The sequence below is a fragment of the Pseudonocardia sp. OZ21 genome (assembly GCF_059359135.1).
Genome location: NZ_JCADBN010000004.1, coordinates 1 through 55870, shown reverse-complemented (window position 1 = coordinate 55870; position 55870 = coordinate 1). Strand labels below are relative to the sequence as shown.

55 protein-coding genes, 1 tRNA gene, 1 other RNA gene and 2 pseudogenes (1 of these 59 cut by a window edge) are annotated in these 55870 nt (G+C 70.8%); 25 read left to right on the top strand and 34 right to left on the bottom strand.

Annotation, left to right across the window (positions count from 1 at the left end; translation table 11 throughout):
- Nucleotides 1–1790: the 5' portion of a UvrD-helicase domain-containing protein gene (locus AC5L35_RS10135; RefSeq protein WP_495059325.1), read on the bottom strand. 460 nt of this gene lie to the left of the window's left edge; only the first 1790 of its 2250 coding nucleotides appear in the window; its start codon is at nucleotides 1788–1790; the stop codon falls past the left edge of the window.
- Between the two features lie 385 nt (nucleotides 1791–2175).
- On the opposite strand from AC5L35_RS10135, the gene AC5L35_RS10130 reads away from it, so the two are divergent.
- Entirely contained in the window at nucleotides 2176–3405 is a 1230-nt protein-coding gene (locus AC5L35_RS10130; protein WP_495059324.1) for a glycosyltransferase, read from the top strand.
- On the opposite strand, the gene AC5L35_RS10125 is transcribed toward AC5L35_RS10130, so the two are convergent.
- The 4 genes from AC5L35_RS10125 to AC5L35_RS10110 form a co-directional block, all read right to left on the bottom strand.
- Nucleotides 3374–4372, bottom strand: a complete 999-nt coding sequence (locus AC5L35_RS10125) for a DMT family transporter (RefSeq protein WP_495059323.1) — start codon at nucleotides 4370–4372, stop codon at nucleotides 3374–3376. The genes AC5L35_RS10130 and AC5L35_RS10125 overlap by 32 nt on opposite strands.
- Nucleotides 4373–4433: 61 nt before the next feature.
- Nucleotides 4434–4643: a hypothetical protein gene (locus tag AC5L35_RS10120; RefSeq protein ID WP_495059322.1), complete on the bottom strand. Its 210-nt coding sequence runs from the start codon at nucleotides 4641–4643 to the stop codon at nucleotides 4434–4436.
- Nucleotides 4640–4846 (bottom strand): helix-turn-helix domain-containing protein, encoded by a 207-nt coding sequence (locus AC5L35_RS10115; RefSeq protein WP_495059321.1) that lies wholly within the window; start codon nucleotides 4844–4846, stop codon nucleotides 4640–4642. Before AC5L35_RS10115 ends, AC5L35_RS10120 begins: the two co-directional genes overlap by 4 nt.
- Entirely contained in the window at nucleotides 4846–5325 is a 480-nt protein-coding gene (locus tag AC5L35_RS10110; RefSeq protein WP_495059320.1) for a DUF2975 domain-containing protein, read from the bottom strand. Before AC5L35_RS10110 ends, AC5L35_RS10115 begins: the two co-directional genes overlap by 1 nt.
- 146 nt (nucleotides 5326–5471) lie before the next feature.
- Between AC5L35_RS10110 and AC5L35_RS10105 the strand changes: the two genes are divergently transcribed.
- Nucleotides 5472–5849: a VOC family protein gene (locus AC5L35_RS10105; RefSeq protein ID WP_495059319.1), complete on the top strand. Its 378-nt coding sequence runs from the start codon at nucleotides 5472–5474 to the stop codon at nucleotides 5847–5849.
- A 144-nt stretch (nucleotides 5850–5993) separates the two neighbouring features.
- Here the strand turns inward: AC5L35_RS10105 and AC5L35_RS10100 are convergent.
- A pseudogene (locus tag AC5L35_RS10100) lies at nucleotides 5994–6116 on the bottom strand (TetR family transcriptional regulator); the annotation flags it as partial.
- A 241-nt stretch (nucleotides 6117–6357) separates the two neighbouring features.
- Here AC5L35_RS10100 and AC5L35_RS10095 point away from each other — a divergent pair.
- A complete protein-coding gene (locus AC5L35_RS10095; RefSeq protein WP_495059318.1) occupies nucleotides 6358–6750 on the top strand; it encodes a VOC family protein in 393 nt (130 codons plus the stop codon).
- Between the two features lie 28 nt (nucleotides 6751–6778).
- Here the strand turns inward: AC5L35_RS10095 and AC5L35_RS10090 are convergent, their stop codons facing one another.
- A complete protein-coding gene (locus AC5L35_RS10090; RefSeq protein ID WP_495059317.1) occupies nucleotides 6779–7561 on the bottom strand; it encodes an E3 ubiquitin ligase family protein in 783 nt (260 codons plus the stop codon).
- Between the two features lie 341 nt (nucleotides 7562–7902).
- The gene (locus AC5L35_RS10085) at nucleotides 7903–8406 is read right to left on the bottom strand and encodes a CHRD domain-containing protein (RefSeq protein WP_495059316.1); all 504 of its coding nucleotides are present in this window, start codon (nucleotides 8404–8406) and stop codon (nucleotides 7903–7905) included.
- Nucleotides 8407–8878: 472 nt separating this feature from the next.
- Here AC5L35_RS10085 and AC5L35_RS10080 point away from each other — a divergent pair, with 472 nt between their 5' ends.
- The 4 genes from AC5L35_RS10080 to AC5L35_RS10065 all read left to right on the top strand — a co-directional run bounded on the left by AC5L35_RS10080 (nucleotide 8879) and on the right by AC5L35_RS10065 (nucleotide 12147).
- A complete protein-coding gene (locus AC5L35_RS10080) occupies nucleotides 8879–9619 on the top strand; it encodes a GntR family transcriptional regulator (RefSeq protein ID WP_495059315.1) in 741 nt (246 codons plus the stop codon).
- A gap of 40 nt (nucleotides 9620–9659) precedes the next feature.
- Entirely contained in the window at nucleotides 9660–10667 is a 1008-nt protein-coding gene (locus tag AC5L35_RS10075) for a 1-aminocyclopropane-1-carboxylate deaminase (protein ID WP_495059314.1), read from the top strand.
- Nucleotides 10668–10873: 206 nt separating this feature from the next.
- Entirely contained in the window at nucleotides 10874–11830 is a 957-nt protein-coding gene (locus AC5L35_RS10070) for an anti-sigma factor RsbA family regulatory protein (RefSeq protein WP_495059313.1), read from the top strand.
- Between the two features lie 86 nt (nucleotides 11831–11916).
- Nucleotides 11917–12147: an RNA-binding S4 domain-containing protein gene (locus tag AC5L35_RS10065; RefSeq protein ID WP_495059312.1), complete on the top strand. Its 231-nt coding sequence runs from the start codon at nucleotides 11917–11919 to the stop codon at nucleotides 12145–12147.
- 61 nt (nucleotides 12148–12208) lie between these two features.
- On the opposite strand, the gene AC5L35_RS10060 is transcribed toward AC5L35_RS10065, so the two are convergent.
- From AC5L35_RS10060 to AC5L35_RS10050, 3 genes are all read right to left on the bottom strand, one after another.
- Nucleotides 12209–12991: a transglycosylase SLT domain-containing protein gene (locus AC5L35_RS10060; protein WP_495059311.1), complete on the bottom strand. Its 783-nt coding sequence runs from the start codon at nucleotides 12989–12991 to the stop codon at nucleotides 12209–12211.
- A 238-nt stretch (nucleotides 12992–13229) separates the two neighbouring features.
- Nucleotides 13230–14327 carry an S-adenosylmethionine:tRNA ribosyltransferase-isomerase gene (locus tag AC5L35_RS10055; protein ID WP_495059310.1) on the bottom strand — a complete coding sequence of 366 codons (1098 nt, stop codon included), beginning with the start codon at nucleotides 14325–14327 and terminating at the stop codon, nucleotides 13230–13232.
- Nucleotides 14324–15055, bottom strand: coding sequence for an SDR family NAD(P)-dependent oxidoreductase (locus AC5L35_RS10050; RefSeq protein ID WP_495059309.1), 732 nt, complete (start codon nucleotides 15053–15055; stop codon nucleotides 14324–14326). The genes AC5L35_RS10055 and AC5L35_RS10050 overlap by 4 nt, the downstream gene beginning before the upstream one ends.
- Before the next feature lie 48 nt (nucleotides 15056–15103).
- Between AC5L35_RS10050 and soxR the strand changes: the two genes are divergently transcribed.
- Nucleotides 15104–15574 carry a redox-sensitive transcriptional activator SoxR gene (gene soxR / locus AC5L35_RS10045; protein ID WP_495059308.1) on the top strand — a complete coding sequence of 157 codons (471 nt, stop codon included), beginning with the start codon at nucleotides 15104–15106 and terminating at the stop codon, nucleotides 15572–15574.
- A gap of 24 nt (nucleotides 15575–15598) precedes the next feature.
- Here soxR and AC5L35_RS10040 read toward each other — a convergent pair whose 3' ends face one another.
- On the bottom strand, nucleotides 15599–16723 hold the full coding sequence (locus AC5L35_RS10040; protein ID WP_169397099.1) for a polysaccharide pyruvyl transferase family protein: 1125 nt from the start codon (nucleotides 16721–16723) through the stop codon (nucleotides 15599–15601).
- A gap of 192 nt (nucleotides 16724–16915) precedes the next feature.
- On the opposite strand from AC5L35_RS10040, the gene AC5L35_RS10035 reads away from it, so the two are divergent.
- Together AC5L35_RS10035 and AC5L35_RS10030 are read left to right on the top strand one after the other, a co-directional pair.
- Complete coding sequence (locus AC5L35_RS10035; RefSeq protein WP_495059307.1) at nucleotides 16916–17248, top strand: NIPSNAP family protein; 333 nt, start codon at nucleotides 16916–16918, stop codon at nucleotides 17246–17248.
- An 87-nt stretch (nucleotides 17249–17335) separates the two neighbouring features.
- Nucleotides 17336–18091, top strand: a complete 756-nt coding sequence (locus tag AC5L35_RS10030; RefSeq protein WP_495059306.1) for a tyrosine-protein phosphatase — start codon at nucleotides 17336–17338, stop codon at nucleotides 18089–18091.
- Nucleotides 18092–18201: 110 nt separating this feature from the next.
- Here the strand turns inward: AC5L35_RS10030 and AC5L35_RS10025 are convergent, their stop codons facing one another.
- Both AC5L35_RS10025 and AC5L35_RS10020 read right to left on the bottom strand, forming a co-directional pair.
- Nucleotides 18202–18594 carry a hypothetical protein gene (locus AC5L35_RS10025; RefSeq protein ID WP_495059305.1) on the bottom strand — a complete coding sequence of 131 codons (393 nt, stop codon included), beginning with the start codon at nucleotides 18592–18594 and terminating at the stop codon, nucleotides 18202–18204.
- A gap of 99 nt (nucleotides 18595–18693) precedes the next feature.
- Nucleotides 18694–18936 (bottom strand): ribbon-helix-helix domain-containing protein, encoded by a 243-nt coding sequence (locus tag AC5L35_RS10020; RefSeq protein ID WP_495059304.1) that lies wholly within the window; start codon nucleotides 18934–18936, stop codon nucleotides 18694–18696.
- Between the two features lie 203 nt (nucleotides 18937–19139).
- On the opposite strand from AC5L35_RS10020, the gene AC5L35_RS10015 reads away from it, so the two are divergent.
- Both AC5L35_RS10015 and AC5L35_RS10010 read left to right on the top strand, forming a co-directional pair.
- Nucleotides 19140–20309 (top strand): acyl-CoA dehydrogenase family protein, encoded by a 1170-nt coding sequence (locus AC5L35_RS10015; RefSeq protein ID WP_495059303.1) that lies wholly within the window; start codon nucleotides 19140–19142, stop codon nucleotides 20307–20309.
- 9 nt (nucleotides 20310–20318) lie between these two features.
- Complete coding sequence (locus AC5L35_RS10010; RefSeq protein WP_495059302.1) at nucleotides 20319–21338, top strand: acyl-CoA dehydrogenase family protein; 1020 nt, start codon at nucleotides 20319–20321, stop codon at nucleotides 21336–21338.
- Between the two features lie 12 nt (nucleotides 21339–21350).
- Here AC5L35_RS10010 and AC5L35_RS10005 read toward each other — a convergent pair whose 3' ends face one another.
- Genes AC5L35_RS10005 through AC5L35_RS09990 form a run of 4 tightly spaced genes read right to left on the bottom strand, consistent with a single transcriptional unit; the run spans nucleotide 21351 to nucleotide 27052 of the window.
- Nucleotides 21351–23024, bottom strand: a complete 1674-nt coding sequence (locus AC5L35_RS10005) for an ABC transporter family substrate-binding protein (protein ID WP_495059301.1) — start codon at nucleotides 23022–23024, stop codon at nucleotides 21351–21353.
- Between the two features lie 31 nt (nucleotides 23025–23055).
- Complete coding sequence (locus AC5L35_RS10000) at nucleotides 23056–25131, bottom strand: ABC transporter ATP-binding protein (RefSeq protein WP_495059300.1); 2076 nt, start codon at nucleotides 25129–25131, stop codon at nucleotides 23056–23058.
- A complete protein-coding gene (locus AC5L35_RS09995) occupies nucleotides 25128–26066 on the bottom strand; it encodes an ABC transporter permease (RefSeq protein ID WP_495059299.1) in 939 nt (312 codons plus the stop codon). Before AC5L35_RS09995 ends, AC5L35_RS10000 begins: the two co-directional genes overlap by 4 nt.
- Nucleotides 26063–27052 carry an ABC transporter permease gene (locus AC5L35_RS09990; protein WP_495059298.1) on the bottom strand — a complete coding sequence of 330 codons (990 nt, stop codon included), beginning with the start codon at nucleotides 27050–27052 and terminating at the stop codon, nucleotides 26063–26065. Before AC5L35_RS09990 ends, AC5L35_RS09995 begins: the two co-directional genes overlap by 4 nt.
- 213 nt (nucleotides 27053–27265) lie before the next feature.
- Between AC5L35_RS09990 and AC5L35_RS09985 the strand changes: the two genes are divergently transcribed.
- Nucleotides 27266–27820: a DUF2087 domain-containing protein gene (locus AC5L35_RS09985; protein ID WP_495059297.1), complete on the top strand. Its 555-nt coding sequence runs from the start codon at nucleotides 27266–27268 to the stop codon at nucleotides 27818–27820.
- Between the two features lie 6 nt (nucleotides 27821–27826).
- On the opposite strand, the gene AC5L35_RS09980 is transcribed toward AC5L35_RS09985, so the two are convergent.
- The 5 genes from AC5L35_RS09980 to AC5L35_RS09960 form a co-directional block, all read right to left on the bottom strand.
- Nucleotides 27827–28792 (bottom strand): hypothetical protein, encoded by a 966-nt coding sequence (locus AC5L35_RS09980; RefSeq protein ID WP_495059296.1) that lies wholly within the window; start codon nucleotides 28790–28792, stop codon nucleotides 27827–27829.
- Nucleotides 28793–28812: 20 nt separating this feature from the next.
- Nucleotides 28813–30483: an ABC transporter family substrate-binding protein gene (locus AC5L35_RS09975; RefSeq protein WP_495059295.1), complete on the bottom strand. Its 1671-nt coding sequence runs from the start codon at nucleotides 30481–30483 to the stop codon at nucleotides 28813–28815.
- Between the two features lie 122 nt (nucleotides 30484–30605).
- Nucleotides 30606–32768, bottom strand: a complete 2163-nt coding sequence (locus AC5L35_RS09970) for an ABC transporter ATP-binding protein (RefSeq protein WP_495059294.1) — start codon at nucleotides 32766–32768, stop codon at nucleotides 30606–30608.
- Nucleotides 32765–33748, bottom strand: coding sequence for an ABC transporter permease (locus AC5L35_RS09965; protein ID WP_495059293.1), 984 nt, complete (start codon nucleotides 33746–33748; stop codon nucleotides 32765–32767). The genes AC5L35_RS09970 and AC5L35_RS09965 overlap by 4 nt, the downstream gene beginning before the upstream one ends.
- Nucleotides 33749–33767: 19 nt before the next feature.
- The gene (locus AC5L35_RS09960; RefSeq protein ID WP_495059292.1) at nucleotides 33768–34745 is read right to left on the bottom strand and encodes an ABC transporter permease; all 978 of its coding nucleotides are present in this window, start codon (nucleotides 34743–34745) and stop codon (nucleotides 33768–33770) included.
- Nucleotides 34746–35199: 454 nt separating this feature from the next.
- Here AC5L35_RS09960 and AC5L35_RS09955 point away from each other — a divergent pair, with 454 nt between their 5' ends.
- The 8 genes from AC5L35_RS09955 to ssrA all read left to right on the top strand — a co-directional run bounded on the left by AC5L35_RS09955 (nucleotide 35200) and on the right by ssrA (nucleotide 41966).
- Nucleotides 35200–35715, top strand: a complete 516-nt coding sequence (locus tag AC5L35_RS09955; protein ID WP_495059291.1) for a PadR family transcriptional regulator — start codon at nucleotides 35200–35202, stop codon at nucleotides 35713–35715.
- 25 nt (nucleotides 35716–35740) lie between these two features.
- Nucleotides 35741–36847, top strand: coding sequence for a peptide chain release factor 2 (gene prfB / locus AC5L35_RS09950; protein WP_495059290.1), 1107 nt, complete (start codon nucleotides 35741–35743; stop codon nucleotides 36845–36847).
- Between the two features lie 215 nt (nucleotides 36848–37062).
- Complete coding sequence (gene ftsE / locus AC5L35_RS09945) at nucleotides 37063–37752, top strand: cell division ATP-binding protein FtsE (protein ID WP_495059289.1); 690 nt, start codon at nucleotides 37063–37065, stop codon at nucleotides 37750–37752.
- 2 nt (nucleotides 37753–37754) lie between these two features.
- Nucleotides 37755–38657 (top strand): permease-like cell division protein FtsX, encoded by a 903-nt coding sequence (gene ftsX / locus AC5L35_RS09940; RefSeq protein ID WP_495059288.1) that lies wholly within the window; start codon nucleotides 37755–37757, stop codon nucleotides 38655–38657.
- 65 nt (nucleotides 38658–38722) lie between these two features.
- Nucleotides 38723–39208, top strand: a complete 486-nt coding sequence (gene smpB / locus AC5L35_RS09935; protein WP_169394500.1) for an SsrA-binding protein SmpB — start codon at nucleotides 38723–38725, stop codon at nucleotides 39206–39208.
- Nucleotides 39205–40134, top strand: a complete 930-nt coding sequence (locus tag AC5L35_RS09930; RefSeq protein ID WP_495059287.1) for an amidohydrolase family protein — start codon at nucleotides 39205–39207, stop codon at nucleotides 40132–40134. Before smpB ends, AC5L35_RS09930 begins: the two co-directional genes overlap by 4 nt.
- Nucleotides 40135–40147: 13 nt before the next feature.
- A complete protein-coding gene (locus AC5L35_RS09925; RefSeq protein WP_495059286.1) occupies nucleotides 40148–41524 on the top strand; it encodes a hypothetical protein in 1377 nt (458 codons plus the stop codon).
- 70 nt (nucleotides 41525–41594) lie between these two features.
- Nucleotides 41595–41966, top strand: a transfer-messenger RNA (tmRNA) gene (gene ssrA / locus AC5L35_RS09920).
- Nucleotides 41967–42279: 313 nt separating this feature from the next.
- On the opposite strand, the gene AC5L35_RS09915 is transcribed toward ssrA, so the two are convergent.
- The 3 genes from AC5L35_RS09915 to AC5L35_RS09905 all read right to left on the bottom strand — a co-directional run bounded on the left by AC5L35_RS09915 (nucleotide 42280) and on the right by AC5L35_RS09905 (nucleotide 43986).
- Complete coding sequence (locus AC5L35_RS09915) at nucleotides 42280–42681, bottom strand: SRPBCC family protein (protein ID WP_495059285.1); 402 nt, start codon at nucleotides 42679–42681, stop codon at nucleotides 42280–42282.
- Nucleotides 42682–42723: 42 nt separating this feature from the next.
- Nucleotides 42724–43137 (bottom strand): AtzH-like domain-containing protein, encoded by a 414-nt coding sequence (locus AC5L35_RS09910; RefSeq protein WP_495059284.1) that lies wholly within the window; start codon nucleotides 43135–43137, stop codon nucleotides 42724–42726.
- A gap of 117 nt (nucleotides 43138–43254) precedes the next feature.
- Entirely contained in the window at nucleotides 43255–43986 is a 732-nt protein-coding gene (locus AC5L35_RS09905; RefSeq protein WP_495059283.1) for a VIT1/CCC1 transporter family protein, read from the bottom strand.
- 95 nt (nucleotides 43987–44081) lie between these two features.
- Here AC5L35_RS09905 and AC5L35_RS09900 point away from each other — a divergent pair, with 95 nt between their 5' ends.
- From AC5L35_RS09900 to AC5L35_RS09890, 3 genes are all read left to right on the top strand, one after another.
- The gene (locus AC5L35_RS09900; RefSeq protein ID WP_495059282.1) at nucleotides 44082–45572 is read left to right on the top strand and encodes a cryptochrome/photolyase family protein; all 1491 of its coding nucleotides are present in this window, start codon (nucleotides 44082–44084) and stop codon (nucleotides 45570–45572) included.
- Nucleotides 45573–45680: 108 nt separating this feature from the next.
- Complete coding sequence (locus tag AC5L35_RS09895; RefSeq protein ID WP_495059281.1) at nucleotides 45681–46157, top strand: MauE/DoxX family redox-associated membrane protein; 477 nt, start codon at nucleotides 45681–45683, stop codon at nucleotides 46155–46157.
- 1 nt (nucleotide 46158) lies between these two features.
- Nucleotides 46159–46911, top strand: coding sequence for a DsbA family protein (locus AC5L35_RS09890; protein WP_495059280.1), 753 nt, complete (start codon nucleotides 46159–46161; stop codon nucleotides 46909–46911).
- Between the two features lie 50 nt (nucleotides 46912–46961).
- Here the strand turns inward: AC5L35_RS09890 and AC5L35_RS09885 are convergent, their stop codons facing one another.
- A complete protein-coding gene (locus AC5L35_RS09885; RefSeq protein ID WP_495059279.1) occupies nucleotides 46962–48983 on the bottom strand; it encodes a S9 family peptidase in 2022 nt (673 codons plus the stop codon).
- Nucleotides 48984–49066: 83 nt separating this feature from the next.
- Between AC5L35_RS09885 and AC5L35_RS09880 the strand changes: the two genes are divergently transcribed.
- Nucleotides 49067–49139: transfer RNA gene (locus AC5L35_RS09880), tRNA-Ala, on the top strand.
- 68 nt (nucleotides 49140–49207) lie between these two features.
- On the opposite strand, the gene AC5L35_RS09875 is transcribed toward AC5L35_RS09880, so the two are convergent.
- The 7 genes and pseudogenes from AC5L35_RS09875 to AC5L35_RS09845 all read right to left on the bottom strand — a co-directional run bounded on the left by AC5L35_RS09875 (nucleotide 49208) and on the right by AC5L35_RS09845 (nucleotide 55430).
- Complete coding sequence (locus AC5L35_RS09875) at nucleotides 49208–50350, bottom strand: site-specific integrase (protein WP_495059278.1); 1143 nt, start codon at nucleotides 50348–50350, stop codon at nucleotides 49208–49210.
- A complete protein-coding gene (locus AC5L35_RS09870) occupies nucleotides 50347–50553 on the bottom strand; it encodes an excisionase family DNA-binding protein (protein WP_495059277.1) in 207 nt (68 codons plus the stop codon). Before AC5L35_RS09870 ends, AC5L35_RS09875 begins: the two co-directional genes overlap by 4 nt.
- Nucleotides 50550–50822: a replication initiator gene (locus tag AC5L35_RS09865; protein WP_495059819.1), complete on the bottom strand. Its 273-nt coding sequence runs from the start codon at nucleotides 50820–50822 to the stop codon at nucleotides 50550–50552. The genes AC5L35_RS09870 and AC5L35_RS09865 overlap by 4 nt, the downstream gene beginning before the upstream one ends.
- Before the next feature lie 995 nt (nucleotides 50823–51817).
- Nucleotides 51818–52711: pseudogene (locus AC5L35_RS09860) on the bottom strand (IS481 family transposase); the annotation flags it as partial.
- A 304-nt stretch (nucleotides 52712–53015) separates the two neighbouring features.
- Nucleotides 53016–53657 (bottom strand): class I SAM-dependent DNA methyltransferase, encoded by a 642-nt coding sequence (locus AC5L35_RS09855; RefSeq protein WP_495059276.1) that lies wholly within the window; start codon nucleotides 53655–53657, stop codon nucleotides 53016–53018.
- Between the two features lie 507 nt (nucleotides 53658–54164).
- Nucleotides 54165–54407 (bottom strand): Clp protease N-terminal domain-containing protein, encoded by a 243-nt coding sequence (locus tag AC5L35_RS09850; RefSeq protein ID WP_495059275.1) that lies wholly within the window; start codon nucleotides 54405–54407, stop codon nucleotides 54165–54167.
- Between the two features lie 333 nt (nucleotides 54408–54740).
- Nucleotides 54741–55430, bottom strand: a complete 690-nt coding sequence (locus AC5L35_RS09845) for a LysE family translocator (RefSeq protein ID WP_495059274.1) — start codon at nucleotides 55428–55430, stop codon at nucleotides 54741–54743.
- Nucleotides 55431–55870: the final 440 nt, after the last annotated feature.

Genomic DNA, 55870 nt, shown 5'->3' with positions numbered 1-55870 from the left:
TCCGCTCCCGCGGGGGCGCTGCGCTGCGCGATGTCACCCACCGCGGTGATCGAACGGGACGGGCAGCGCCGCAGCAGGACGTGCCAGTCCATGGCGGAGAGCTCCTGCGCCTCGTCGACGACGAGATGGCCGTACCGCCAGTCCCGGTCGCCGGCGGCCCGCTCGGCGACGCTCGCGAGGTGATCGGGCACCTGCCGGGCAGCGAGCACGTCGGCGGTGACGAAGTCGGTGGGGCGCAGCTCGTCGGGATCCTCGCCGGCGAGATTGCGGTCGGCCGACTCCAGAATGCTCAGCACCTCCGTGGCGTAGGCGTTGTCGGGCTCGCGTTCGGATCGGCTCGGGGGGACCGGCGGGGGACCGAGCAGCTCGGCCAGCTCGTCGAGCAGCGGCGCGTCCGCCACCGTCCACGCGGAGCCCTCGGCGCGGTGCAACCCGGAGACGTCGGTCTGGCCGCCTGCCGACGCCAGCCGCGCCGGGGACGCGAAGAGGTCGGAGAGGAGCTGCTCCGGGGTGAGCACCGGCCAGAGCTGCTCGACCGCCGCGTGGAAGTCGAGGTTCGAGCGCAGGTCGTCGCGCAACTCGTGGCGCATCTCCGCCGACACCTGCGCCGCGCCCGACTGCGCGAGCTCCGGGAGGTCGCCGAGCTCCCGGAGGAGTTCGGCGAGCTCGGGCGGGTCCTCCAGGTTCTGGTCGAGCTGCTCGATGCCCTGCTGGACGAGCAGGCTGCCGAGCGTGTCGCGGAACGTCGTGCGTGCAACGTTGTGGAGCTGGCCGGTGACCCGGGCGCGCCTCCTGGCTTCCGTCGCCGTGGCCCGATCGATGGTGACGGTGACGTCGTCGAGCTCGATCGCGATCGGCGACCCGGGTAGCTCCTGGCGGTCGGCGACGGCGCGGCGCAGTACGTCCAGCATCGCCAGGTCGCCCTTCGTGCGGGCCACCTCGTCCTCGTCGACCGCGGTCGTGACGACGCCCTGCGCCAGCCGGCCGGGGGTTGTGAACACCACCGCCGACTCACCCAGTGCGGGGAGCACGCCACCGACGTACCGGATGAAGCCCGCGCTGGGGCCGACGACCAGCACGCCGCTGCGGGCCAGCCGCTCGCGGTGGGTGTAGAGCAGATACGCGACGCGGTGCAGCGCAACCGCGGTCTTCCCGGTGCCCGGGCCGCCCTCGATCACGACGACGCCGGAGAGCGGCAACCGGATGATCGCGTCCTGCTCGGCCTGGATCGTGGTCACGATGTCGCGCATCGTCGATCCGCGCGGCGCCGTCAGCGCGGCGAGCAGCGCCGGATCGGAAGCGGATCGGGAATCCGCTTCGGTGAGGGCCGACTGGTCCAGTAGATCGTCGTGGAAGGTGGCGACCCGCTCGTCGGGCGCCGTTCCGGTGAGCTGGAGATGCCGTCGCCGGGTGATGCCGAGCGGTGTGGCCAGAGTCGCGCAGTAGAACGGCTGGGCGGCGGGCGCCCGCCAGTCGATGAGCGCGCTCTCCCCGTCTGCGGGATCGGTGAGCCCGATGCGGCCGATGTAGCTCATCGACCCGTCGGTGCGGTCGAGCCGGCCGAAGCACAGCCCGGAGCGGGCGGCGGTCAGCGCGGCCGCCCGTTCCGACCAGCGGTGCACGGAGACGTCGCGCTCCCAGCGGGCGCTGAGCTCCCCGCCCGTCGGCGCGGCCAGCATGCCCTGCGCCTGGGCCCTTGCGGCCGCGAGTTCGGTGGCGAGCAGCGCATGCAGCCGGCGGATCCGCCCGGTCTCCGCATTCAACTCCTGCTCGAAAGGGGGTCTGTCCACGCTCTCCCCGCCCATGCTATAATTAAGTTGCGGAGTTACGGACTCATTCTCTGATCGCACCCTTCAGAATAGCTCTCCGCATATCGCTGTGCAAAGTCACGTCGGGTGAATCCCATGAGTGCGGGCTGTGGTACGCCTGCCCACCGGCGCCGTGCGTCCGGTCCCACGCCGATGGCATGCATCGGTTCATTGCCGAACGTCCTGGTCAATGCCGAGGAGACCAGGGGGGATGGGATCCGTTCGCAGCGGACGACAACCGGGAAAAGGAGAGCACTCCCTCCTGCCCTTTTCAACTTATAGCGCACCGGGGGGCTTGCGGCAAGACCCGGGTTGTGTCCCAGAATCGTCGGCCGTAGCCAGGACCTGCAGAAATGGGAGTACCGGAGTGCGTGTGTTGTTGTCGACGTATGGGTCACGCGGGGACGTCGAACCGCTGGTGGCGCTCGCGGTGCAGTTGCGGGAACTCGGTGCGGACGTGCGGGTGTGCGCGCCGCCGGACTTCGCGGAGCGGCTGGCCGGTGTCGGCGTGCCGATGGTGCCCGTCGGCCCGTCGGCGAGCGCGTTGACGACTGCGGCGCTGCCGCCGTCAGGCCTGCCCCGGCGCGCGGCCGAATTGATCGCCGGCCAGTTCGACACGGTCACCGGGGCGGCCGAGGGATGCGATGCGATGGTGGTGACGGGCATGATGCCGGCCGCGGCCGGCGCGCTGTCGGTGGCCGAGAAGCTGGGCATCCGGTCGGTGTCCGTGACCTTCCAGCAGCTCACCCTGCCCTCGCCGCACCGCCCGCCGCTGGCCTATCCGGGACGGCCGTTCCCGCCGGAGGTGACCGACAACCAGGTGTTGTGGGAACTGGACGCCGAGAGCATCAACGTGCTGTTCGGTGAGGCGCTCAACATCAACCGGGTGTCGCACGGCCTGCCACGGGTGGACGACGTCCGCGACTACGTCCTCGGCGGCCGGCCGTGGCTGGCGACGGACCAGGTCCTGGACCCGTGGCAGGAGACGCCGGACCTCGACGTCGTGCAGACCGGCGCGTGGATCCTGCCCGACGTTCGCCCGCTCCCGGCCGACCTGGAGGCCTTCCTGGACGCCGGCACGCCACCGGTGTACGTGGGTTTCGGCAGCATGCCCATGCATGCCTCGGCGGACGTCGCCCAGGTGGCCATCGAGGCGATCCGGGCGCAGGGCCGCCGCGCGGTCGTGCTCCGCGGCTGGGCCGACCTGGCCTCGATCGACGACCGGGACGACTGCTTCGTCGTGGGTGAGGTCAACCAGCAGGCACTGTTCGGCCGGATGGCCGCCGTCGTGCACCACGGCGGCGCGGGCACCACGACGACGGCCACCCGGGCCGGCGCGCCCCAGGTGGTGATTCCCCAGTTGGCGGACCAACCCTACTGGGCCGGGAGGGTCGCCGACCTGGGCATCGGCACGGCTCACGACGGTCCGACTCCGACCACCGAGTCGCTGTCCGCCGCGCTCAGGACGGTCCTGACACCCGAGACCCGCGCCCGAGCGACCGCCGTGGCCGGCACGATCCGTACCGACGGGGCGACGGTGGCCGCAACGCTGCTGCTCGACGCCGTCAGTCAGGAGAGGGCGTCGGTGTCCGCGTGAACCGCGCGGCCCGTCCGCTCGGGCGGGCCGCCAGCACCACGGCGCCGAACGTGACAGCGGTCCCGATCCAGGTGGCGACGGACGGCTCGGGGCCGGCGGTCAGTGTGTCCAGGGCCAGCGCGCCCAGTAGCTGGCCGGCGACGCTGGCCAGGCTGAAGACCAGCACGCCGACCTGGCCGACGAAGCGCGCGGCTGTCGCGATCACCACGATGCCGACCAGGCCGGCGGCGTAGAGCCATGGCTCGGCCGGGAGCCGACCGGCGGGCGCACCGCGCACGCCCCACCCGACCAGCAGCGCGAGGCCGAGGGCGACCTCGGCGACGACGAAGCTCACCAACGTGGCGGGCCATGGCGACCGGGCAGCCGCGCCCACCCGGCCGTTGAGAGCGGACTGGACGGTGACCGCGACGCCTGCCAGCAGCGGCAGCCCCACCAGCAGCAGCGTGCCCTGGCCACCCAGCCGGTCATGAGCGGCGATCGCCACTGCCGCGACGCAGGCCACCGCGCCACCGACGCGGCCAGCGGTGATCGGGTGGTTCCCACCCGGTCCCAGTCCCGCCCGGTCGGCCACGAGGCTGCCCACCGCGGTGCCCCCGACGACGGCCACGGTGAACACGGCGACCCCCAAGGCGCCCACGCTGACCCCTTGGCCGGCCACGAACAGCGCGCCGCCGACGCCACCGCAGCAGTGCCACCACCGCAACCCTCCGGTCCGCAGGGCGGCACCGACGAACCGCAGCCCACGCCGTCCGGCCGCCACGGTGGGCACGAGTGCCAGCAGCACCACCATGCCGGCAGTGGTCGAGGCCAGTGAGGCCGCGACTCCATCGCCGAGCCGGGCGCCGAGTTCCCCGTTCAACCGCGCCTGAACGGCCAACCCGGCGCCGGCGGCCACCGCCGCCCCTACCGCCACGACATGCCTGCGGCCGCGCGACCGCGGCTCGATCTCCTCGTCGAGAGCACTCACTTACGGAGATTCTGAACCGGCCGACCCCACATCACAATCAGTGGGCCGATGGCCTGTGCTGCTACCTGCGGCGCCGGGCGGTCCGCACGCCGAGCGCAACCGCCCCGACGACGAACAGGACGCCCAGGAGCTGGAGGCCCGGCGAGTCGTCGGCCTCCCCGTACACCACGGCGGCGACGCCGATCGCGACGACGAGGACGGCGGCGGCGGCGAGGAGAAGGTACTTCCCGGGAGTTCTCCGTTCGGGGGCCGGACCCCCGTCGCCGCTCATTCCTCGACCCATTCGAGCAGGTCACCGGGCTGGCAGTCGAGTACCCGGCACATGGCTTCCAGGGTGCTGAAACGTACGGCTTTGGCGCGTCCGTTCTTCAGCACCGCCACGTTCGCCGGCGTGAGCCCGACACGTTCGGAGAACTCCCCGACGGTCATCTTGCGCTTGGCCAGTTCGACGTCGATGCGGACGACGATGGGCATCAGATGACCGCTTCCATGTCGGTTCGCAATGTCGTGGCCTGCCGCAGCAGTGCACGCATCACCACCATCAGGAGCCCCACCACGGCGATTCCGGTCAGCATCAGGAACAGCAGGACCGGTAGCCCGGGATCGTCGGCGATGAAACCGAAGTAGAGGAACACACCCAGGAGCACCACCCACGCCGCAACGATGGCCCACACGATCGCGTCCACCCACACCAAGGAAGCGTCGCTGAAGATGCGGTCCTTCTTGACCATGGTGAGCAACTTCCAGGTGGCCACGATCACCACCTGGACGCACAGCACCCAGAACACCGTCACGGCCGTCAACGGCCACCTCAGGTACGCAAGCTCGGGGGACTCCTCGGCCATGTGTGCGAACTGTCCGGGCAGCGAGAGGGTCTCGAACGGGATCAGGACCACGAACAGCAGCACGAGGAAGACTCGGAGTGGGGCTACGGCCCGATGCTCTGTGAACACCGATCGAGTATCGATGACCTTGTATCGATAGTCAATAGGTCGAAGGGGCGGGTGTCGCGCCGGCTGCTGACCGGCCGATGATTTCCGGCCCTCGCCGACGTCTCCAGAGGGGAGCCGTGGGACAACGGCCCGGAGAGGGACTCGCCATGGGGCAACCAGTTGTGCACTTCGAGATCATCGGGCGCGATCCGGCGAAGCTACGGAGCTACTTCGGCGAGCTGTTCGGGTGGGAGTTCCACACCGGCGACGCGGCCACCGAGACGGTCTCCGAGCTGGGTAACTACGGCTTCGTGGACGGGAGCACGACCGGCAACGGGATCAACGGTGGTGTCGGCGGTGGTGCGGGCTTCGAGGGGCGCGTGCTGTTCTACGTGGGGGTTCCCGACGTCGAGGACGCGCTCCAGAAGGCCGAGAAGCTCGGGGGGAAGCGTGTGCTGGGCCCGGAGGGCACTCCGGGAGTCATCGTGGTCGGGCAGTTCACCGATCCCGAGGGGCATCTGATCGGTGTAGCCGGCACGAAGTAGCCAACTTCTGGCCGCCTGCGCGCGCCCGTTGCGGTCCTCGCAGCGCCCACAGGCTCTGCGAGGGCCACAGCCGGCGCGCGGAGCAGGCTCGTCCAGTCAGAAGCCGAGGCTGCCGACGCCCTGTTGGAGCGCGCTGAACTCGGCCAGGCGCGCGGCTTCGCCCTGGTGGTCGGCGAAGCGGTGGATCAGCAGGTCCTCCTTCGTGGGGAAGTAGCGGAACAGGGTGGGTTTGGAGACCTCGGCCGCTGCGGCGACCTGGGCGACGGTGCCGGTGCCCACGGCCGGACGGCGTCGACGTCCTGCAGCAGCCAGCCGAGGCCGATCTCCGGAGGCATGGAGCCCGCGCCGAACGGCCACCGTCCCGAACCCGGGCAGAAGCCGGCGCATCCTGTCGACGGTCCTGATCCCCGACCAGTGACTCGGGCGGGTCTCCGCGATGACTTCGGGCCGGCGCCGTGGTCGGTATGTCGACAGCACGAGCAGGCGCCTCCCAGAACAGGACCGATACATGTCCGAGCCCACCACTCGCATCAGCGGTATCCGCACCATCGGCGTCCCGGTCACCGACCAGGACAAGGCCGTCGCCTTCTACGTCGGCACGCTCGGCTTCGAGAAGCGGATGGACATGCCGGTTCCGCAGCTCGGCTCCCGCTGGATCGAGGTGGCGCCGGTCGGGGCCGCGGTGTCCGTCGCTCTCGTCCAAGCGCACGACGGCCTGCCCAGCGGCGGCGAGAGTGGCGTCCGGTTCACCACCGGCGATGCGGCCACTCTGCACGCGGACCTGACCGCTGCCGGCGTGGAGGTCGGTGAGCTCCTGAACTGGCCCGGCGTCCCACCGATGTTCACGTTCCGCGACCAGGACGGCAACGGCCTCGAGATCGTCCAGGACCTCGGCCAGTAGGCCGGCTCGCCGTCGTCCTGGCGGACGGTCAGCGCACGGCGGCGATTATCAGCAGCGCGATGCCCACGACCGCGGCAGCGAGGCCCACCCACATCAGGATCCGTTGCGTCCGCTGGGCGGAGCTGCGCAGCTCAGCTTCGCTGCGGGTGGAGATGACGAACATGCCGCCGGCGGCCGGCTTGCCGATCGCCAACTCGCCGGTGCGGTCGTTCGCCTCGCCCAATACGTAGAGCCGGGTGCCGGGGCGGACGACCCACTCCTCGTACTCGTAACCGATGGTGTCGTTCCCGCGGTTGCCGAAGGTGAGGCCGCCGATCGATAGGCTGAACGTGCTGGCGGCCTGGGCTGCCGGTTCGAACCGCTCGACCACTCGCTCGGCGTGGTCGACCACCAGCGTGCCCGGCTCGATCAGCACGCTGCCGGTCTCGTCCGCCAGCCGGAACGGCTGCGAGCTGGCCAGTTTCGCCACCGGCTCCTTCCGCTCCGAACGGCTGGTCCGGCCCTCGGAATCGGTGGTGGTGTACCAGTAGCGGCGACGGACCTCGTACCGGAACCAGACACAGGACAGCCCGGCCAGCTCGGACGTCAACTCGCCGACGGGCCCGATCGCCGCCGCGCCGGTCACCTCGGCGATCCGCTTGTAGCCCCCGCCCCCGAGTTGATGCACGGTGGCACGGTCACCGGCCAGTTCGGCCACGGTGGACGTCTCGGTGCCCAGCATTGCCTGCCAGCGCCGTCTGCCGCGCAGTGCGAAGCCGACCGCAACGGCCGCTCCCACCAGAAGAACGACACCGATGATTGCGAGAGCCACGGGCGGAGGTTACAAGGCCGCTCGAGGGCAATTGGGGCCGCGGTGATTTGAGCCCGAAGTTCGATTGATAGTGATTTGTGTGATTTCGATTGCTTCTGCTCGTCGGTGGGAGCGACGCGGAGCCCGCGCACCCCCGCCGCCATGATCGTTCCGAGATCCGCGGGTACGCCTCCGCCGGGGCGGATCGGTGGATCTCGCGGCGATCATGGTGCTCGGAGCCCGGACGGTCGTGGTGGCCGCAATCGACAAACGGCCCCCGGACGATGAGTCTGGGGGCCGCTTCACGACACCGGGCCGGCGACCAGGGGCTGTCCGTCGTCGTGCCGGGTGCGGGTCGGCGTTCAGTGGCGCAACTGCACCTGCCCGCGAATGGCGCCGCCGGGGAACTCGGCGGTGTGCAGGTTGAAGTAGAACTGGTCCGGGTGGCTCTTGATCTTCGCGAGGAGCGCCGCGTCCGTCACCTTCACCGTGCCGCTCACCGAGTTGTGTCCGGCGGGCAGCATCTTCATGAAGAACGGGATCACCACGGGGCCGTTCTTGCCCTTGACGCCCTCGTGAATGTGACCCATCGTCGGAGTTCCGATGCCCTTCCAGGTGAAGGCGAAGTAGACCTGATCACCCTGGATACGCATCTGCGCGGTCGCGCTGCCGTCCTTGTCGCCGACCTCGGGGCCACCCTTCACCGGCACCTCGTTGGTGCCCTTCAGCGCGCCCACGAAGTAGGTCGCCGCGGCAGCGTCGGAGGTCTGGGGGGCGTCGCTGACCATCGGGGCCGCCGGTGCGGACATCGCCATGGCCGCGGTCGGGGCGGCGGCCACGGGCTGCGCGGCGGCGGCTGTGCCCACGCTCAGTCCGCCGAGCGTCAGTCCGACTACCGCCGCGGTTGTGGCGGCTGCAACGACCAGTTTGCGACGGCTCGTGCTGCGAGTCATTTCGGTCCTCCTGTTGCGAGCCGTGCCCTGTGCGCCGACTCACCGGGCAGACACGGCTGTGATCGGCAACGGCGTTCAGTGCAGGCGTGAGGCGAAGATCATGTGTTTCGACTCGACCGCAGGAGCCGCCGGTCCGTTCTCTAGGACCGATTGCGGCAAGGATCTGGTGGGGTCGAGGTCATATCCACAGCCCGATCGGATGAGGCCTCGGATATCGACACATATCGTGCAGGGATATCTCCGAATACGGTCGACCTGTGCGGAATCCGGTGATACCGGGTCGGTCGTGCCTGCTCGGCACGACAGGTCGCCGTCGCGGCCGTCGACGTGCTCCGCCGAACCCTCGGCGGCAGAGCACGTCGACGTGGATCGCACGGTCGTTGGCTTGACAACGATCAGCATGCTGCGTGCAATATATCGCATGCCCGTTCCGCAGAGTCACGGTCTCGTCACCCGATCCCTCCTCCGGGAGAACGCCTACCGGGCCATCCGCGACGCGATCGTCGACGGCACGCTCGCGCCCGGCGAGCGTCTCAACGACGCCGACCTGGTGGAGTGGCTGGGAGTGAGCCGGACCCCGGTGCGGGAGGCGTTGGCGCGGCTGGAGCAGGCCGGCCTGGTGCAGACCAAACCCGGCCGCTACACCATCGTCAGCCCCCTGGACGTCCGTGCGGCCCGGTCCGCGCACTCGGTCACCGCCGCCATGCACGAGCTCGCCGTGCGGGAGGCGTTGCCGAACCTGTCCGCCGTCGAGCTGGACGCGATGCGCGCGGCCAACGCCCGGTTCGCGGACGCGCTGCGGCGGGGCGATGTGGACGCGGCGGTCGTGGCCGACGACGAGTTCCACGGCATTGCGGTCGTGGCCAGCGCCAACGGCGCGATCCGCAGCGTCCTCGAGCAGTTCACCCCCCTGCTACGGCGCGTGGAGCACCTGCGTTTCTCCTCGCTGAGCGGGCGCAGTTCGGTGGCGCAGCACGATCGGATCATCTCGCTGTGCGAGGCGGGAGACGCCGACGGCGCCGCCGCTGCCGTCCGCGTCAACTGGGAGACGCTGGCGCCACTGCTCGACACGCTGCTCCCCGATGGCGAGCGCCCGGACGACGCAGCCGGCACGTCCCCGCGCTGACCACACCGGCATCCCCGACCCGACGCTCACGAGGAGCCACATGCCCATCGCCGACTTCGAGCGGCACCCTCTGCTGTTCGGGCCCAGCCCCGTCCATCGCCTGGAACGGCTCACCGAGCACCTCGGTGGAGCCCGGATCTGGGCCAAGCGGGAGGACTGCAACAGCGGGCTCGCGTACGGGGGCAACAAGACGCGGAAGCTCGAGTACCTGGTCCCCGACGCCCTGGCGCAGGGTGTGGACACCCTGGTGAGCATCGGTGGAGTGCAGTCCAACCACACCCGTCAGGTAGCTGCCGTCGCCGCCCGGCTCGGCCTCAAGGCCGTGCTCGTCCAGGAGAGCTGGGTGGACTGGCCCGACGCGGTCAACGACAAGGTCGGCAACATCCTGCTGTCCCGCATCATGGGCGCCGACGTGCGCCTGGTCCAGGCCGGGTTCGGCATCGGGTTCAAGGACAGCTGGGGGCAGGCGCTGGAGGACGTCCGCGCAGCCGGAGGCGCCCCGTACGCGATCCCCGCCGGAGCGTCCGACCACCCGCTCGGTGGCCTCGGGTTCGCCAACTGGGCCTACGAGGTGCAGGAGCAGGAACGCGAGCTCGGCGTCTTCTTCGAGACGATCGTGGTCTGCAGCGTCACCGGCAGCACCCAGGCCGGGATGATCGCCGGTTTCGCAGGCCAGGACCGGCCGCGCCGCGTGCTCGGCATCGACGCCTCGGCCAAGATCGCCGAGACCTGCGCCCAGGTGGAGAAGATCGCCCGCCGCACGGCCGAGCTCCTTCGCCTGGGACGAGACCTGCGCGACGACGAGATCACCGTGCTGGAGGGCTGGGCAGGCGACGAGTACGGGATCCCGGTGCAGTCCACGCTGGACGCGATCCGGCTCACCGGGCGGCTCGAAGGCATGATCATCGACCCCGTGTACGAGGGGAAGTCGATGGCCGGCCTCATCGACCTCGTCCGCCGGGGAGACATTCCCGCCGACTCCGACGTGCTCTACGTCCACCTCGGCGGCCAGCCCGCCCTCAACGCCTACAGCGGCGCATTCCGCTAGTGCGGTGGCCAGGAACGTTGCCGCGGTGATCACGCGAGGACCCGGTGGACGTTTCTGGCCGCCGCACCAGGTATCCGCGCCTGGTCGGGCGCGGGGTCGCGATACTGCAGAATGTCGGGGGAGACCTTGATGCCGGGGCTGACGGGTCTTCGGGTGCCTGCGGTTCGGAGGCACCCGTAGAGCGCGGCACAGCTGGAGGCGACACCGTGAGTGCGACGATCGCGATCGAACCGGTGTCATCTCGGGAGGATCGCTTCGGTCACCCGGCGCTGTTCTACCGCGGTCTCGACGAGTACCTGGCCGGCACGCTGCCGTTCGTCCACGAGGGGCTGGACGCCGGCGAGCCGGTCGCCGTCGCCGTTCCCGCTGCCCGCTTGGAGCCGCTGCGCGACGGGTTGGGTTCAGCCGCGGAGCGGGTGCGGTTCCTGGACATGGGCGAGGCCGGGCGGAACCCCGGCCGGATCCTGCCCGGCGTGCTGCTGGCCTTCGCGGAGGAGCACGCCGGGGCTGCCCACGTTCGCATCATCGGCGAGCCGATCTGGGTCGGTCGCAGCGCCGTGGAGTACCCGGCGTGCGTGCAGCACGAGGCCTTGATCAACCTGGCGTTCGCGGGCCGGCCCGTCACCATCCTGTGCCCGTACGACGCCGTTGGCCTGCCCGCCGAGGTGCTGGCCGACGCCGAGGCCACGCACCCGGTGGTGGTGGACGCCCACGGCTCCCGCGCCAGCGCGGCATACGCAGCCGACCGCGTGTTCGCCGAGTTCAACCGCCCGTTCCCGGAGCCGGAGCAGCACCGGCCGTTGCTGGTGGACGCGGCGGTGCTGGCCCGGGCCCGGCATCTCGCGGTGGTGGAGGCCCTCGACGCCGGCCTCGACGACGAGCGCGCCGCCGATGTCGAGATGGTGGCCAACGAACTGGTCACCAACAGCGTCGAGCACGCCGGTGGTACGGGGGTGCTGCGGATCTGGATCGAGGATGCGCTCCTCGTCGTCGAGGTCCGCGACTCCGGGCAGCTGCTCGACCCTCTCGTCGGCAGGCGCAGGCCCGACCCTCTGCAGCACCGCGGGCGGGGGTTGTTCGTGGTCAACCAGCTTGCGGACCTCGTCCGGTTGCACACCACGGCGGACGGCACCACGGTCCGGGCCTACTTCCGGCTCCCATGATCAACGTGCACCTGTTCGCTCTGGATCATGAACGGGTGCGCGTTCGCGGCTGACGGGGCCGGACGGGCATGCGTCATGATGTGCGGGTGCCGAGATCACCGATCCTCGAAGTGCCGATCGCCGAGGACCCCATCCGGCTCGGCCAGTTCCTCAAGCTCGCCGGTCTCGCCGAGGACGGCGGGCATGCGAAGGCGTTACTGGAGGCCGAGGGCGTGCTCGTGAACGGCCGGGTGGAGACGCGGAGGGGCGCACAGCTGCGGGCCGGAGACGTCGTTGCGGTCGACGACCGGCGAGCCAGGCCGGTCGCGCTCGGCTGAGGGCGGCCCGCCGGCCGGGCGCCGGATCTCGTGAGCCCGGCGCCGCCCGTGGTGAGCCTGCTCAGTAGCCGACGTAGTCGCCGGAGCTGTTGCTGCGGCCGCCGGCCTTGAGGGTGGAGACCCCGTACTGCGCGATCATGTAGCGCACGCCCGCGGTGATGTTGGCGACCGGGTCGGTGATGGACCGGCCGGCCAGCGAGGGGTGCACGTAGGCGCGGAAGGTGGACGGGATCGTCTGCATGAGGCCCTGCGACGGGGTGCCCCGGCGGGCGTTGCTGTCCCAGGTGTTGATCGCGCGCGGGTTGCCGCCGGACTCAGCCATGATGATCTTCTTGAGGCTGGACGAGTAGGACTGCGGCAGATCCATGATCTGCAGGGCCTCGGCGATCCAGCCGTCCACGCCACCGCGCTTGATCAGGGCGTCGATCCGGTCGTTCTCGGCCTGCTCACGCGCCTGCTTGGCGTGCAGTTCGGCCAGCTCCGCGGCCAGCGAGGCCGCCTTGTCGAGCCGGGCCAGCTGCTCGTCCTGACCATCGGTCGTCTCGGTCGTGTAGCTCACCGGGAGCAGGGTGGCAGCGGCGCCGGAATAGAGCGACGAGCTGTTGGCTGCGAGTTCGGTGTCGAGCTCGTCGGCAGCGGCGGTCGGGGCGACGTTACCGGGGGCGGGGAAGAGAGCGGTGAACGTGCCGGTGGCTACCGCGCCGACGGCGGCAGCCGTGGCGAGAACAGTGGTGCGGAGCGCCGGTCCGGAGTGCGCCGGCGCCGACGCCGTCTTGTGCCGCGCGGATGCAGGATCGAAAGTCGACTGCGCGCGACGACCACGGGGGGAGCGGTGTCCTGCCAACGAGAAGCCCTTTCAGCGCGGGGGAGCGAGCCGTTCACGAGCTACCGGTCGGGGGTCCGGGCGAGTCGGGTGGGGAGTCCCGGCTCGGTTGCGCTCATGATCGGATCGTGACGCTGGCGTGACTGTATTGGCGGGCGTCGGTAGCGAGCAAGGCGAGGGGTGCCCGGTCACCGCACCCCGCCTGCCGCTCGGCTCGAAAGGGCTCCAGGAATGAATATCTGCCGCATCCGATGAACGTTCAGAACGCGCGGTGAACGGTCCTGGTCGGGAGAAGCAGGCACGAATCGCCGAACTCGTGCCAGAGGTACCCGCGGTCGACGGCAGCGGCGTACGCCCGCCCGACGAGCGCCGTCCCTGCCACAGCCTCGAGAAGCAGCAGGTGGGACGCCATCGGCTCGTGCCATCCCGTCACGAGCCCATCCACCACCCGCGCCGGACGGTCCGGGCCGAGCACGAGGTGGGTCCAGCCGGCCCCCGGACGCACCAGGCCCTCCGGATCGGCCACCGTCTCCAGCGCTCGCGTGACGGTGGTGCCGACCGCGACCACGCGCCCGCCCGCGGCTCTGGTGGCGTTCACGAGGTCGGCCGTGGCGGCGGGTACCCGGTAGCGCTCGGGGAGCGGCACCTCGTCGGCCTCGAGTGACGACACCCCCGTGTGCAGCACCAGTTCCGCGAGGCCGACGCCGCGCCTGCGCAGACCGGCCAGCACGTCCGGGGTGAACGGGCGCCCGGCACTGGGCATCTCGGCGCTGGCGAACTCCGGACCGGGAGTGGCGAAGACCGTCCGGTACGCATCCAGCGGCCAGTCCCCCCGGAGATAGGAGTACCGGATCGGCCGCCCCACCTCGGCCAGCCAGGCCCGCAAGCCGCCTGCCACCGCTATCCGCGCGCGCCAGAGCCTGCTCCCGGTGCTGCTGACCCAGGGGTCGGGGTGGCGGGCCATCAGCGTGGCCACCACGCCGCCGGGCAGCCGGATCGACTCGCCTGCCCGGCCGTCGAGGACCCGTCGTCCGTCCGGCGTCCGCAGTTCGACGACGACCAGATCGTCGGGCGCGGGGCCGGAGATGTGCAGGGTGACCGGTGGCGCGTCGGCGGAGGGCGCGTCCGTCCGGTGCCCGTCGACGGCGGCGGGCTCGGTGTCGGAGGTGTTGACGACCACGAGGTCGCCACGGCGCAGTGCCGAGGGCAGGTTGCGGAAGATCGTGTGCCGCAGGGGTCCGCGGCCCCTGGCCACCAGGAGCCGGACGCCGTCCCTGGACGTCCCCCTGGCCTCGGGTGGCTCGGCGGCGGAGAGCTCGGGTGGAACCGTGAACGTCGTGGTCGCGGCGGCCCTCACGCCGTGCTCCCGGCCGGCTGGGCCGCTGCATCGGTGCCGGGCGCCTGCTGCCCGTCGGAGAGGTCCGCCGCGCGGTAGCGGCCGCTCTCCGGCCGCCGGTCGAGCAGGCGCAGGAGCGCCGGGGTGACCGCCTCCGGCTCCGGACGGTCGGAGATGTCCTCCCCCGGGAAGGCCCGCTGGTGCATCGCCGTGCGCATGTCGCCCGGGTCGAAGGCGTACACCCGCAGTGCGGGCTCCTCGACGGCGAGCACCGCGGCCAGCTGGTCGAGTGCTGCCTTCGCTGAGCCGTATCCGCCCCAGCCCGGATAGGCCTCGACGGCGGCGTCGGAGCTGAGGGTGATCACGGTGCCCGTTGCCGAGGCGCGCAGCAGCGGCAGCGCGAGCTGGGTGAGTGCCAGCGGGGCCAGCACCGTGGTCTCGAGCACGCCGCGCAGGGCGTCGAGCGGGTAGCGCCCGAGTACGGGCAGCGGGGACGGGCCGAGCTCGCCGGCGTTGTGTACCAGGAGGTCCAACCGCCCGGCCGCGTCGACGAGCTCCGCCCGGAACCGCGGATCGGTGACGTCGCCGGGCAGGGCGACCACGCCGGGCAGGCCGGCGGTGGCGGCCCGCAGCCTGTCGCCGTCGCGAGCGCAGGCGAAGACGGTGGTGCCACGAGCAGCGAGGGCGGCGGTGAGGGCGAGCCCGAACCCCTGCCCGGCGCCGGTGACGATGGCGGTCATATCGGTCATGCGACTACCGTGCGACTTGAAGTCAGCTTCAGGTCAAGGGGGACGCGAATGGAGACGACCGACCTGCTCACCATCGGAGAGGTGGCGCACCGGAGCGGCTTTCCGCCGTCGGCGCTGCGGTACTACGAGCGGGAGGGGCTCCTGCGCACCACCCGCACCTCGGGCGGTCAACGGCGGTACGAACGCTCGGTGCTGCGCAGGCTCGCGTTCATCCGCGCTGCGCGCACCATCGGCGTCGGCCTGGACGAGGTACGCCAAGGCCTCGACCAGCTCCCGGACGGCCGGACCCCGACCAAGTCGGACTGGTCACGGCTGTCACGGTCCTGGCGGGGGCGCCTCGACGAGCAGATCCAGGCGCTCGTCGCCCTGCGGGACGGGCTCGACTCGTGCATCGGCTGCGGGTGCCTCTCCCTGCAGCGCTGCCGCCTCTACAACCCCGGCGACCAGGTGTCGGAGCTCGGCCCCGGCGCGAGGCTGCTGCCACCGATGCTGCGGCGCACCCCGGCGGAGGGCGTCTGAGCAGCCCGGGCCGGGGCGCGCGAGCTACGAGGAGAGCAGCCGCGGGCGGGCGGACCAGCGCGCGGGCAGCGACCGGTCGACCCAGGCGTGCAGCTCCTCGGCGGGCGGCCGGGTGCTGATCGCCGACTGCTCGTGCTCGGCGAGGAAGGCCGTGGTGCGCTCCTCCCAGCCGACGCCCAGGCAGGGCACGCCGGTGGACACGGCGAAGATCAGCGCGTGGATGCGCAGGCCGAACAGTGCGTCGGCCTCACTGACCACGGCCTTGGCCAGCGCGGGCGGCAGTTGCGGGCCCAGAACCGGGACCGGCCGTCCGAGCCGCTCGCCGAGCTCCTGGATCAGCACCTCGTCGCGCCGGGCGAGCCCGAGCCCGTAGTCGGCGTGGGTGCTGATGGCCAGCCCCGCGACGGCGCCGCCCCGCTCGATCCAGCGGCGCGCGAGCGTCTCGGCGGCGTCCTGTAGGCAGTCGACGAGGATCGGGTTGGGCAGAGCCTTCGGTGCGACGAGCAGCAGCGGCACCGCCGGGTCGACGCCGGCCGCCGCGAGTGCGCGCCGGGCGTCGGCGTCGGGGGCGGGCGTGAGTCCCATCGCGAGGTCGCCCACGACCGGCGCCACGATCGCCTTGCCCAGCGTGGCTGCGGACACCTCGTCCCGCACGGTGATGCGGCCGGGCTTGCGGACCGAGCGACGCAGCAGGTCGAGCACCCGCTCCGGGGTGCCGGGGTAGACGCCGATCGCGACGTAGGCGATGTCGCGGCCGCGGGCCGTGGCGGCCCAGACGATCGCCGGGAGCGCCTTGACCAGCGACGACGCGCCGGTGCCGAAGAGGCCGCCGCCCACGACGGCAATGCCGTCGCACCACTTGAGCGCCTTCGTGAAGGGGATGCCCTCCATCGCCACCGCGGGGACCCGGTGCAGGGCCTCGACCATCCGCGGGTTGCGGGACACCACGCGCACCTCGGTGTCGTCGGGGAGCTCCTGCAACGTGCGGGCGAGCATCGCCTCGTCGCCGGTGTTGCCGTTGCCGAAGTTCCCGATGATCAGAACGCGGGTGGCGCGCGGCGTGGTGGCGCCACGGCTCTCCTCGGCAGCGTGGCGCCTGCCGAGATCGGCAAGCTGCTGGCGGATGAGGCTGGTGCGGGGATCCGTCATCGAGTTCCTCGGGTCGGCGCAACTCTCCGTGACCATCGACCTGAGTTGCGGGGAGCTGCATGGCCGCGGTCACTCGTTCGACGCAGCCTACGACGTGTCGGGGACTGCACGGTCGGGGTGTTCGCCGAACGGCTCCTGTGACGCGGTCGCCGACCGCCACGCCACCGCCTGCCCTGCCCATATGATCGTATGATGATCTACGAGATTCGCGAGTACACCACCGTCCCGGGACGCCTGCCTGCGCTGGTCAAGCGCTTCAACGACCACACGCTGGGCTACTTCGCCAAGCACGGCATGGAGGTGGTCTTCCTGTCGGTCACGGAGCTCGGCGAGAACTCGAACAACGAGTTGGTCTACGTGCTGCAGTTCGACTCCTACGACGACATGGCGTCGAAGTGGGCGGCGTTCCAGGCCGACGCCGGATGGCGCGAGGCCCGCAGTGCGAGCGAGGCCGATGGCCCGATCGTGGCGAAGATCAGCAGGCGCGTGCTCAGCACCGCCCCGTTCACCCCCGCGGGGTCGTGACCGCGGCCGTCTGATCGCCCGTGAACTTCGCCTATCGGTCAGGCACCGGTGGGTGCGGATGTCGATCGGATGAGCGAGGGTGAGGACGTGTCTGCATCCGTGGAGCGCTGGCTCACCCTCGAGGGACTCGACAACGTCCGGGACGTCGGCGGCCTGCCGCTGCGCTCCGGTGGCAGCACGCGGCCGGGCATCCTGCTGCGCAGCGCCTCACTGCACTTCTGCACCCCCGCCGACGTCGACCATCTGATCGACGTGATCGGGCTGAAGCTGGTGCTGGATCTGCGGACGCCCCGGGAGATCGACCGCGACGGGCCCACCGCCGTCGCCCGTGCCGGGGTCGAGACGGTGGCGCTCGACTTCCTCCCCGACGGTGGCCGGGCGCTCCCCGAGACCGACGACGACAGCGACCCGATGGTGCGCAACTACCTCGGCTACCTGTCCGACCGTGGGGAGAACGTCGTCGCCGCGGTGCGGTTGCTGGCCGCCCCGGACGCCGGGCCCACGCTGGTGCACTGCGCGGCAGGCAAGGACCGCACCGGGACGCTCGTGGCGCTGGTGCTCGACGCGGTCGGCGTCGAGCGTGATGCGGTGGTGGCCGACTACGCGCTCTCCGCCGAGCAGGTGGAGGCCCTGTTCCGCCGCTGGACCACCGCGTCGGGTGAGCGGATGCCCGACGACATCTCCCGGCACCTGCCGCGGGCCGAGGTGATGACCACGGTGCTCGCCCACCTCGACGCGGAGTTCGGGGAGAACGGCTCGGGCGGAGCGGCGGGGTGGCTGCTGGCCAACGGCCTCGACGAGGAGTCGCTGGCGCGCCTGCGCGCCCGGTTCACGGCCGAGTAGGGGCCGCCGGCGGGCTCGCGGGGCGGAACCGGGCGACTCGCGGGCGTGGATCGGGCGACTCGCGGGGCGGAACCGGGCGACTCGCGGGCGCGGAACGGGCGACTCGCGGGTCAGGGGAGCTCTTCGATCGTCACGGTGGTGTCGAGCTTGCGCAGGGCGGCGGGTTCGCCGGTGACCGCCGGCCAGCCCCGGCGGCGGGCGCTGGCGGCCACCTGACCTGCGACGATGTCGTCCTGCCCGGACGCGGCCAGCAGCAGCCCGGACTCCAGGGCGGAGGCGGGCCCCAGCTCGTCGATCACGGTGTTGGGCAGGTCCAGCAGCACCTGCAGGGCCGGGTGGTGCTCGGGTTCGAGGAGGGCCCACGCCCGGCCGAGCGCGGCGCTCGGGACGGCGAGCACGATGTTCTCCTCGACCGCGGCCCAGACCAGGGCGCGCACGTAGACCGGCCGGCCGGTGGCGAAGGCGGCCAGCGCGGTGGCGTCGAGGACCCGTCCGCCGATCATGCGGTCATCAGGCAACGCCCGTGCGGGCGGTCGCGGTGGCCGGGACGGGCCGGGCTACGAGGACGGCCGTCATCGCGGCCTCCCAGGGCTCGAGTGCCATCAGACCGCGGCCGCGGGGGGTACCAGGCGCAGCGTCCGGCGTGCCTGCGCCAGCTCGGCGGGTGGGGGCGGGCCGCCGTAGAGGTCGGCGAGGGTGGCGAGGGACCGGTCGCGGAGATGGCGGGCGGAAACGGCGTCGGCGACGTACGCGGAGATGCTCCTGGCCGCCCCGCGCCGCACGGCGTTGCGGGCCTCGTCGACCAGTTCGGCCGGGAGGCTCACCGTGACACGCTCAGTGCGCATGTGCGGAGCGTACCGGCCGTTCGCCCGGCGCTCACCCACCGTCAACCTCTGTCGACGCCCGTGGTGGCATGGGGGCGGTGCGCCGGGCGACTCGGGCCCGTGAATCGGGCGACTCGCGGACGGCCGGTGGCGGGGTGAGGGGTACGCAGGTTACTGGCCGGTATGCCAAGGTGATCCCAGCGCGATCGTGACGAGGAGGCCGCATGGACCTGACGTACACCGCAGCGGAGGAGGAGTTCCGCAGCGAGCTGCGGTCCTGGCTGCTGGCCAACATCGCGGAGGACTGGCAGCGGCCGGGATTCTGGGAGTCGCTCGACGACGACGAGAGCTTCCGGCTGCGCCGCGACTGGGAGCGCGACAAGGCGCTCGCCGGCTTCGCGGGCATCGAGTGGCCCACCGAGTTCGGCGGCCGCGGCGGCACCCCCGGCATGCGGGCGATCTACGACGAGGAGATGGTGCTGGCGCGCGCCCCGCGCACCGTCAACCCGCTCGGCCTGTCGTTCCTCGCGCCCACCGTGATGGCCATCGGCACGGACGCGCAGAAGAAGGAGATCGTCGGGCCGCTCCTGCGCAACGAGGTGATCTGGTGCCAGGGCTTCTCCGAGCCCGGCGCCGGTTCCGACCTCGCCGCCCTCTCCACCAGAGGGGTGCGCGACGGTGACGACTTCGTGGTCAACGGCCAGAAGGTCTGGACCACCAACGCCGTGCACGGCGACAAGATCTTCACGATGGTGCGCACGGAGGCAGGCTCCGCCAAGCACCGCGGCATCTCGATGCTGCTGATCGACATGCACCAGCCCGGCGTCGAGGCGCGGCCGCTCAAGCAGATGAGCGGGGCCAGCGAGTTCGGTGAGGTGTTCTTCACCGACGCGCGGGTGCCCGCCGCCGACTGCCTCGGGGAGATCGGCGACGGCTGGCGCACGGCGATGCTGCTGCTCTCCTTCGAGCGTGGCGCGTCCGGCATCGCGCAGTACACCGAGTTCCGTCGCCAGTACGACGAGATCGTCGCGGTGGCGAAGAAGCTCGGTCGCGACCGCGACCCGGTGGTGCGCGACAAGCTCGCCCGGGTGCTCACCGAACTGGAGTGCCTGCGCCTGCACGCCATGCACGTGCTCACGCAGGTGGAGCAGGGGCGCGACCTCGGCTTCGAGGCGTCGATGACGAAGCTGCAGTGGTCGGAGACCTTCCAGGACCTGTGGGAGGTCTTCGACGACGTCCTGGGCGAGGACGCCACGCTGGACGCGATCGACGGTGTCGACATCCGGCCGCTGCACGCCCAGTCGATGTGGTCGCGGTCCGTCACGATCTGGGGCGGGTCCTCGCAGGTGCAGCGCAACATCACCGCCGAGCGCGTGCTCGGCCTCCCGCGATAGGAGCTGGTCATGTTCTTCGCCCCGACCGAGGACCAGCGCGAGTTCGGTGCCGCCGTGCGCGGCTACCTCGCCGATCGGTTCGACCTGGAGGCAGTCCGCGCGGTCGTCGAGGACCCGGCGGGCGACGGGCACCCCGCGTCGCTCTGGAAGGCCGCGGCCGAGCAGGGCTGGCTGGCGGTGCTCGTGCCCGAGGCGCACGACGGGCTCGGGCTCGGGCTGGTCGAGGCACAGGTGATCGCCCGTGAGCTCGGCGCCGGTGCGGCCCCGGGACCGTGGCGGGGCACCGTGCTCGCCGCGGAGGCGATCCGGCTGGCCGGGTCGGACGAGCAGCAGGCGGCCTGGCTCCCCAGGCTTGCCGGTGGCGACGCCGTGGGCGCCCTGACCCTGCGCGGCAGCGCCCCGGGCACGCTCCCGACGGTGGAGTACGGCGAGATCGCCGACGTCGTCGTCGCGCGGTCGGGCGACGGACTCGCCCTGGTCGAGGGTGCCCCCGCCACGCGGCAGGGCTCGTACGACGGCACGGTGCGGCTGGCCACGCTGGACGCGGGCTCGGGTCAGGCACTGCCGGGGGCGAGCGCCGAGGTGCTCGCCGAACTCGCGGCGCGCGCCACCGTCCTCGTCGCAGCCGACCTGGTCGGGATCGCGCGCGAGGCGATCACCCGCACGGTGGCCTACGACCGCGAGAGGCAGCAGTTCGGCGTGCCGGTGGGGTCGTTCCAGGTGATCAAGCACGCACTGGCCGACCTGCACATCGGCGTGACGATGGCCGAGCACGCCGTGCTCTACGCGGCCCACGCCGTGGACACCGGGTTGCCCGACGCCCCGCTCGCCGTCTCGGTGGCGAAGGCCAAGGCGGGTGACGTCGCCGTCGACGCCACCGCCGCGATGATCCAGTACCACGGCGGTATCGGATACACCTGGGAGCACGAGTCGCACTTCTACTACAAGCGGGCCAAGCGGCTGGCCGGCCAGTTCGGCGACTCCGACGCCCATCGCGCGACGATCGCCGATCTGACGATCACCGGTTGATGCGGACGGGCGCTACTTCTGCCAGCCGATGTTCTCCGGCGTGGTGCTGAAGTAGCGCCCCGGCCCGTAGTTGGCCAGTCCGGTCCTGACCGCGTCGATGTCCGGCATGTTGACCGTGGGCATGACCCCGTAGGTCGTGAGTGCCGCGGTCTCCGCCTCCGACGCCCTCGCGTACTGCTGTTGCGGGGTGGGCAGCGTGTTCACCGACCGGACGAGGGTGTCGTTCGCGGGGCTGTTGACGCCGGACTCGAGGAACTGGGTGTCCGAGCAGTACAGCTGGCAGATCTGGGCGATCCCGAACGGGCTGCCGTCCACGACGCCGGAGTAGAACATGTCGAACTGCTTCCCGGCGATGATCTGGGAGAAGTCGCTCGACGGAACCTGCCGGATGTCCAGCCGGATGCCGACGTTCTTCAACATCGCCGCCGTGGCACCGGCGATCGCCTTGCCGATCGGGTCGTCGCCGGTGTTGACGTAGCTGAACTCGAGCGGCGTTCCGTTCTTGACCCGGACGCCGTCCGGACCGGGCGTCCACCCGGCCGCGTCCAGGTCCTTCTCCGCCTGCTGCGGGTCGAAGCGGAGGACCTTGCCGAAGTCGTCCTGGTAGCCGTCCTGGAACGGCAGCAGGATCATCGACCCGGCCGGGGCTGCGGTGTAGCCGAGGCCCTGGAGCTGGACCTTCGCGATCTCGTTGCGGTCGATGGCCTCCATCACCGCCTTGCGCACCCGGACGTCGGAGAGGACGGGGCTCGTGCCGTTGAGCGTGAAGTAGTCGATCTGCAGCGAGGTGCTCTTGCGGATCTCGGTGCCCGGCTGTCCCGAGACCTGCGCCAGGCGGTCCTTGGTGTCCGCCGACACCGCGTCGATCTGGCCGTTCTTGAACGCGTTGAGGGCGGCCGAGTCCTCCATGACGACGAATGTCCGCGAGTCGAGCTTGCCCTTCCTGCCCCACCACCTGGGGTTGCGCTCGAAGGTGATGATGCCGTTCTGCTGGTCGAACTTGCTGATCGTGTACGGGCCGGCGCCCCATTCCGGATGCGGGTTGTTGATGTAGCCCTGGTTGAACACGGCCGGGGAGAGGGCCTTCGGGTGCAGCAGCGAGCCGAACAGGTTCTGCCACCAGAGGTTGATGCCGCGGAACGTCACCACCACCTGGCGGGAGTTCACGCCCGGCGCTAATGACGAGATGCGGTCGTAGCCGTCGGTGGACGCCACGAGGTAGGCCGGATCGGTGCCCCGGTCGGCCTTCCAGACGGTGTCGAAGGACGTCCAGTCGATGGGTGTGCCGTCGTTGTAGACGGCTTTCGGGTTGATCGTGTAGATGACCCGGGTGTTCCCATGGACGGTCTCCTGCTGCACGTCCGTGAGGTAGTCGGGGTCGAAGACGGGCTTGCCGTCGGCGGTGAACGTGACGAGGTCCGGGTTGTACCAGCTCCAGACCTGCGCGCCGTCGGCCGTGGCTCCGTCGCTCTGCCAGTTGTTGAACTGGGGGTTGAGCTCCGGCAACGAGGTGGTGAGCGCGCCGCCGGCCCTGATGTTGTCGTAGGGCTGGGGGTTGTACGCGACCTGGGTGGCGAGCGTCCGGGCGTCCACATCGCCCCCGGTGGCTGTGGCGCCGCAGGCGGCGAGCGCCACCGACAGCACGGCGGCGACCGCGAGTGCGGCGGGACGCTTCAGGACGTGCACGGTCGGTCTCCCCTCGACGAGATGCCGGGCATCAGCGGAAGTGACAGGCGTTGAGGTGGTCCGAGCCGCCGGGGCCGGTCAGCTCGGGCGTCTCGGCCACGCACCGGGCGCGCTGCGTGGCGTCGAGGACGGGGTGCAGGGGGCATCGGCTGACGAACCGGCAGCCGGGGGAGGGGTCGGTGGGGCTGGGCAGGTCACCGCGCAGGAGCACCCGTTCCCTGGTGCGCTCGACCTGCGGGTCGGTCACCGGGATCGCCGAGAGCAGCGCCTGGGTGTACGGATGCCGCGGGTCGTCGAAGACCTCGTCGACGGTGCCGATCTCGACGATGCGACCCAGGTACATCACCGCGACCCGGTCCGAGATGTGCCGCACCACGGACAGGTCGTGCGCGACGAACAGGTAGGACAGCCCGAGCTCGGCCTGAAGATCGTTCAGAAGGTTGATGACGCCCGCCTGGACGGAGACGTCCAGGGCCGAGACCGGCTCGTCCAGCACCACGAGCGACGGGTTGGTGGCCAGCGCACGGGCGATGCCGATGCGCTGGCGCTGTCCTCCCGAGAAGGCGGTGGGAAACCGGTCGCTGTGTTCGGGGTCGAGCCCGACCAGCTCCATCAGCTCGTCGACGCGGCGCCCGATCGTCGCCCGGTCCGCCTCGCCGACCGCCCGCAACGGCTCGGCCAGGATGTCGAAGATCGTCAGCCGCGGGTCGAGCGCGCCCATCGGGTCCTGGAACACCATCTGCAGCTTGCGTCGCAGCGCCCGTTCCTGGCGCCGGTCCGCCAGGCCCGACACGTCGACGCCCGTGACGCGGATGCTGCCCTGCTCCGGCGCGCGCAGGTTCATGATCTCCAGCAGGGTGGTGGTCTTCCCGCAGCCCGACTCGCCGACCAGCCCGAGCGTCTCGCCTTCGCGGATGTCGAACCCGACCCCGGAGATCGCGTACACCGAGCCGACACGTCGCTTCAGCAGCTTGCCCTTGAGCAGGGGAAACGTCTTGCTGACGCCGTCCAGTTCGAGCACCGGGGGGCGCCGCTCGCGGGGGATCGCGGCCGTTCGCGCCACCGGAGCGGGCGGCAGGGGATAGACCGTGACCCCGTCGACCCGGCCGTCGGCGATGTGCCCGGCGCGTATGCAGGCCGCGGCGTGTTCCCCGTCGGGGGAGACCGGAGTCGGCACGGGTTCCGCCGCGGCGCATTCCGCCACCGCGATCGGGCAGCGCGGCTGGAACGGGCAGCCCGCGGGCAGGTCGACCAGGAGCGGGGGGTTGCCGGTGATCGGCACGAGCGGTCGGCGCTCGGCGCTGTCCACCCGCGGGACGGCACCGAGGAGCCCGATCGTGTACGGCATCCGGGGCCGGGCGAACAGCTCGTCGACCGGGGCCCGCTCCACCGGGCGTCCCGCGTACATCACGAGCACGTCGTCGGCGGTACCGGCGACGACGCCGAGGTCGTGGGTGATCAGGATGAGCGCCGCCCCCGTCTCGGCGCGGGCGAGCTGGAGCACGTCGAGGATCTGCGCCTGCACCGTGACGTCCAGTGCGGTGGTCGGCTCGTCGGCGACGAGGACCCGTGGGCCGTTGGCGATCGCCATGGCGATGACCACGCGCTGGCGCATCCCGCCGGAGAACTCGTGCGGGAACGAGCGCGCGCGGGCGGCCGCGTTCGGGATGCCGACGAGGTCGAGCAGCTCCACCGCCCGTTTCCACGCCGAGGTCCGGTCGAGGTCCTGGTGGATCTGCAACGCCTCGACGACCTGGCGTCCCACGGTGAAGATCGGGGTCAGCGCCGCCAGCGGGTCCTGGAAGACCATCCCCAGCTCACGCCCGCGGATCGCGGACATCTGCCGGTCGTCGAGGCCGAGCAGCTCCCTGGTGCCGAGCGTGACGGAGCCGCGTACCGCCGCGTAGTCCGGGAGCAGGCCCATCACCGCCATCGAGGTGACCGACTTGCCCGAGCCCGACTCCCCGACGATGCCCAGGGTGCGGCCCGGGTACAGGTCGAAGTCGACGCCGCGGACCGCGTGCACCCGGCCGGCTTCGGAAGGGAAGGAGACCTCGAGGTCGCGGACGGAGAGCACGGGGCCGGGTTCCGGTGGCGCGGCGGTCACGCCCCACCACCGGATCGGGACGTCGGATCGAGCGCGTCGCGCAGGCCGTCGCCGATCAACGCCATCGAGACGGTCAGGAGCGTGACGAGCACCGCAGGGACGTAGAACAGCCAGGGCGCGCTGGAGATCGTGCCGGCACCGTCGTTGAGCATGGTGCCCAGCGAGACGTCGGGCGGCTGCACCCCGAACCCGATGAACGACAGGGCCGTCTCGCTCTGCACGGTGGCGACCACCCCGATCGTGAACGTCACGACGAGCAACGACCCGATGTTCGGGATCAGGTGCCGCAGCACGATCCGGATCCGGCCGACGCCCATGAAGCGGGCCGCGAGGACGTACTCCCGCTCGCGCAGGGAGGTGGCCAGCGCCCACACCACGCGCGCGTTGTACATCCAGCCGAACACCGTCAGGACGACGATGAGCACCCTCCAGTCGCCGCCTGCCTTCTGTGAGACCAGGGCCAGGATCAGGAACGATGGCACCACCAGCAGGAAGTGCACGATCCCGAGGACGACCCGCTCGACGGTGCCCCCGAAGTAGGCCGCGACGGCACCGACGAACGCCGAGATGACCGTGGTGAGCAGCGATACCGACACGGCGATGACCAGCGACCGCTGTAGGCCGTGGACGGCCTGGGCGAACGTGTCGTTGCCCGCGCTGTCGGTGCCGAACAGGTGGTCGGGTGCGGGTGGCGCCGTCAGGGCCGCGAAGTCGACGTCGCTGTACGAGTACGGCGTGAACTCCCCGCCCGCCACGGCGAACAGCACGAGGAGGCCCAGGATCACCAGCCCGGCCACGGCGCCCTTGCTCCGCAGGAACCGGCGCAGGTAGAGCCGGCGCCTGCTCAGGCGGCCGCGGGTCACGCGCTTCTCGACGGTGGAAGGCTCTGCGCCGAGATCGACCGGCGGGATCGGGCCGGGAAAGTCGGCGGTCATGAGCCGGTCATCCGGACTCGCGGGTCCAGCACCACCACGGCGATGTCGGCGAGGATCGCCCCGACCGCGGTCATCAGCGCGCCGAACGCGGCGACGGCGACCACGCCGTTGATGTCGTTGTTGCTGATCGTCGACGTGAAGTACTGGCCCATGCCCTGCCAGCCGAAGATCGTCTCCGTGATCACGGCTCCGGTGAACAGCGCAGGCACCGCGAACGCGATGGACGTGGCCACCGGGATCAGCGACGTGCGCAGCCCGTGGCGCCGGATGGCCTCCTTGCGGGTCAGGCCCTTGGCCCGCGCCGTCCGCACGTAGTCGGAGTTGATGGTGTCGAGGAGTAGCGAGCGCTGCAGCAGGTGGTAGCCCGCGTAGCTGATGAGCGTGAGCGAGACGGTGGGCAGGACGAGATGCCGGATCCGGTCCAGGACGAGCGGCCAGAACCCGCTGACCGTCGGCGACTGCGCCCCCGCGACGAAGAGCAGGGTGGTGCCGAGCGACTGGTTGAGCAGGATCGCGAGCAGGACCACCACGAGCGAGGCGACGACGGTGGGCACGTTGATCGCGATGATCGAGAGCGCCTGGTGGAACCGGTCGGCGACGCGGTACTGGCGGGCCGCGGTGTAGACGCCGAGGGCGATACCGAGGACCGTGGAGAGAATCATCGACAGCAGTACGAGCTGTGCGCTGACACCGATCCGGAAGGCGATCTGGGTGTTGACGCTGACCCCGACCGGGGAATAGCCCCAATTCCAGTGCAGAACGATGTCGCTGATCCAGTGCCACCAGCGTTCGAGCAGCGGGATGGAGGGGCCGAGGTTGTACTGGGCCAGCGAGCGGTCGATCTCCTCGGGGGATCGCGGCGGCCTCAGCTGCAGGTAGTTGGCGCGTGGATCCAGGAAGAAGCTGGCCAGGAAGTACGTCAGGTTGGTGGCCACGACGATCATCAGGAGCCAACCGAGACTCTTCTCGAGAAGGTGTCTCAGCACGCGGCTGGCGCTCGCTCTCTCACACGGGTCGGCGTCGGATCAATCCCCGAGCGTACCTGTGAGATCTGATCATGAATGTCTTCGTGGACAATTGTTCTGCTTTATCTGTTGGCGCCGTTCTTGCGATTGGTCGCCCCTGGAAAGTCATGCCTCCTCTGCGCCGATTCGGGCGCTCCGGTGCCTCTGTCCGGAGGACCGGTAATCTCGACCGCCGTGACCCCTGCCGAGATCGTCGGGCTGCTCGCCGAGCCCGACCGCCTGCGTGTCGTGGCCGCACTCGTGCTGGGCGCCCGCACGCCCACCGACGTCGGCGCCGCCACGGGCCTCGCCCCTCGCGAGGTCGGGCGTGCGCTGCAGAAGCTGCAGGCAGGCGGGCTCGTCGACGACAGGTTCGAGGTGCGGGCCGAGCTGTTCAAGGAAGCCGCCCGCTCCGCGGCGCCCGTCGTCCCGGTCGAGGATCTCGGCTACGCCGATCCCGGCGTCGAGCAGGTCGTCGGCCGGTTCGTGCGCGAGGGGCGGCTGCTGTCGTTCCCGGCGCAGGGGCCGAAACGCCGGATGGTGCTGGAGCACGTGGCGCAGAGCTTCGAGCCCGGCCGCCGCTACCCGGAGCGGGAGGTGGACGCGGTGCTGCGGGCGTGGACCGACGGTGGCGCCGCCGACCACGCCACCCTGCGCCGTTACCTGGTGGACCACCAACTCCTGGCCCGCGACGCGGGCGAGTACTGGCGCTCCGGTGGCTGGATCGACGTGCTCGACGGGCGCGACTGAAACGCGTCAGGTGGGGTCGGAGCCGCGCACGGCGCCGAGCCACAGGCCGAGTGCTGCTGTCAGGGCGGTGACGGCCACCCAGGTCAGCAGCCCGCCGCGGTCGACGTAGGTCCACAGCAGGCCGATGAACGGGGCCGGCACGAGGAGCGGGAGGTCGGCCTGCAGCTGCCGGGTCATGCGCGCCAGCGCGGCGGCGCGGACGCCGACGGTGGCGTCGGGCCGCGACGGGTTGTCGGTGCGGTGCCCGCGTGGTTCGTCCAGGCGTACCGGTCCGGACGGCACGAGCGGGTGCTCCCCGTCGGAGTCGGTGACGGTGGCGGCCACCAGGCGGTCCCGCAGCGGGTCACCGTGCAGGCGGACGACCGTGGGGGAGGGGAGGCCGACGAGCACCGGGTCGAAGTGCACGGGGATCCAGCGCCCCGGGTGGGAGTCGGTCTCGAGGTAGCTGCGGGTGGCCAGACCGGCCTGCCAGCGCACCCGGCGTACGGGCACCGACCGCACCGGCTGCGCGAACGCCCGCCTGCGGGTGATCACCTGCCAGGCGAGCACGCCGACCACGAGCAGGGCGACGACGAGGCTGAACGCCAGCGTGGTGAGTGCCCGGTCGGCGTCGGCGAGAAACAGGGCGCCGGGGATCAGCGGATTCGTGGGGTCGGCGGGGTCGAACGCCACCTCGGTACGCGCGCCGGGCGCGGGGGGTGTGCCGGCCAGTTCCACGGCGTCGACCCGTTCCGCCTGTCCGGGCGGGGTCCAGCGGACCAGAGCCGTCGACTCGTCACGAGCACCCTCGACCACACCCTCGGACCGGCCGGTCGCCACGCCGATGCGCGCCGACGCCGCGGCGAACGTGGTCGCCGCGACGCCGGCCAGCACCCCGCACACGGCGAGGACGACTGCGGTGGTGAGCAGGGCATGGCGCAGCGGGCGGAGGGTGCCGAGACGCCCTCCGCCCGCCGCGCTGCCGCTGGTCAAACGACTACGACCTCACTTGCTCACTTGGCGAAGCCGATGAGGGTGTAGTTGTAGTCGGCGAAGCCCTTGGCGCCGAAGTTGACGACATTGGGCTTCACGGCCACCGCGTCCGGGCGCTGGTAGGTGAGCAGCGAGTGCCCGATGTTCCACAGCTCCGTGTCCATCTCGTTGACGATCGCGCGCTGCTTCACCGGGTCGAGCTCGGCGTTGGCCGCCACCAGCAGGTCGTTGATCTTCTGGTTGCCGATGCGGCCGTAGTTCTGGCCGACCGTGCCGTCCACCAGCCGGTAGATACCGCTCGACGAGCTGATCGGCGCCGGAGTGCTGAGCCACGCGAAGTGCGTGATGTCGAAGTTGCCGACGTTGACGAACTGCTCGAAGAAGTTGTCACTCGGCACCGAGTCGATGGTCACCTGCACGCCGATCGCGGCGAGCTGCTGCTGCACGATGCGGGCCTCCGCCTCGCTCACCGGCGTGCCGGTGGGGATGACGTCACGGATCACGAGTTGCTTGCCGTCCTTGGCGCGCACGTTGCCCTGCAGGGTCCAGCCCAGGGCGTCGAGCTCCGACTTGGCCTTCTCCGGGTCGAAGGCGACGACGCCGGAGTGGTCCTCGTAGCCCTCCTGGCCCTCGACGTAGAGGTGGTTGCCGAGCGGCTTCGCTGCGGGCACGATCGGGCCGATCTGCGACTGCGTGATGACGTTGCGGTCGATGCCCTTCATGATCGCCACCCGCAGCTTCGGATCCTCGAGGATCGAGCCGGGGGCACCGTTGAAGGTGATGTGGCGGTAGTTGGGCCCGTTCGCCGTGCGGATGTCGACGTCGGGCACCTGCTGCGCCCGCTGGAAGGTCGCCACGCTCGGGCCGATCGTCAGGAAGCTCAGCGAGCCGTTGGCGAACGCGTCGGCCTGTGCGGCCTGGTCGAGCGCGACGTAGACGATGCGGTCGAGCTTGGCGGGCTGGCCCCACCATTTCTCGTTGCGCACCACAGTGAGCCGCTTGGCCGTGGTGTCGACGCTCTCGAGCTTGAACGGCCCGGCGGTCTGGTCGTTGATCGGCTGGTTGATCCAGCCCTCGTTGAAGACCTTGGGGTCGGAGTTCGTCTCGCGGGGGTAGAGCGGGAGGAAGTTGCCCTTCCAGTCCGCGAACTTCGAGCTGTAGGTGACCACCACCTCCTGCGGAGTGGCACCCTGGGTCACCGACTGGATCACGTCGTAACCGGTGGTGCCGGACACCGTGTAGGCCGGGTTGGACCCGTTGAGCGCCTTGTACTGGGCGTCGAAGTCGGTCCAGTCGATCGGACGTCCGCTGTTCCACTTGGCCTTGGGGTTCAGCTTGTACGTGACCACCTGGGGGTCGGTACTGGTGAGCTCCGCCGACTCGAGGTAGTCCGGGTCGATCTGGTAGACGCTCTGCGCGTCGCCCTTCATGATCTCGGGCATCATCGAGTCGATGATGTCCTTGTTGTTGCGCTCCGTGCCGTCGAGCTCGTTGTAGTTGTACTGCGGCGGGAGGCTGTCGATCGACCAGAAGAAGTCGCCGCCGTCGCGCACCTGGTCGTAGGCGACCGGGTTCATGTCGTTGCCGGCCTGCGGCGGTGTGCCGCCGGTGACATCGCCTGCCGTGGCGCCGCCACCACCACTTCCGCCACAGGCGCTCAGCACGAGCGCGGTGGCCGCGGCGAGCGTCACCAACCCCGCTCCTCGACGTGACGGTTTCATTGTTCCTCCTGGTTCATCCGCAGCTCGTGGAGTCGCTACGGGGTGGGGCCGTCACTCGGGGATGACGGACGTTCGGGGGCGGGCGGAGCGGGCTAGACGACGGTCTTGATCCGGGCCCAGTGGCAGGCCGCTTCGTGGTCGACCACGGCCGTGCCCGGTTCGGCGGGCTGCGCAGGCAGGCGCGGGGGCTCCTCGCCGATGCACCGGGCCTGCTGGTCCGCATCCAGCGTGAGGAACAGCGGGCAGCGGGTGCGGAACCGGCAGCCGGACGGCGGGTTGGCGGGGCTGGGCATGTCGCCCTGCAGCAGGACGCGCTCGCGGCGGCGCTCGACCTCGGGGTCGGGCACGGGGATCGCCGAGAGCAGCGCCTGGGTGTACGGGTGCTGCGGGGCGGCGAACACCTCGTCCACGCTGCCGATCTCGACGATCTTGCCCAGGTACATCACGGCGACGCGGTCGGCGATGTGGCGCACCACCGACAGGTCGTGTGCGACGAACAGGTAGGCGAGCCCGAGGCGCACCTTGAGCTCGTCGAGCAGGTTGAGCACCCCGGCCTGGATGGAGACGTCGAGCGCGGAGACCGGTTCGTCGAGCACCAGCACCTTCGGCTCCAGCGCGAGCGCGCGGGCGATGCAGATGCGCTGGCGCTGGCCACCGGAGAACTCCCCGGGGTAGCGGTTGATCTGCTCGGACCGCAGCCCGACCAGCCGCATCAGCTCCGGGACGCGCTGCGCGATCTGCTCCTTGGAGAAACCCTGCACCTCGAGCGGCTCCGCGATCAGGTCGCGCACCGGAAGCCGCGGGTCGAGGGAGGCCATCGGGTCCTGGAACACGATCTGCAGGTCGCGCCGGATCCGCTTGCGGTCGGTCTTCGACAAGCCCGTGATGTCGGAGCCCAGCACCGACACCGTGCCGCCCATCGGCGGCTCCAGCCCCATGATCTCGAGGATCGCCGTCGACTTCCCGCAGCCCGACTCGCCGACGAGGCCCAGCGTCTCCCCGGCGCGCACGTCGAACGTCACGCCGTCCACGGCCTGCACCGCGCCGACCTTGCGGCGGAAGACGCTGCCCGTGCGCACCGGGTAGTGCTTCACCAGCCCGTCGACACCGAGCACCACCTCGCGCTCGGTGCGGGGCACGGAGTGGAGCGCCGAGGTGTCCACGACGTGGGCGTCGAAGACCTCGGCGGCGAGCTCGCCGCCCTCGGCGTCGGCCTCGGCCAGCTCGGCCGTGCGGATGCAGGCGGCGCGGTGGTCGCCGGAGGCCCCCGGCGCCACGAGCAGCTCGGGTTCGGCCTGGTCGCAGGCGTCGACGTGCAGGGGGCAACGCGGACCGAACGGGCAGCCCGGCGGCAGCGCGACCATGGACGGGGGCTGGCCCTCGATCGGTACCAGCGGTTGCCCGCGTCCGATGTCGAGGCGGGGGATGGAGCCCAGCAGGCCGAGCGTGTACGGCATGCGGGGGGCCGCGAAGATCTCGTCGACGGTGCCCGTCTCCACCGCCTTCCCCGCGTACATCACGACCACGCGGTCGGCCGTGCCCGCGACGACCCCGAGGTCGTGCGTGATCAGCACGATCCCCGCGCCCGTCACCTCCTGCGCGGTCTTGAGCACCTCCAGGACCTGGGCCTGCACCGTGACGTCCAGGGCGGTGGTCGGCTCGTCGGCGATGATCAGGTCGGGGTCGTTGGCGATCGCCATCGCGATCACGGCCCGCTGGCGCATCCCGCCGGAGAACTCGTGCGGGAACGCGTTCACCCGGTCCGTGGCGTTCGGGATGCCGACGAGGTCGAGCAGCTCGACGGACCGCTTCGCCGCGGCCTTCGCGGTCATCGAGCGGCCGCCGTGCACCAGCAGCGCCTCAGCGATCTGGTCGCCCACCGTGTAGACGGGGGTCAGGGCCGAGAGCGGGTCCTGGAACACCATGGCGATCTTCCGGCCGCGGATCCGCGACAGCTCGGTGTCCGACAGGCCGAGCAGCTCCTGCCCGCGCAGCCGGATCGAGCCGGTGATCCGCGCCGACGGCGGCAGGAGCCCCATCACGGCCAGCGACGACACCGACTTGCCCGAGCCGGACTCGCCGACGATGCCCAGTACCTCGCCAGGGGCCACCCGATAGCTGATCCCCCGCACCGCGCGCACACGGCCGTCCTCGCTGGGGAAGGACACCTCGAGGTCGGAGACCTCCAGCAGGGCGTCATCGGGGCCGGGCGGGAGACCGGGGTCGGCCAGCACGTCGGAGTCGATCATCGTCATGAGGTGGCGACCTTCTTCGTCTTCCTGGACTTCTGCCGGCGGCGTCCTCCGCGGGAGTTCGGGTCGAGCGCGTCACGCAGGCCGTCGCCGATGAAGTTGACGGCCAGCACCGAGATCACCAGCAGGCCGCCCGCGAACAGGAACAGCCATGGCGTGGTGACCGCCGCGTCGCTCCCGGCGCGGATCAGGGTGCCCAGTGAGACGTCGGGCGGTTGCACGCCGAAGCCGAAGTAGGACAGCCCCGTCTCGAGCAGGATGGTGGCGCCCACCGTGATCGTGACGTCGATGATCATCAGTGACGCCATGTTCGGCAGGATGTGCCGCCGGATGATCAGCGACGACGGGGCGCCCATGAACTTCGCGGCCTTCACGAACTCGCGCTCGCGCAGCGTCAGCGTCATCCCGCGCAGGATCCGGGCGGTGATCATCCAGGCGAACACGCCCAGCAGCAGCACGAACCAGATCCAGCTGCTGCCCCGCAGCGCGGGGGAGATCACCGCGATGATGAGGAACGAGGGCAGCACGAGGAGCAGGTCGACCACCCACATCAGACCGCGGTCGACCCAGCCGCCGAAGTAGCCGGCCGAGGCGCCGACGAGCGACGCGATGACGATCGAGATCAGCCCGGTCAGCAAGCCGATCGTGAGTGACTTCTGCAGCCCGCGCATGGTCTGCGCGAACACGTCCTCGCCGATCTGCGAGGTGCCGAACCAGTGGCTGGGCGACGGCGGCTGCAGGAACGCGGTGTAGTCGTACTGGTTGTACGCCCATGGCGCGAACAGCGGGCTGAGCAGCGACACGGCATAGAGCAGCACGAGCGTGACGAGCCCGGCGAGCGCGAGCCGGTTGCGCAGGAACCGGCGCAGGACGAGCCGGCCGCGGGTGACGCCTTCGGTCTCGGCCGGGCCCGTCGGAACCTCGACGGGGGTACTGCCGCCCGAGGGGAGGTGGGTGCCTGCGCCGACATCTGTGGTGGTCATCGGGGTCTCCTGTTCGGCGTCAGCGCAGCCGGACCCGCGGGTCCAGAAGGGCGTAGAACACGTCGGACAGCCAGCCCGAGATCAGCACCAGCACGGCGACGAACAGCGTGACGGTCGCCGTGATGTTCGTGTCGTCCTGCTCGATGCCGTAGACCAGCCAGTCGCCCATGCCGTACCAGCCGAAGATCCGCTCGGTGAACGTGCCGCCGGTGATCAGCAGCCCGAACCCGAACGCGAACAGCGTGGCCATCGGCACCAGCGCCGTGCGCAGCCCGTGCTTGAACAGGGCCTTGCGCCGGGTGAGCCCCTTGGCCTGCGCGGTGCGCAGGAAGTCGCTGCCCAGCACGTCGAGCATCGCGCTGCGCTGGTAGCGGCTGTAGTAGGCGATCTGGCCCAGCGCGATCGTCAGCGTCGGGAGGATGAGGTGCTGGATCCGGTCGAGCAGGGCGGCGCCGAAGCTCCCCTGGAACCCGGGGGACGTCTCGCCGGTGAAGACGAGGAGCTGGGCTCCCGCTGCCGTGTTGAGCTGGAGCGCGCCGTACTTGAGCAGCAGCCCGAGCAGGAACACCGGTGTGGACAGGATGACGAACGAGAACAGCGTCGCGAAGTAGTCGCTGAACTTGTACTGCCGGATGGCACTGGCCACCCCGAGGATCACCCCGAGCCCGATCCCCACCACGGTGCCGAGCAGGAACAGACGCAGGCTCACCCCGACGCGACGGGGGAGCTCGTCGCTGATGGAGGTGTTGACGACGGTCTGGCCGAAGTCGCCGTGCACGGCGTCGCCGAGCCAGTGCACGAAGCGCGCCGGGATCGGCTCGTCGAGGTGCAGCTCGGCCCGCTTGGCGTCGATCGCGGACTGCGGCGGCGGCGGGTTGCGCTCCTGCAGCTTGGCGATCGGATCGAACGTCAGTGCGGCGAGGGCGAAGGCCAGGAAGGTGGCGACGAGGCAGAGCGCCACGTAGTTGAACAGTCGGCGCACGAGGAAGCGAGCCATCGATCTCCTTGCTCATGCCCGATGGGTCTCACCGGTCTGTGTGTCCGCTCGGCGCGAAAACGGGTGGGCCCGCCGGGCTACTGGCGGGTACCTTGAATGCACCGGTGTGTGTTCGGTGTGAGGTTTCGACGTCCGATCGCCACCCGTAACGTGCGGATGCACGGTCCTGCCGCAATTGGGCTGGTCTGGGGTGGTGTAGCTCGGAATCAGCTCATGTGATCGTTACAGGCGGAGTCGACTCCAACTGGGCTGTCCTGCGTGTTCGCGTCTTTACCCGGAACCATTCCGAACCGTTTCATCGGCCCGGCCCAGGGTCGTGGCGACTCGGGACGCTGCCCCGCGATGCGCGCGATGTCACCGATCACCCACTCGCCGGCCGCCGATCGTGCCCACTTCGGACTTCGGGGCCATTGTGGAGGCTGCGCCCGGGGCCTCGGGGTGGCACGGTGTGAGGATGCCGCCCGCCAGAGCGACCGCCGTGAACGCCACTGCCGCCGCGCTGCTCGGACTGTTGCACGACGGGCCGATGACTGGAGGGCAGTTGGTTGCGACCGCGGGTCAGCGGTTCGGCTCGTTCTTCTCGGTCACCCGGAGCCAGGTGTACCGGGAGCTGCCGGTGCTTGCGGACGCGGGACTGCTGAAGCTCGGGAAGCAAGGGCCGCGGGCGTCGCAGCAGTACGCGATCACTGCCGCGGGGCGGCGGTCGTTCAAGGCCTGGCTGGCCACCGGAGGCGGCGCCGACCCGTTGCGCAGCCCGCTGGTGCTGCGCCTGCTCTACGCCGGGTCGCTCACGGTGAAGCAGCGCGCCGAGTTGGTGCGCAGCAGCCGGGAGGCGTACGCCGCGCGGCTGGAGGCGGCCCGCGCCACCGCACGCGGCGAGCCCGACCCGCATCGCAAGGCGGTCGCCGACTTCGCGGTGGCCCACGCCCGTTCGATGCTCAAGCTGCTGGACGCGATCCCGACGGAGTAACCGCACCCGCGTAACCTGGAGCGTTGTGAACCCCGACGCCGCAGCCGACCTGAAGGAACTCTCCACCACCCTGGAGAGCATCGAGGCGGTCACCGACCTGCCTGCGCTGCGCGCCGAGATCGCCGACCTCTCCGACCAGGCGGGCCAACCCGATCTCTGGAACGACGCCGAGGCCGCGCAGAAGGTCACCAGCAGGCTCGCGCACGCCCAGGGCGACCTGCGCCGGCTCGAGGACCTGCGCCGCCGGCTCGAGGACCTGCCCGTGCTCTACGAGCTCGCGGAGGACGAGGCCGACGAGGGCGCCATCGCCGATGCCGACGCCGAGCGGGCCAAGCTCCGTGCGGACATCGCCTCGCTCGAGGTGCGCACCCTGCTCTCGGGTGAGTACGACGAGCGCGAGGCGCTCGTGACCATCCGCGCCGAGGCCGGTGGCGTCGACGCGGCCGACTTCGCCGAGATGCTCATGCGCATGTACATGCGCTGGGCGGAGCGCCACGGCTACGGCACCGACGTGTACGACACCTCCTACGCGGAAGAGGCCGGCATCAAGTCGGCCACGTTCCAGGTGCACGCCCCGTTCGCCTACGGCACGCTCTCGGTCGAGCAGGGCACCCACCGGCTCGTGCGGATCTCGCCGTTCGACAACCAGGGTCGCCGCCAGACGTCGTTCGCCGGCGTGGAGGTGGCACCGGTCGTCGAGTCCAGCGACCACGTGGAGATCGACGAGAAGGACCTCCGGGTCGACGTCTACCGCTCCTCCGGGCCCGGCGGCCAGGGCGTCAACACCACCGACTCCGCCGTGCGGCTCACCCACATCCCCACCGGCATCGTCGTCAGCTGCCAGAACGAGCGCTCCCAGCTGCAGAACAAGGCCACGGCGATGTTGGTGCTGCAGGCTAAGCTGCTGGCCCGGCAGCGCCAGGAGGAGCGGGCCAGGATGGACGCCCTCAAGGACACCGGCTCGTCGTGGGGCAACCAGATGCGCTCCTACGTGCTGCACCCGTACCAGATGGTCAAGGACCTGCGCACCGACTACGAGGTGGGCAACCCCTCCGTGGTGCTCGACGGGGAGATCGACGGCTTCATCGAGGCCGGCATCCGGTGGCGGCGCAGCCAGTCCGCCGACTCCTGAGGTCCGAGGCGAGGGCGACCGTGGCCGCCTGATCGGCGGCCTCGGCCATCGCGATCGCTGATCGTCGCTGACGGCATTTCCGCGTCCTGACCTGCGCCCGATATGTCGGCATGATCGGCGCGAAATACGCCGATGTGCTGAGCGGTTGGTCCTGGGCGCCAAGGGGACGGGCCGGATGTCAGCCCCCACTGCACCCGCCGGTAGCCTCCGCATCCGTGATCCGCCTCGAACGTGTCACCAAGCTCTACAAGACCTCGACGCGGCCCGCGCTGGATCGCGTGTCGGTTGCCGTCGACAAGGGCGAGTTCGTCTTCCTCATCGGGCCATCGGGCTCGGGGAAGTCGACCTTCCTGCGGCTGCTCCTCCGCGAGGACGTCCCGACGCGCGGCAACATCTTCGTCTCCGACCTCAACGTCGCGAAGCTGCCACGACGCCGCGTCCCCCGGCTGCGTCAGCGGATCGGCTGCGTGTTCCAGGACTTCCGGCTGCTGCCCAACAAGACCGTCGGTGGCAACGTCGCGTTCGCCCTCGAGGTGATCGGCAAGCAGTCCGCCACGATCAAGAAGGTCGTGCCGGAGGTCCTCGACCTCGTCGGGCTGCAGGGCAAGGCCGACCGGATGCCGCACGAGCTGTCCGGCGGTGAGCAGCAGCGCGTCGCGATCGCACGGGCGTTCGTGAACCGGCCGCTGGTGCTGCTGGCCGACGAGCCCACCGGAAACCTGGACCCTGACACCAGCCAGGACATCATGTTGCTGCTGGAGCGGATCAACCGCACGGGCACCACGGTCGTGATGGCCACCCACGACCACTCGATCGTCGACTCGATGCGCCGCCGGGTCGTCGAGCTGGATCTCGGGCAGGTCGTGCGCGACGAGTCGCGCGGCGTCTACGGCGTGGGGCGGTAGAGGTGCGTTCGGACTTCGTCGTCCGCGAGGTCGTCACCGGCCTGCGGCGCAACGTCACGATGACGGTCGCGATGGTGCTGACCACCGCGATCTCGCTGGGGCTGGTGGGCACCGGTCTGCTGGCCGTGCGCACCATCGACCGCACCGAGCAGCTCTACAGCGACCGGGTGGAGGTGCAGGTCGCGCTCACCTCCGACGTCTCGGCCAACGACAAGGACTGCAGCCAGCCGGTCTGCGCCGGCCTGAAGTCCACCCTGGAGAACTCACCGCTCGTGGAGTCGGTGCGGTTCGAGAACCAGGAGGAGGCCTACGAGCGCTACAAGGAGCTGTTCGCCGGGCAGTCGCTCGCCGACCTCGTACGCCCCCAGTCGCTGCCTGCGACGCTGCGGGTGCGGCTGTCCGACCAGCAGGCGGGCGCCGACGCCGTGCGCCAGGCGATGGCGGGGCAGGTCGGCGTGCGCAACGTGATCGACCAGCGCGACGTCGTCGCGAAGCTGTTCGACTTCCTGGGCGGCGTGCGCAACGTGACGTTCGCGCTCGCGATGGTGCAGGCGGTCGCGGCGCTGCTGCTGATCTCCAACACCGTCCAGGTCTCGGCGTTCACGCGCCGTACCGAGGTCGGGGTCATGCGGCTCGTCGGCGCCACACGCTGGTACACGCAGCTTCCGTTCCTCATCGAGGCCGTGGTCACCGGCGTCGTCGGCGCGCTGATCGCGGTCGGCGGGCTACTGGTCGGGAAGTTCCTCTTCATCGACGAGTTGCTCAGCGGGATCGTGTCCAACGGTGTCGTGCCGCCGATCGAGGTCGCCGACATCATCTGGGTGTCGCCGATCCTGGTGATGATCGGTGCCGGCATCGCTGCCGTCACCGGGTACGTGACGCTGCGGCTGTACGTCCGGCTGTGACACGGGGAAACGCACGCGCCCGCGGAGCGCGGCAATCGGGAAGCCTGTCCGCGTACTCTGGGTAGGTGAAGGAGAAAGGCCGCTCGGTGATCGCGCAGAACCGGAAGGCACGACACGACTACGCGATCCTCGATACGTACGAGGCCGGCGTGGCGTTGCTCGGCACCGAGGTGAAGAGCCTGCGTCTGGGCCGCGCGTCCCTTGTCGACGCGTTCGCCACCGTCGACGACGGCGAGGTCTGGCTCCGCGGGCTGCACATCCCCGAGTACACCCAGGGCAGCTGGACCAACCACGAACCGCGTCGCACCCGCAAGCTGCTGCTGCACCGGGGCGAGATCGAGCGGTTGATCGGCAAGATCCGCGAGGGCGGTCTCACCCTGGTGCCGTTGTCGCTGTACTTCAGCGACGGCAAGGTGAAGTGCGAGATCGCGCTCGCCCGGGGCAAGAAGTCCTACGACAAGCGCACCGACCTCGCCAAGCGTGACGCCGACCGGGAGATCCAGCGGGCGTACGGGCGCGCTGCCAAGGGGCGGGCCCGGGAGCTGAGGTGACGGCGGAGCCCGCGGCCGTGGACGGTGTTCCGGCTCCGCCGCAGGCGGACGACGACGTCCCGCGGTTCCTCGCCGATCTCGGCGTGCCCGGGATCGTCGACGTGCATGTGCACTTCCTGCCCGAGTCGGTGCTGCGCAAGGTCTGGGCCTACTTCGACCAGGCCCGGACCCATTACGGGATGGACTGGCCCATCCACTACCGCACCTCCGAGGCGGACCGGGTGGCCACGCTCCAGAAGCTCGGCGTGCGCACGTTCGCCCCGCTGGTGTACCCGCACAAGCCCGGCATGGCCCGCTGGCTCATCGACTGGATCACGGAGTTCGCCGCCGCCACCCCCGACGCCGTGCCGACCGCGACGCTGTACCCGGAGCCGGACGTCGCCGACTACCTGGGCGCCGCCGTCGAGGCCGGCGCGCGGGTGGTGAAGGTGCACGTCCAGGTGGGTGGGTTCGACCCGCGGGACCCGCTGTTGCGCCCGGCGTGGGGGCTGCTCGCCGACGCGGGCGTGCCCGCCGTCGTCCACTGCGGGCACGGCCCCCTGCGCGGGCGACACACGGGGCTCGACGTGTTCGGCGAGGTGCTCGCCGAACACCCGCGGCTGCCGGTGGTGCTGGCCCACGCCGGCATGCCCGACTTCGCAGGCGCCCTGGACCTGGTGCACCGCTACGAGCGCGTGCACCTCGACACCACGATGGTCGGCACGCCGTTCAGCCTGCAGATGTCGCCGCTGCCGCCCGACTGGCCTGCGCTTCTCGCCGACGTCGCCGACCGTGTCGTCTTCGGCTCGGACTTCCCCAACATCCCGTACGCCTACGCGGAGCAGGTGCGGGCCGTCGCAGGCTGGGCCGCTGCCGACCAGCGCCTGGGACCGGCCTTCCTCCGCTCGGTACTGCACGACGCCCCGCGGAGGCTGCTCGCGCTCTGAGCGCTGTCCGGTTGTGGATCAGTACGACCGGGTAGTCCCCGGCATGGACATCGGGGTGCTGCTCGTCATCGTCGTGGTGGTCGTCGCGGTGCTGCTCGTCACCGGCCTCAGTGCGATTCGGGCACGGAAACGCCGGCAGGAGCAGCAGCGGCTGGAGGCGGCTGAACACCGCCACGAAGCGGAGATCAGGACCGCCAGCGCGGAGCGGCGCGAGGCCGAGGCCGCCGAACGCGCGGCCAAGGCCCGCCACGAGGAGGCACGGGCCAACGAGGAGGCGGCCCGGGCCCAGCAGGACCGCGAGGTGGCGCAGGAGCGGCAGGCCGCAGCCGACCGGATCGACCCCGACGTGAAGGGCCGTCGCAACCGCGACGACGCGGACGACAACACCCCCGCGGCAGGCGTCGGCTCCACGGAGGGCGCAGATCCCGCCGCGAGCACCGACCGGATGAACCTCGACGCCCGCAACGACTCGCCGGATCGCAACGGCGCCGTCGGGCGTCCGGACGCGACCGACGCTCGTGACGGCGCCGGCTCGCCGCAGGGCGACGACCCCGCCGCCCGCGCGGGCCGGATGGACGCCGGTGAGCACCGCGACCCGACTCAGCAGAATGCCGACCCGGCTGCGCGGACCGACCGGATGGGCCCCGGTGATCACCAGGACCCGGCGCACGACGCCGACCCGGCTGCGCGGACCGACCGGATGGGCCCCGGTGATCACCAGGACCCGGCGCACGACGCCGACCCGGCTGCGCGGACCGACCGGATGGGCCCCGGTGATCACCAGGACCCGGCGCACGACGCCGACCCGGCTGCGCGGACCGACCGGATGGATGTCGGTGACACCACCGACTCGCGCCAGGCTCCCGCCGGCGCACCCCAGGGTGCGGACCCGGCTGCGCGCACGGACCGCATTCCCGTCGGTGACCAGGGGACCGGGGAGCAGCCCGGACCGCTGGGGGCGGCGGAGGATGGCGGGAACGGCACCACGCAGCGCGGCGCCCGGGCGAGCGCTCCGGTGAGCGGAGCCGGGATCGCCGGTGGTGCCCACGCCGCCGGCCACGATGCGCCTGCCACCGATGGGGCCGCACCCGCGGCTGAGGTCGGCGGCACCGAGCCGGGCCGGCCCGACGTCGCTGCCGGCCCCGAGGCCGGACGCGGGCCGGTCGCCGGTGATGGGCCCGGGCAGCCGGGGGCGGAGCCGGTGACGTCCGTGCCCGGTCAGCGCAGCGGTGAACACGATCGACCCGGCCACGCCGTCCCGGAGCAGGCAGAGATGCAGGCCGGTGACCAGTGCACCGTCGATCGACCCGCCGGGGATGCCGACCGCGAACGGTCCGACCGCGGCCCGGCCCGCTCGATCACCGACCGCCTGCTGGGCCGGAACCGCTGATCGCCGAACCGGGATGAAGCCGGACGCCGTAGGCGTTACTCTGTGCGGACGCCCCGACGTGGGCGTAGAAGGGGGTGAACGGTTTCGACTCCGGACGTCGATCAAGGGGAAGCGTGTCGAGGAAGGCGACGATGATCTCGTTAACCATATGTCGCAACCTTATAAGCGCCGATTCCAATCAGCGCGACTTCGCCCTCGCCGCCTGAGCGAGTGTGAGTCTGTCGGACCGGGTGCGTTCCCCGACCCGGACCCCGGCATCAGCTAGGGGACTCACCTGTCCGCCCGGTCGCGGGGCGGACGGGGACATCAAACAGCGACTGGGATCGTCACACCGGCTGGTCCGCACGACCGGTGGATCCGAGTAGAGGCAACGCGGACTGCACACGGAGAAGCCCTTGTGAAGCGACGGAGGACCCGGGTTCGATTCCCGGCACCTCCACTCGACCGAAGGCGTGCCTGCTCGGCGGGCACGCCTTCGCTCGTCTCGGTCATCGTCATCTCTGCGGGGGCCTAGCCCCCGCACCCCCGGCCGGGGGCGCCCCCGGACCCCCCATCCCCCGGCGCGGGTTGGTGCTCCCGGCTCACGAGAGCGGGCCGCCGTTCGCTTGTGCCGGTCATCGTCATTCCTGCTCGGCGCGGGTTGGTGCTCGTGGGCTCAGGTTGAGCAGGCGGCGCGTTCGCTCGTGTTGGGCATCGTCATTTCTGCGTGTTCGTCGTCGTGAGTGGGGGGCGCCTTCGGCCCTGTCCGGCGCGCCTCAGCCCTCAGTCACCAGTCGTTCCAGGCGGGTCAGGCCGTCGTCCAGCCATTGCCGCACCTCACCTGCGGCTTTGCCGCCGTGGGTCTCTGGCTGGTGACCGAGGAACGACAGGTGCAGCACCACCGACGAGCGGCCGGGGGCGGCGTGCTCGACCTGCAGCCAGCCCGCGTAGTCGGGTGCGTGGCCCCACTCCACCCGAAGCTGCTCGGGCCGGACCTGCACGGTGCCCTCGCTGTCCACGCCCCGGGTCTCGACGTCGGCGTGCACCTCGCCCTCACCTGTCGGCTGCACATCCACCGGCCCCGGCATCCATTCCGGCAGCCGGTCCAGATCGGAGACCACCGCGAAGACCGTGTCCGCGTCGGCCGGCATCCCGCGTTCCGCCTCGAATTCCGCCATGGCGAAAACGTACCCGTCTCGCGCCCTTTCAGGCGGGGCCGATCATGATCCCAGCGGTAGCTCCGACACGTGGGCCTCGATGACACGCCAGCCCTCGGGGAACCGCACCCACGTCTGGCTCTGCCTGCCCTCGATCGCGCGGTCGGGGTAGTGGATCAGCGTCGTGACCACCGCCGTCCGGTCGTCGACGGCCAGCACCCTGGTGCCCCGGAGCGTCCGGCCCGCCGGCACCGACGGGTGCGTGCGGCGCCAGGCCTCGATCTCGTCGGCGCCCTGCTGCCGGTCGGCGATCCCGAAGCGCACGCAGCGGGGGTCGTCCCAGAAGAGTTCGGTCATGACGGCGACGTCCCCGTCGGCGAGCGCGCGTTCGTACCGCTCGAACGCGGACCGCACCTCCGCGACCACCTCCGGCCGGTCGAACGTGACCTGTTCCGGGGCCTCGTGGTCGGGGCTCATGCAGTGGCACCGGCGGGCACGGGGGCGGCGGGAGCGGTGGAGCCCGGCTCGGGGATCTCCTGATCCATGCCTCGACGGTAGCCCTGCGCGAGCCCGAGAAGCGCGGGCACAAGGCCGCTACCCGCCCGCGCTGATCCCGATCGCCATACCCACGAGGAACGTCGCACCAGCGGCGATCACCCCGAACGCCAGCTGCCGCAACCCGCTGAAGAGCCAGGTGCGGGTGGTGAACCGGGACGTCACCGCTCCGACGACGAACAGGCCGACAGCTCCGACGACGAGCCCGAGGAGGAGGGACGAGTACCCGAGCAGGAACGGGATCAGCGGGATGATCCCGCCGACGGCGAAGCAGAGGAACGACGAGGTCGCCGCGGTCCACGGCGAGGGTTGGTCGTCGACATCGACACCGAGTTCCTGCGCGACGTGGACCTTCACCGCGAGCTCGGGGTCGGCGTGCACCTCGCGGGCCATCGTCTCGGCCGTCGGGGCGCTCAGCCCCATCTCCCGGTACATCTCGGCGAGCTCGGCCTCCTCGGCGCGCGGGTGCCTGCGGATCTCCTCCCGCTCCACGGCCACCTCGTTGGCCACGGCCTCGTTCTGCGTGCCGACCGAGGCGAACTCGCCGAGCGCCATGGAGAACGCGCCGGCCACCAGTCCCGCCATGCCGGTCAGGATGATCACGTGCCGGCTCGCACCGCCGCCGCCGACTCCCGAGATGAGTGCGATGTTCGTGACGAGGCCATCCATCGCGCCGAAGACGGCGGCGCGCAACCAGCCGCCGGAGACGTCGGTGTGGTGGTGGTCATGCGGGTGCTCGGCGAACTCCGCCGAGCCCTCGAGCTGCGTCATCAGACCAGCGTAACCGCGCTCAACCGTCCAGGTTGGACTATGGACAGGCTGGCCTCCGGTGGCCGGAGCCACGCCTTCGTCCCACACTGAGAGACGTGGCTCACAACGACGAGGCGCCGCTGTGGGTGTTCGGCGACCAGCTCGGCCCGCACGTGCACGCCACCGCTGCGCACCGCCACCGTGAGGTCGTGATCATCGAGTCCACGCGGGTCCTGCGGCAACGCCGGTTCCACCGGCAGAAGCTGCACATCGTGCTGTCCGGCATGCGCCACCTCGCCGAGGAGCTCGGCGATCGGGCCACCTACCTCCGCACCGACACCTACCGGCAGGCCCTGCAGCAGGTCGGTCGGCCGGTCGTCGTGCACGAGCCGACGTCGCACGCCGCGGCCGCGTTCGTCGAGCGCCTGCGCAATGAGGGCCTGGTCGCGGACGTGCTGCCCACACCCACGTTCGCGCTATCCCGCGCTGCCTTCGACGAGTGGCCCGGAGACCGTGAGACGTTCCGGATGGAGGAGTTCTACCGCTTCCAGCGCCGCCGGTTCGACGTCCTGATGGAGGGCGGCGAACCCGCGGGCGGGAAGTGGAACTACGACCACGAGAACCGGGAACCGCCGCCGAAGGGGGCGTCGACGCTCGGCGTCCCCGGGCCGTGGCAGCCGCCGGAGGACGAGATCGACGAGCAGGTCCGGGCGGACCTCGACGCGATGGACCTGCCCACCGTCGGACGTGACGGCCCGCGGTTGTTCGCGGTGACCGCCGCCGAAGCTCGGCGCGCGCTCGCGCACTTCGTGCGGTATCGGCTGCCGCACTTCGGTCCGCCCGAGGACGCGATGCTCACCGGGGACTGGGCCATGGCGCACTCGCTGCTGTCGGTCCCGCTCAACCTGGGCGTGCTGCACCCGCTCGACGCCGTGCACGAGGCCGAGGCCGCCTACCGGTCCGGGGACGTGCCGCTGCCCGGCGCCGAGGGTTTCGTGCGGCAGGTGCTGGGCTGGCGGGAGTACGTCTGGCAGCTCTACTGGCGGTTCGGCCGGGACTACCTGCGGCGCAACGCATTCGGGGCCGGCACGCCGCTGCCGGACTGGTGGACGTCGCTCGATCCCGAGGGCGTCACGGCCACCTGCCTGCGCACCGCGCTGGAGGGCCTGCGGGACCGCGGCTGGACCCACCACATCCAACGACTCATGGTGCTGGGCAACCATGCGCTGCAGCGTGGTTACGAGCCGTTCGATCTCACGAACTGGTACGCCGCGGCCTACGTCGACGGCTTCGCATGGGTGATGCCGCCGAACGTGATCGGCATGAGCCAGCACGCGGACGGCGGGATGATGGCCACGAAGCCCTACAGCTCGGGCGGCGCGTACATCAACCGGATGTCCGACCACTGCGGCAGCTGCGCGTTCGACCCGCGGAAACGACTCGGTGAGGACGCGTGCCCGTTCACGGCCGGGTACTGGGCATGGGTGCACCGGCACCAGGACCTCCTCGCCGCGAACAACCGCACGGCCCGCGCCGTCGCGTCGATGCGGCGGCTGGCCGACCTCGATGCCGTGCTGGAGCAGGAAGCGGCCCGCGAGTCCTTCTGACCGGCCGTCGGCCCCCAGGGCGCGGGCGCCGTCGACGTCACTCGTCCGTCCGCCGGTGCGGGGTGTGGCTGCCCGATTGGTGATGGTCGGCGCCGCTACGCTGATCGTGTGGATCGGGGACGGGTGCTCGACGTCGTCGGCACGGTTGCGCGGCTCGGCCTGGCCGCGGTGTGGCTGACCTCCGGCGTCCTCAAGGCCACCGATCCCGACCAGACCTACATCGCCGTCCGCGCCTACGACGTGCTGGCCCCCACCCTTGTGGAGGTGGTGGCGGGCATCCTGCCGTGGTTCGAGATCGCGCTCGGCGTGCTGGTGCTGGTCGGGGTGGGCATCCGAACGGTGGGTGTGCTGTCGATCCTGCTGCTCCTGGTGTTCGTCGCCGGGGTCTCGCAGGCGTGGGCGCGCGGGCTGCTGATCGACTGCGGCTGCTTCGGCGGCGGCGGCGCGGTGGAGCCCGGCCAGACGGCCTACGTGCAGGAACTGCTGCGCGATACGGGGTTCCTCGCGCTGGCCGCCTGGTTGGTGGTGCGGCCGCGGACGCTGCTGTCGCTGGACTCTCGACTCGAGAACACGGGAAGGACCTGACATGGGCGGGGCGGAGAGAAACGAGAAGAAGCGCCGGCAGGCGGAGGCGAACCGGCGCCTCGCCGCGGCGGGCATCAACGTGCCGCCGAAGCGCAACCGCACGCCGCTGATCGTGGTGGCGGTGGTCGTGGTGGTGGCCGTGGTCGCCGGGGTGGCGGTGCTGGTGAACCGCAACGGTTCGAGCGCCGACGTCGCCCCCACCTACACCGCCACCGCGTCCGGCGCGGTGATCACCGCAGGCAACGGCCCCGCCACGATCGACACCTACGAGGACTTCCTCTGCCCGCAGTGCGAGCGGTTCGAGGAGCGTTACGGCAACGAGATCGTCGCCGCCCTCAACAACGGGCAGGTGACGGTGCGCTTCCACACGATCTCGATCCTCGACCGGTCCACCACCCCGCCCGGCTACTCCACCCGTGCGGCGAACGCGGCCCTGTGCGCCGTGCCCGCCGGCATCTACCCGGCCTACCGCGAGAAGCTGTTCGCGGAGCAGCCGGCCGAGGGGAGTGCGGGCCTCACCAACGACCAGCTCATCCAGTTCGGCACCGAGCTCGGGGCCAAGGGTGACTTCGCCTCGTGCGTGAACGGCTCGACGAACGCCGCAGCCATCACCGCGGAGACCGAAGCCTCGGCCGCCAACCCGGCGCTGCAGACCAACGGCCAGTTCGGTACGCCCACCGTGGCCGTCGGCGGCGCCAAGATCGATCTGAACAACACCGACTGGCTCAAGGACGCCATCGCCGCCGGGCGCTGACACTCCCACGTGGTGGGCCGCGCGGACGCCCGCGCGGCCCACCACGTCGGTCAGGCGGTGCGCGACGGGTGGTCCCAGGCGATCTGCGGCCGTTCGCCGCCGAGGTGGCGGCCGAACCAGTCGAGGATGATCTCGGCGCGCTGCACGCGGTGGCGGGGCGAGCCGCTGCGCGACAGCTCGTGCCCCTCCTCCGGGAAGCGCCAGTACTCCACCGGCTTGCCCAGCAGCCGCAGTGCCACGTAGAGCTGGTCGGCCTGCTCGATGTGGCAGCGCAGGTCGTCCTCGGAATGCAGGATCAGAACGGGCGTGGTGATGTCCCGGACGTAGGTGATCGGCGATATCCGCTGGTAGACCTCGGGTGCGTCGAGGTGGCTGACGCCGAACTCGTAGCGGAAGAAGCCGGCCACGTCGGAGCTCGTCTCCAGGGACGACACGTTGTTGACCGCCCGCTCGCTGCACGCCGCGGCGAAGCGGTCGGTGTGCCCGATCAACCAGCTCGTGAGGTAGCCCCCGTAGGAGCCACCCAGCACCCCGACGCGCTCGGCGTCGAGTGCCGGGTCGCGCTCGAGCGCGGCGTCGAGCACGGCGAGCACGTCGTCGGCGTCGATGCCGCCCCAACCGGTGCCGGGCGCCTCGGGTGCCTCGGGCGGCCGGACCGCGCGGCACCACGCGTCGGTGTGACCGGTGGAGCCGTGCGGGTTGCAGTAGACGACCGCGTACCCGGCGCCCGCCCACAGCTGGAACTCGTCGAACCAGGAGTTCGTGTACTGCGCCATCGGGCCACCGTGGATGGACAGCAGCACCGGCACCCGCGCGTCGTCCGGCACGCCCGGCGGACGCACCACCCAGGCGTCGATGTCGCCGTCGCCCGCGGGGGAGGGGACGGTGAAGTGCTCGGGCTCGGCCACCGGCACGGCCGCGTGGAACGCGGCGCCGACCGAGGTGAGCTGCCGCTCCGTCCCGTCCTCGTCGCGGACGAACAGTTCGGGCAGCGTGGTGGGGGTGGCGGCGACGAACGCGAACGTGCCGCCCGCGTGGTCGAACCCGCTGATCAGCCGGTTGCCGCCGAGCAGCAGTTCGGGCTGCCCGGACCCGTCGGCGGCGACCCGGTACACGTGCACGGAGCCGTGCTCCTCGACCGAGAACAGCAGGTTCCCGTCGTGCCAGACCGGGTTCCGGGCGCTCGGGGGCGCGCACTGGCGGTCGAGCGCCGCGGTGAGGATCTGCTGCTCCCCGGTGGCGACGTCGGTCACGGTGACCTGTGCGTGGGACGGCAGGATCCGGACGTTCTCGGTGAGGGTGGCGATGCGCATGCCGTCCGGGCTGAACGAGGGGAGGCTGTGGGACAGGCCGCGGTCGGTGATCGCGCGGGGTTCGGTGTCAGGCGTGCCGGCCGGTCCGAGGTCGATCAGGTGCATGTCCTGGACGAGGTCGAGGTCCCAGTCCTTGCCCCGCGAGGCGGCGACCGCCAGCTGCCTGCCGTCCGGTGACCACGCCGGCCCGCCGTGCTCGTACGGCCCGCCCGCCACCAGGCGTGGCGTGCTGGAACCGTCGGCCAGCACCACGAACACGCTGCGCGGCCGGTCGACGATCCACCCCTCGCCGTCGAGGCGAGTGAACAGCCGGTCGATGCGCCGCGGCGGCCGCCCGCGCTCGTCCTCGCCGTCGCGGTAACGACCCGTGCGCTCGCGCGAGGCGAACGCGATGCGCGTGCCGTCGGGCGACCAGACCGGCTCCTCGATGGCCTCCTCGCGCTCGCAGATCGTGATCGTCTCGCCGGGGATCCCGACGGGCACCACGTGCAGCGTGTGGAGCCCCTTCTCCTCCGAGCGCCGGCTGGTGAACGCGAGCCTGCGCCCGTCCGGCGACCACCTGGGCTGCCCGTCGCCGTGCTCGCCCGTGGTGAGCGGGTAGGGCGCCGCGGACCCGTCGGCCGCAGCGAGCCAGACAGCGCGGCGGTACCGGTTCTTCTCCACGTCGACGCGGGTGACCACGAAGGCGACCAGCCGGCCGTCGGGGGAGACCCTCGGCGCGGAGGTGGTGACGAGCTGTCCGATGTCGGCAGGTTTCACCGGCTGACCGTAGATCAGCACCGGCGGCAGCGGCGACCCCGTTGCCGGGGCCGGACGGGCATCGTGTAACTTCGTGTCCGCAAGGGGCTGTGGCGCAGCTGGTAGCGCACTTGACTGGCAGTCAAGGGGTCAGGGGTTCGAATCCCCTCAGCTCCACCCAGGTCAGAGACTCGCAGAGCGATCATCGGCAAGATCGATCGTAAGCTGAGTGACTATCTGAGTGTCTATCCCGCATCAGTGATTGGGAAGATCGTGTCCATCGCGGTGGCGCCCTCCTCCAGTACCGGCCGGAGCTGCTGGCGGTAGACCGCCTCCGTGACCGCCGTCCCGCTGTGGCCCACGAGTCGCGAGATGCTCTCCAACGGCACGCCGGCATCCGACAGCAGTGACACGAAGCTGTGCCGCATCTCCCGAGGTGTCCATGCCGAGGCGTCGAGCCCAGCCGCCTGTACCACTTTCCGGAACGAGCGACGGACATTGTGCGCGTCCAGCTCTGTGCCGTTCGAGGTGGCAAACACCAGTGCGGATGCGGGAGGGACCACACCAAGCCGGTCACGATGGCGGCGGAGCGCATCCACGCATCGCTGAGGCATTGCCAGGCGACGCCGGGATCGTTTCGTCTTGGTGTCGCCACCTTGGCGGACGGACCGCACCACTGAGATCGACGGAGGGAGCGGAGGGACGGCGGCTGGCTCGCCCGCAAGGTCGACGTGCTCCCAGCGCAGGGCACGCAGCTCCTCCGTTCGCGCGCCGGTGAGCATGGACAGCACGATGTAGGCGTGGAGGGCCGACCCCTCAGCGGCGGTCAACAGTGCCTCCGCCTGGCGCAGCGTCAGCGACTTCGAGCGGCGCCCTTCGCGCCCGATTGGCACGTTGCAGAGCCCGACCACGTTGCGCTTGACCTTGTCGCGCGCCATCGCATGCGTGATTGCGCGGTTGAGGATCGAGTGCATCAAGCGCAGGGTCCGCGTGCTGACCGTCTCGGCTTCCTCGCGCAACCATCGGTCAACGTCCTCGGCGGAGAGGTCGCGCAGGCGTCGGCGGCCGAGCTGCGGCACGACGTGCCCCTCAGCCGTGGTCGTGTAGTTCGCAACCGTGTTCGCCGAGCGCCCGGCGAGGCCGTAGGACAGCCAGTCAGAGATCGCGTCGCTTACGGTGTAGCTACCCGCAGCTACCGTCAGACCGTCTTCATGATCGCGAAGGATGTCGCGCAGCTTGTCCTTTGCGGCCGTCTTCGTTCGGCCACTCGCCTTCTTTGTGATCCGCTTGCCTCGGGCATCGAAGCCGAGAGTTGCGGTCGCGATCCACCGTTGGCGGGGCTCGTCCCAGTGCAGACCGCCCTCACCGCGGCTCCGGCGAGTCGTCACGATGCTGCCCCGACCCGCTCGGCGTTCGCCTCCTGCTCCAGGAGAGCGACGTACTCAGCGATGGCGGAAGCCGGGATCAACCGCGTGCGCCCAACGTGCACCGACCTCAGTCGCCCGCAGCGGAGCTCCTCATAGATCACGCTGCGCCCAAGCGAAAGGATGACCATCGCCTCTGCAACGCGGTACAGCTCCTTGCCGCTCATGCCGCCCTCCTGATCCGGTCGCTGCGTCGTTGGGTGCGGTTGCGTTCGGCGATCGCGATGGCCAGTTCCCGCTCGGCGTGGGTGTGGTGTCCGATGTGGACGAGGCGCCAGTCGTTGATCACGGTGACGGTGGACAGGTCGACGGGGATGGTGTTGGGGTCGTCGGTGTCGCGGTCGAGCTGGGCCAGGTCGTCGGCGAGCCGCCAGGTCCGGCGGTCGGCTCGGAGTGCGCCGAAGGTGGTCGAGTACCGCTGGGTGTCTAGTCCCAGTTGATGCTTGACGTTTCGGTCCCAGTTGATGCTTGTCAGTGGGTCTAGGAAACGTGGGTGGTGGTGCGGGGTCGGTAGGCCTTGATGGAGCGGACGGGTTGGGCGGTGGCGCGCCGGTAGGTGCGCTGTTGTCCGTCGGGGGTGTCGACGGTCAGGGTGGAGTCGGAGACGTGGACGGTGACCACGGTGGCGGCGTGGGCGCGGCCGAGGCTGATGGGTTGGCTGGCCACGGTGATCACGCCTGAGGCCGAGACGCGGCGTTGGACGGTGACCGGTTCGGTGCGGGGGCGTGGTGGTGGCCCGGCGGGGCGGACGCTCTGGACGCGCAGGGCCTGGGTCCAGGTCAGTGGGTTGGGGCGGGTGCGCAGCAGTTCCCGGGTTTGGGGGTCGAATACCAGCAGCACGGTGGGCTCGATCCGGATACTGACCCGGCGCCCGGCGAGGATCTCGGCGATGAACACGCTGTGCTGGCCCAGGGTGATGTTGCCGTTGCGGTTGACGGTGCGGTCGACCTCGAGCGCGGTGGCGTCGGGGTCGAGCGGCGGCAATGGAGAGGGGCCGGCGGGGCGGCCGCCGCGGGCGGCGAGCGTGGCCAGGTCCGCCGACGACAGGTGCGAGCGGACGGTCTTGATCCGGGTCCCGGCGGAGAGCAGGTGGATCAACTCGTGGTCGGCCCAGAAGGTGATCGTCTGCCCGACCCGGGCCGGTCCGAGCCAGAACTGTTTGCCGCGGACTCCGAGGTTGCCGGCGGTGGGCACGACGCGTTCGAACTCCACCGGCCCACCCCGATAGAGCAGGTCGGTTCGTGGGGCGGTGGCGTCCTCGCGAACCGCGCCATCCTCCTGCGCGACTGCCAGCTCAGCTACCGGTTCGGCTGCCGGTTCAGCTGCCAGGTCGAGTGCTGGTTCGAGGGCTGGGGTGAGGATGGCCGGGACGCGCAGCGGCAGCACCGCCTCCGCCCCAGCCCCTCCCACGACGGGATCGGTCTGGCGGGTGGCGAACCGGGTGGCGGGGTAGGCATCGCCGATGCCCTGGTGGGGGCGGTCGCAGTTGTAGTCGGTGACCCAGGTGTCGATCGCGGCCTGGACGGCGAGGACGTCGGGGAACGGTCCGCGGTCGTTGAGTAGTTCCCGGCGCAGGGTCTGGTGGAACCGCTCGACCTTTCCCGTCGTGGTCGGTGAGGCGGGTTGGGTCAGCCGGTGGGTGATGGCGTTCTCCCGGCAGATCCGGTCGAACAACACCTCCCCGCCGCGGCCGAACCGGTCGGTGAACTGCTTGCCGTTGTCGGTGAGGATCTCCTCGGGGATCCCGTAGCGGCGCAGCGCCTCGACCAGGGCCAGACACACCGCCCGCCCGGTCGCGCGCGGCACGACTGCGGCGATGACGCAGAACCGGGAGTGGTCATCGACCCCGGTGACGACCTTCACCTCGGTGCCATCGACGAGCCAGATCCCGCCGACGGTGTCGATCTGCCACAACGCCATCGGCGCCGGACGTTCCCACCGCAGGTAGTCCGAGCGTTTCCGGCGTCGCCGGCCGGGTTGGATGAGGCCGTGGCGGACCAGGATCCGGTGCACCGTCATCCGCGAGGGCACCGGCGCGACCCGCTCGACCCGGGCCAGTTCATGGACCAGCCGCCGCGGACCCCAGCGCGGGTGCTCGCGGCGTAGTTCACACACCACCGCCTCCACCTCGGGCAGGGCCTGGTGCGGGCACGAGACCGGGCGCCGCGACCGGTCGGCCAGCCCAGCCAGCCCGTCGGCGCGATACCGGCTCAGCCAGGTGTGCACGCTCTGCCGCGACACCTGGTGGTGCGCGGCGACGTCCACGACGGCTTCTCCTGCCAGCACCGCCAACACCGCGCGATACCGCTGCTCAACGATCGACAACTCGACCAGGGCCAATCCCGGCTCCTCTTACCCCGACGCTCGCACGACGAGGCACAGCGAAGCCGATCACGACCACCGTCAAGCATCAGGTGGGACCGGAGTGTCAAGCATGTCCCGGGACTACACACGCAGCCGCCGGGCCGCTGTGTTCAGACTTTCTCTACTTGTTCAAGGCGGCGCCTGCGGCGCCGCGCGGCGCTGTGCCCGATGCAGCCGCAAGCGCTCGCACGGGGCGTGCGGCCTCCGGCCGGTCCCCGCGCGGCGCGCGGCTGCTGATGCGGCGCCACAGACGTCGGCATAACGCTCATCGGCGGCGTGCGAACAGGAACGCCTGAGAAGCAGTCTCACGCGGACTGAGCACCATCTCGGCTTCGACATCGAAACCTGCGGCTTGTAGCCAGCCTGCCACCTGGTCAGGCTGGCGCCGGTGAACATGGACGTTCATCGGGTGCCCGCCGTAACCGTCGGTCTTCAGCTCCGACCCGTGCCCGACGTGGAACAGGAGCTGGAGGGGCCCACCAGGCCGCATTGCCCGGTGGAACTCTGCAAATGCGGCCGGAACTTGATCATCAGGGATGTGGATCAACGACTGCCATGCAAGTAGACCTGTCACCGCCCCATCGGGGAGGTCAAGACTGGTCATCGAGCCGAGTTCGAACCGTAGGCCGGAGTGCTCCCGGCGGGCCAGCTCAACCATTCTGGGCGAGAGGTCGACGCCGAAGGCATTCAGGCCGAGTGTGTGGAGATACGCGGTGACGTGTCCGGGTCCGCAGCCAATATCGGCGACGGGGCCATCCCCGGCGGCACGCACGCTCTCGGCGAGCATGACCGCAGCAGCACGAAGGTACGGGTGGGCACCAACGGCTCCTCGCACCTGATCGGCGTAACTCGCGGCGACCGTGTCGTACGAGGTCCGGGCGTCCTCCAACCAATGCGCGTCGCTCACGGGCCACACCGTATCCGCGGTCTGAGGACGACCGGTTCGGTGGCGGACGTGGAAGACGAGACGTCTTCGCTGGAACGGCAGGTGCCAAGACAATGCCCTCGCCGGGCGGCAGGTCTCCGGGACGGCCGGACGAGCAGGCGCGCGGACAGGGGTGGGGGAGGCGGGGTGTGGCGTCCCGACGACCTCCCGGAGGGCTACCACGCGGCGACCCGACGGCAGAGCTTCACGAGGTAGCCGGCCGGTGCCGTCGAGGGCTGCCGCCGAGTCGCCGCGCGGTCGGGCGATGCCAGGTCGACGGGACGCCACACGAGCCCCAGCGTGCAAGGGCAAGAGCCCCGAGTCTGGGCCGTCTGGGCCGTCCCTGGGCCGTGGGAGACCACTCAACAACGAGAAACGACGCCGACCGACGGGAGGTGTTCCCGCTGGTCAGCGCCGCTTTCAGTGCCTGGATCAGGCAGCCGACTTGGTCTCCCAGAAGATCTTGTCGATCTCAGGCCGTGTTAGCTCTCAACCCTTGGGGCCGTAGTTGCGCTCGTCCATCGCCCGTTCCAACGCAGCGCGAAACTCTGGCTCCTCGCCTCGCTGGCGAAGTACCTGGGCCGGCACGGACATGCCCTCGGCGAGGATGGCCAGCATCAGGTGCTCGACGCCCACGTAGCGATGCCCTCGTTCACGAGCCTGTTCCTCAGCCATCCGAATGATCGTCTCGTATCGAGGCGTGGGCAGGATCTTCCTCGGGACGCTGCTCATAGAACCCATGATGAAGGCCATGACCGCCGCTCGCGGTACAAATCCGGTACAAACCCGCGCCAGGCCGCCCCGTCATCAGGCGGCACAGAACGGCACAGAACGGCAGCTCAGCGCGTCGCGAGACATCAAAGTCCTGGTCAGACGCAGTTCACCGACTACCGCTGACGTCAACCTTGCTGTCCGCGCGTCGCCGCAGCGCGGTCACGCCGCAGTGTGGGTACAAACCGACCGGTCCCAGCGAGGTAGGCGCTGCAACTCTCCCTGCACCGCCGCGATCCGGGTGCCGAGACAGGCAACTGTGAGGTCCCGGCGGGACCATTCAGTTCTTGGCGCTCAGCGCCGGTCGAGTGCAAGGCGCAGGGACAGCCCGATGAAGATGAACCCGGTGGCGACATCGAGACGTCGCTGGACGCGGCGGTGACGAGCCAGCCAGGCGCCCAACCGGCCGGCGAGAAGCCCGATCGGGCCGTCGATCAGTAGGTCGACGAGCACGAAGCAGGCGCCAAGCACGAGCAGCTGGACAGTGGTGGAGCCCCGGGATGGGTCAACGAACTGCGGCAGGAAGGCGGCGTTGAACAGCACCACCTTCGGGTTGAGCAGGTTCGTCATCAGCCCTCGTGCGAAGGCCCGCCGCGGCTGCCAGCTGCCGTTCCGACCGGTGCCGTCCGGCGCTGACCCACCACCTTCCCCGGCAGCGGCAGGACCCCCAGAGTGGGGAGCTGCGTCCGTGGCGTCGGCTTTGCGGCGCAGGGTCGTGACACCGAGGTAGAGCAGGTAAGCGGCGCCGGCGATGCGCACCACGTCGTAGGCGACGGGCACGGCTTGGAAGAGTGCGGCGAGCCCGAACGCGGCGGCCGCGGCGTGCACCGCCAGGCCTGCGGCGACCCCGACGGCCGCGGCCAGCCCCACCCGTGGTCCACCGCGGGCACCAACCGCGACGATGAACACCATGTCCGGGCCCGGGGTCAGCACCAGCAGCGCTGCTGCTGCCGCGAAGGCCACCAGGACGACCGGATCCACCATCTCTGCCTCCTGCTGTGAACCCCACCTGTTCGCGGTCCCTCACAAGATCCCATCCAGGACACGTCGTCAAGGGCCTCGCGTGCCCCACCAGAGCGCTCGCAATAGACGCGAGCCCTCGCCGGGCGGCAGGATGCTCCTCTGTCCCATCGAGGACCGTGTCAGCACGCCACCGGTGAGTGACTAACTGAGTGACGACCCCGCCGTAGGGCCGCGGACGATGCAGGACGGCAGCGGACGCTTGACCTGCGGGGGAATGGCATCAGGGCCACGTCGACCCGGTCGAGGGCATGCCTGGCAGTCAAGGGGTCAGGGGTTCGAATCCCCTCAGCTCCACTCAACAAAATCTCAGATCAGGGCCCTATTTGAAGCGCCCCGGGGTGTCGGGAGGCTCGATCTTGTGAGGAGATGGAGTCATGACACGCCGGTCCCAGCACTACCCA

Excerpts from the sequence above, each read along its gene's own strand:
- AC5L35_RS09965 (WP_495059293.1), bottom strand. The coding sequence starts at position 33,748 with ATGACCACCACAGATGTCGGCGCAGGCACCCACCTCCCCTCGGGCGGC.
- AC5L35_RS09845 (WP_495059274.1), bottom strand. The coding sequence starts at position 55,430 with ATGGTGGATCCGGTCGTCCTGGTGGCCTTCGCGGCAGCAGCAGCGCTG.
- AC5L35_RS09995 (WP_495059299.1), bottom strand. The coding sequence starts at position 26,066 with ATGACCGCCGACTTTCCCGGCCCGATCCCGCCGGTCGATCTCGGCGCA.
- AC5L35_RS09955 (WP_495059291.1), top strand. The coding sequence starts at position 35,200 with ATGCCGCCCGCCAGAGCGACCGCCGTGAACGCCACTGCCGCCGCGCTG.
- AC5L35_RS09970 (WP_495059294.1), bottom strand. The coding sequence starts at position 32,768 with ATGACGATGATCGACTCCGACGTGCTGGCCGACCCCGGTCTCCCGCCC.
- AC5L35_RS10105 (WP_495059319.1), top strand. The coding sequence starts at position 5,472 with ATGGGGCAACCAGTTGTGCACTTCGAGATCATCGGGCGCGATCCGGCG.
- AC5L35_RS09910 (WP_495059284.1), bottom strand. The coding sequence starts at position 43,137 with ATGAGCCCCGACCACGAGGCCCCGGAACAGGTCACGTTCGACCGGCCG.
- AC5L35_RS10040 (WP_169397099.1), bottom strand. The coding sequence starts at position 16,723 with ATGACGGATCCCCGCACCAGCCTCATCCGCCAGCAGCTTGCCGATCTC.
- AC5L35_RS09870 (WP_495059277.1), bottom strand. The coding sequence starts at position 50,553 with ATGAGCGGCAAGGAGCTGTACCGCGTTGCAGAGGCGATGGTCATCCTT.
- AC5L35_RS10015 (WP_495059303.1), top strand. The coding sequence starts at position 19,140 with ATGGACCTGACGTACACCGCAGCGGAGGAGGAGTTCCGCAGCGAGCTG.
- AC5L35_RS10035 (WP_495059307.1), top strand. The coding sequence starts at position 16,916 with ATGATCTACGAGATTCGCGAGTACACCACCGTCCCGGGACGCCTGCCT.
- AC5L35_RS10025 (WP_495059305.1), bottom strand. The coding sequence starts at position 18,594 with ATGATCGGCGGACGGGTCCTCGACGCCACCGCGCTGGCCGCCTTCGCC.
- AC5L35_RS10050 (WP_495059309.1), bottom strand. The coding sequence starts at position 15,055 with ATGACCGATATGACCGCCATCGTCACCGGCGCCGGGCAGGGGTTCGGG.
- AC5L35_RS09905 (WP_495059283.1), bottom strand. The coding sequence starts at position 43,986 with ATGACGCAGCTCGAGGGCTCGGCGGAGTTCGCCGAGCACCCGCATGAC.
- AC5L35_RS09960 (WP_495059292.1), bottom strand. The coding sequence starts at position 34,745 with ATGGCTCGCTTCCTCGTGCGCCGACTGTTCAACTACGTGGCGCTCTGC.
- AC5L35_RS09915 (WP_495059285.1), bottom strand. The coding sequence starts at position 42,681 with ATGGCGGAATTCGAGGCGGAACGCGGGATGCCGGCCGACGCGGACACG.
- AC5L35_RS10120 (WP_495059322.1), bottom strand. The coding sequence starts at position 4,643 with ATGAGCGGCGACGGGGGTCCGGCCCCCGAACGGAGAACTCCCGGGAAG.
- AC5L35_RS10020 (WP_495059304.1), bottom strand. The coding sequence starts at position 18,936 with ATGCGCACTGAGCGTGTCACGGTGAGCCTCCCGGCCGAACTGGTCGAC.
- soxR (WP_495059308.1), top strand. The coding sequence starts at position 15,104 with ATGGAGACGACCGACCTGCTCACCATCGGAGAGGTGGCGCACCGGAGC.
- AC5L35_RS10075 (WP_495059314.1), top strand. The coding sequence starts at position 9,660 with ATGCCCATCGCCGACTTCGAGCGGCACCCTCTGCTGTTCGGGCCCAGC.
- AC5L35_RS10010 (WP_495059302.1), top strand. The coding sequence starts at position 20,319 with ATGTTCTTCGCCCCGACCGAGGACCAGCGCGAGTTCGGTGCCGCCGTG.
- AC5L35_RS09850 (WP_495059275.1), bottom strand. The coding sequence starts at position 54,407 with ATGAGCAGCGTCCCGAGGAAGATCCTGCCCACGCCTCGATACGAGACG.
- AC5L35_RS09890 (WP_495059280.1), top strand. The coding sequence starts at position 46,159 with ATGGGCGGGGCGGAGAGAAACGAGAAGAAGCGCCGGCAGGCGGAGGCG.
- AC5L35_RS10095 (WP_495059318.1), top strand. The coding sequence starts at position 6,358 with ATGTCCGAGCCCACCACTCGCATCAGCGGTATCCGCACCATCGGCGTC.
- AC5L35_RS10115 (WP_495059321.1), bottom strand. The coding sequence starts at position 4,846 with ATGCCCATCGTCGTCCGCATCGACGTCGAACTGGCCAAGCGCAAGATG.